Origin of the sequence: Micromonospora sp. NPDC020750 (assembly GCF_044334565.1) — a bacterium.
In the GTDB taxonomy this organism is placed as follows: domain Bacteria; phylum Actinomycetota; class Actinomycetes; order Mycobacteriales; family Micromonosporaceae; genus Micromonospora.
Genome location: NZ_JBIRTH010000008.1, coordinates 173,015 through 230,685, shown reverse-complemented (window position 1 = coordinate 230,685; position 57,671 = coordinate 173,015). Strand labels below are relative to the sequence as shown.

Sequence of the window (57,671 nt, the reverse complement as noted above, 5' to 3'; positions counted from 1 at the left end):
CGTGATGTGCGTGCCACCGTAGCCGGGATCGGGGCCGGACTGGTAGCACTCCTCGGTCACCGGGTCGTAGGCGAGCGGGAGGCCGAACTCCTTCACCTTGTCCATCAGGACCGGAGTCCCGGTCAGGGTTGCCGACACCTTCCAGATGCCGACGTCCTCCTGGCCGGCGTAGAGCACACCGCTGGTGGCGTCGACCACCATGCCCTCGACCTGCGGCAGGTCGCCAGGGTCATCGCACGGCGTCCAGGTGCTGCCGTTGGGCAGCGCGAAGCTCTGCGGCAGGGTGAGGCTGCGAACCTTGTGGTAGGTGACGGTCCCGGCCGGGGTGACGGTGAGCTCCAGAAGCGCCACGCTGGTCTCGTGCCGTTGGCTCACCAGCGCGTAGTTGCGCCCGGTCGCGCGGTCCTTCCACGTCGCCAGCCCGTAGGCCGTGCGCCCGTCGTTGACCTCTCCCGCGTTCGCGGAGAACACCAGCGGAGCCGCCGCGCTCGTCACATCGGTGAGCGCCGTGCTGCCACCGGCCGGGTTGATCCGGTAGACCCGCAGCGTGTCACGGCCACGGTCGGTCGTCACGGCGAGGTCGACAGTGGCGCCACCGACCCGGACCCCGTACAGCAGGTCCACGTTGTTGAATCGGCCGGGCTCGTCGTCCGGCCCCGGAGCTGCCGGCGCCGCGATGCTCTGCACCAGCCCACCGGACAGGTTGTAGACCCGCAGGCCACCTTCCTTGGCGGTCCCCACCACCAGGCTCTTGGCCGAGTTGGTCGGATGCACCCAGATCGCAGGATCGTCGGCGTTGGCGTTGCCGCCTGCGGCGTCGTCGAACAGTGTGGGCGTCTCGAGTTCCGCCTTGATGGTCGGAACGGCCATGGCGGCGGCCGGCGTCGAGGTCGACGCCACGACAACTACCGCTGTCAGGCAGAACGAGGCCGCCGTCAGCAGACGGCGGTCGGGTTTGAAGCGCATTGTGCCTCCCGGATTTGGGACGGGGATGGGGGAGAACCTTGCGATCACGGACGTTACAACAGTATGTCCTTACAAACAATAGTCACGACATATTGTCGTGCATGATGCCGGCGGGAGCTTGCCCATCCGCCCCGCACGCTGCTGAAACGTCGATGGATCGACCGCTCCGTCGGCGTGGGTTCCCGGCCCGGGGGCTCCCGCGAGGTGGCCACCTGCGTAACTGCCTGCTCGTCGCCGGGTGAGGATCGGCGGGCTGGGCCAGGGCGGGGGCCGGGCCAGGGCGGGCCCGGGGCGGAGTCGGAGCGTGACCGGGTCAGGAAAGAAGGGCGGTTGGCGTAGCGGGGCGGGCTGGCCTCCGCGCAGGGCGACGATGGTCAGCCGTCGTGCCTCGTCGGCCTGCGCACGCTCGGGTGGCTGGTCCAGCGCCGGCGACGGGTACCGGTGGCACGTGCCCGCTGGGAGGAAGGGCGTGGTTGGTCAGGCCCAGTCAGCGGATTCGCCCGCATCCTCGATGACGGGCAACTCCTGGCGCAGCAGGCCCGGTATGAAGTCGCCCTTCCAGTCGGTCGTACCCCACAGGCGTTCCGCCACTCCTTTGAGCTCGTGGAACTCGTCCTTGGTGATCTGCACCCGCTGGCCCGCGAGTGGCCCAGTCTGGTAGTTCTTCCAGTACCAGTTCGGGCGAAAGACGCCCCGGTCGGTCTCCTGCAGGGTGAAGACGCCGGTCTCGTCCGCGAGCAGGTAAGGCGCCATCGCGTACTGGGACAGCTTCGTGTCGCGGTACATCAGGAAGAAGTCCACCAACTGGAAGAAGGCAACCGCACCGATCTTGACGCCGGCACGGAAGGTCGTTCTGGGGCCGAGCCTGACCTGGTGGCGCTCCGCCCACACTTCGACGTTCTCCTCGGTGGCGGCGTTGCGGGCGTTCTTTTCGACGGCTCCGCCCACGTCGGTCCGCCGGCGCTTGATGACCACCTGCTCTGCGGCCCGCGTCGCCTCGTTCTCAGCCGATCGCAGGCTCTGTCCGTTGGATTCCTTGACGTTCAGGACCGCCTTGATCTCGTGCACCTCGATGGTCGTCGACTTGTTCTTGATCAGCTCCGACCAGGTGTGCCTGTCCTTGTAGAGCCGCTGGGCGAGCTCTCGCTTTGTCGACCCGGTATAGACGACAGCTGCCCCGGCAATCTCACCCCTCACGGTGTAGACATGCCCGATGACCACCGGTTCTGTGGCTGCGGAGGCGGAGGCTGCGGCGGGTAACGGGACCGGCGGATCCGTTCGCTGGACGGCGCTGGCTGCCAGTAGCGAGTTGACTGCGCTGTTCCCGTACGACCGTTGCAGGGCCTGCAATCGCGACATCGTCAGAGGCGCGCGAAGGGTGGCGCTGGTGTCGGTCGAATTCGGAGACGAGCGGTCCGCCCGGATCCTGGGGCTGGTCTCTCGACGGTCCTTGTGCCCATGCACGAGCAGATTCTAGGTTTCCGGCTGCTGGGGTGGTCGCCTTCGCGGCTAGATTATCGGGCAGGACCTGGCGTTCTTGCGGGCATCGGACCGGTGGCGCGCCAGCTCCGGCAGCGAAACCCGAACGGCCGGACCGGCGGGTTCGTGCCCGCCGGTCCGGCCGTCAGAAAGGCCGACCAACTGCTCAGACCCGGGTGACCCGCACCGCGTCGGCGATCACGTATCCGGTGGCGTTGGTCCAGCGGCTCACGCCGACCAGATTGCGGTCGCCGGCGGCAAGGTTGAAGGTGCCGATCGAACGCCACGCCCCGCCGCCGGTGCGCTGGTCCACGTTCACCGTCTGGTTGCCCGCGGCGGTGACCACGACGTGCGGCGCCGAGCTGTTGTAGCCGGCGTCGGCCGGGTACCACACATCGATCCGGTGGTTGCCGGCCGCCGGGATGTTCACCTTGAACCAGGCCGCGTCACTCTCGAGCACCGGGTTCGCGAAGCGGTACTCGGTGCCGTAGCGCTGCGCCGAGTAGGCCGAGGAGGACCAGTTGGTGCTCGCGGTGAAGCGGCCCGCGGTGGCGTTGTCCACGATGGTGCTGAACGACGTCGGCGGCGGCGTGGTGGCCAGGCCCAGGTGGGCGGCGATGCCCTGGGCGTGCGCGCGCGCGACGGCGGTGATGAAGTCGGCGCGCTTGAGCAGGTTCGTGTCGGCGACCGAGTCGATGAACAGGTTCTCGGTCAGGACCGCCGGCATGGCGCTCTCGCGAAGAACGTGGAAGTTGGCGGTCTTCTGCCCCCGGTCGGTCACCGATCCGATCGACCGCATGCCGGAGATGATCCGCGGGTGGAGGGCGTTGTGCAGGCTGAGGTCCCCCGACCCCCCGCTGGGATAGCGGTAGCTCTCGAAGCCGGTGCCGCCGCCGGAATTGATGTGGATGCTCACGAAGATGTTCGCGCCCCAGGCGTTGGCGTCGTCCGTGCGGTAGGCGAGGCTGCGGGTGAGGTCGGTCGTGCGGGACATCCGCACGTCGACGCTGTAGTTGGCCAGCAGGATGTCGCGCACCTGGAGCGAGATGGCGAGGGTGAGGTTCTTCTCCTGCAGGCCGTTGCCGACCGCGCCGGAGTCGGTTCCGCCGTGGCCCGGGTCGATGTAGACGCGGGGAAGGGCGGCCTGCGCGCGGCCGGCGAGCAGGGGTGCGGCCAGTACGCCCGCCGCGGTGGCGAGGAGGGTGCGGCGTCGCACGGCGGAGTTACCAAAACTGGACATTGACGCCTCTCGACTACGGAGTGGGATGGGGTGGCGGGCTGGGCCTCGCGTCACGGCCGACGATGTGCTCGGCCCCGACCGGCGTCCCGACCACCCGTCGCCGTCGTCTCCGACCGCCCGGGTGTGCGTCCGCCTGGCGTGATCCAGAAGACGTTCCCGGCGAGATCGTAACGAGCATCGATGCCTTCGTGAAGAATGTTTACGTGAAATTATCCTGATCTTGGAAGATTCCTACATGCGGGAGGGCCTGTGGCGCCCCCATCGTCTGCCATCATGTCTCCGTGTTCGAGCCCGGTTCGCGTTCCAGGCAGACCTTGACCTTCATGCTGCCTGAGGACGTCTCCGCGTTCAGCGATGCGGTGGCGCCGTCGATCGGAGGGCTCGCGCGGTGGGCGACGCACGACCGGGAATCGGGCGTCGTCCTTCACGAGTCGCTGTCGTCGGCGATGCGGCACGGCTGCATCCAGGCGTTTCTGCATCTAATCGGCCCGGACGGCGGCGCGGTGGGGCCCGCCATCCAGTACCTGCACACGCGCGTGTGGACGACGGACGCCGACGTCCTCGAAGCGACGGGCGGCCGATATCGGCCGGTCAGGACCCAGCCCGAGGAGATGCAGCCCGGCCGACTGGCTTTCAAGTGGTTCCCGGAGGCCGAGGCGGACTGCGTGCAGAGGGACTTCGTCGAGTTGGTCGGCCTTGCGTGGAAGGCGCTCAACGGGGTGACCTCCCCGCACCTGATGACGGCCGCCGGCAAGCCGGTCCGCAACTGGCGTATCGGGCCGGCGGCAAAGGCGTGGGTGCGGCGGGACCAGGGCCGCGTCCTGCACGACGGCGCCCTGCACCTGCGACTCAAGGAAACCGGGCAGGTGGGGGCCGGCGGGACGACCCCCGGGCGTTCAACCTCACCGGCGGCGGATGTATCCAGTCGATTCACGTCAGGCGGATGACTTTCGGCGTCACTGCGCTGCTTAGTTTTTGCAGAGCCGTGACGTAGCATTGCGGGGTGACGAAGCGACTGACCGAGGTGGCCCGGAAGGCGGGCGTCAGCGAGGCGACGGTCAGCCGGGTGCTCAACGGTCGCGGTGGCGTCTCCGAGTCCACCCGCACCGCCGTGCTCACCGCGCTGGACGTGCTCGGCTACGAACGGCCCACCAAGCTGCGGGGGGAGCGGGCCCGACTGGTCGGGCTGGTGCTGCCCGAGTTGCAGAACCCGATCTTCCCGGCGCTCGCTGAGGTGGTCACCGGGACGCTGGCCCAGCGCGGCTACACCCCGGCGCTGTGCGCCCGGACCATCGGCGGCGTGCCCGAGTCGGACTACGTCGAGATGCTGCTCGACCACCAGGTTTCCGGCATCATCTTCGCCGGCGGGTCGTACGCGCTCGCCGGCGCCTCGCACGACCACTACCGCCGGCTGACCGACCGGGGGCTGCCGGTCGTGCTGGTGAACGCGGGCGTCGACGCGCTGGACTTCCCCCGTGTCTCCACGGACGACGCGGTCGCGGTGGAGCAGGCGTACGGGCACCTGCGGTCGCTCGGCCACGAACGGATCGGCATCGTGCTGGGCCCGGAGGACCACGTTCCGTCGCGGCGCAAGCTGGCCGCGTTGGCGCGGATCGCCGGCTGGCGGGAGCCGGGCGAGCTCGTGGAGCGGTCCAGCTTCTCGATGGAGGGGGCCCGGGTCGCCGCCGCCAAGCTGGTGGACCGGGGCGTCACCGGCGTCATCTGCGCCAGCGACGTCCTGGCGCTGGGCACGATCCGCGCGGTGCGCCGGCTCGGGTTGTCGGTGCCCGGCGACGTGTCGGTGGTCGGCTTCGACGACTCGGCGTTCATGACCTGCACCGACCCGCCGCTGACCACCGTGCGGCAGCCGATCGAGACGATGGGCCAGGCAGCCGTGAACCTGCTGGTCACCCAGATCGACGGCGCCGGCGTCCTGCGCGACGAGCTGCTGTTCGAGCCCGAACTGGTGGTGCGCGGTTCCACCGCGCCCGCCCCCCGCCGCTGACCGGGTCAGCCCCCGTCACGGGCCCGCCCGCCGGCCACCGTTCCCGCCGCTGACCTGTCGCGCCGGGCGCTGATCGGCCCCGGCCACCGGCCGCCTCCCTCGCCGCTGAGCGACGCTCCGGCCGTCGACCGCTTTTCGCGGTCGACGGCCGGTTCGTCGTTGCCGGCCCCGAGTGGCGCCGGCCCGATCCACCGTCCAGCGTGGCCTCACCCAGCCGCGAGCAACAAAAGGGGCAAAACTCCGCCACTCGGGGTAACTCCCAGGGCTTGTTCATATCTGCCGTCGGGCAGTCGCTAATTTTCAGAATGCGATCGATACCTTGCTGAAATGAGTTCGTCTCGCTACAGTGACTCCACTCACAGCCTGGCCCCGACCGGCACGGCCACAGGGGCAGGTCGCATGGCCGATACAGATCAGTAGCAGGGCCGCGGTGCCGGTCACCGCAGCTCGGCGAGCTCATGGAGACACCCGTTCCCGAAGGGATGGACAGATGTCCGTACCGCAGTACCGGAAGGCTGCGGCGTTGGCGCTCGTGGCCGGCCTGGGGCTCAGCCTCGCGGCCTGCTCCACGAAGAGCGACGACGCAGCGAGCGATGCGAGCGGCAAGGTGACCATCACCGTCGACTGCCAGCCGGTCGGCTCCCAGAAAGAGTTGTTGAAGAACTGGAACGACGACGTCGCCGAGTTCCAGCGGCAGAACCCCGACATCGTCGTCAAGAGCGTCAGCGTCGGCGAGCAGTGCAACAACCCGCCGGACTTCACCGCCCGCCTCGCCGGCGGCACCGTGACCGACGTGTTCTACGGGTACATGACCGATCTCCAGCAGGTGCTCGACTCCGGTCAGGCGATGGACATCACCGAGTTCGCCAACAAGGACACGGTCCCGACCTGGGACAGCGTCGACCCGGCACTCAAGGAGGTCTTCAGTGACGGCGGCAAGCTCTACGCCGTCCCGGTGAAGAACTACTCGATGGGCCTGGTCTACAACAAGGCCCTGTTCCAGCAGGCGGGGCTCGACGTGAACAACCCGCCCAAGACGTGGGGCGAGGTCCGGGCCGCCGCCAAGAAGATCTCCGCGCTGGGCAACGGCATCGCCGGCTACGCGGAGTACAGCGCCGGCAACACCGGAGGCTGGCACTTCACCTCCCTGCTCTACTCCCAGGGCGGGCAGGTGCTGACCCCGGACGGCAAGAAGGCAGACTTCAACAACGCCACGGGCAAGCAGGTCCTGCAGAATCTCAAGGACATGCGGTACGGCGACAACAGCATGGGCGCCCGCCAACTGTTGCAGTGGGGCGACCTGCTGACCAACGCCGGCGCCGGCAAGGTCGGCATGTTCATCGGCGCGCCGGACGCCACCCAGGCGATCGTCAGCCAGTTCCAGGGCAAGTTCCAGGACTGGGCGATGGCCCCGCTGCCCGGCCAGGACGGTGCGGCAAAGGGGACGCTCGGTGGTGGCGAGGGTTACTTCTTCAAGAAGGGCCAATCCCCCGAGCAGGTCAAGGCCGGTCTGAAGTGGATCGCGTACCAGAAGCTGACGCCGGGCAAGGGCCAGTTCGACTACGTCCGGGCCAAGCCGCAGAACTACCCGGTGGGCCTGCCCCAGCCGCTGCTCTTCGCGGGCGGCAGCGACGCGCAGAAGCAGGAGCTTGAGCTGCGCAAGGCGAACGCGAACCTCGACACCGCGAACTTCGCGATCTTCGAGGCGAACCCGGTGCCGATCAAGGGCGAGCCACGCAACGCGCAGGCGATCTACGCGGTGCTCGACGCCGCGATGTCCGGTGTGCTGACGAACCCGAACGCGAACATCGACGCGCTTCTCGCAACGGCCGAGGACAAGGTCAACAAGCTCCTCGCCGCCGAGGGCTGATCCGATGCGGTGGGGGCCGGCCCGCCGGCCCCCACACCCTCCGCGCCGCACCGTCCGGTCACTGAATCACGCAGGAGTTGCCTTGGCGATCACCACCGCCCCGGGGACCAGGAGAGAACCGGGACGCCCCGCCTCGTCGTACCCGGCAGGGCCGCGGCGTGCGAGCCTCCGCCGCAAGGTACGAGACAGCCTCACCGGGCACGCGTTCCTGCTCGGCGCCGTGGTCTGCTTCGCGTTCTTCTCCTGGTATCCGATGATCCGTGGCGTCGTCATGAGCTTCCAGCGCACCCGGCGCGGCGTCACGACCTGGGTCGGCTGGGACAACTACGACCGCATCATCGCCGACCCCAGCTTCTGGACGGCCTGGAAGAACACGTTCTTCTTCACGGTTCTCGCGCTCGTGCTCGGGTACGCCGTGCCGTTCTTCGTGGCGATCCTGCTCAACGAGTTCCGCCACGCCAGGGGATACCTGCGGATCCTGGTCTACCTGCCGGTGATGCTGCCGCCGGCCTCGGCGCTCTTCCTCTTCAAGTTCTACGCGTACGACCCCAGCGACGCGGGACTGTTCAACTCGATTCTCAAGGCGCTGCACCTGCCCACCTCGCAGTGGATGCAGTCCTCCGGGATGACGATGCCGGCGATGGTGCTCGCGTCGACCTGGATGAACATGGGCGGCGCGGTACTGATCTACCTGGCGGCACTGCAGAACATCCCCGGCGAACTCTACGAAGCGGCCGAGCTCGACGGCGCCGGGGTCTGGCGGCGGATCCGCAACGTCACGATCCCGCAGACCCGGCTGATCCTCGGGCTCCTGGCGATGCTGCAGATCGTCGCCACGATGCAGTTCTTCATCGAGCCGCTGATCCTCGCGAACGGTACGGGCGCGGAGGACTCCGCCACCTCGGTGGCGTACCTCATCTATCAGCACGGGTTCTTCCAGAACGACCTCAACGGCGCCGCGGCGCTCGGCGTGATCATGCTCGTGGTGCTGGCCGGCTTCTCCGCCGTGTACGTGCGGCTGAGCACGAAACAGGATTAGGACGGGGCGAGGAAATGGCACAGGACTCAGGGACCCGGACCCTCGTCTCCCATGCCCAGCTCAGGCGGGGACGCGGCAGGATCATCTACTGGACGCTGCTCACCGTCGTCGTCGTGGGCTTCACGCTCGTCTTCCTCGGGCCGCTCTACTGGATGGTCACCGGCGCGCTCAAGTCCGGCCAGGAGATCGCGCAGACCCCGCCGTCGCTGTTCCCGAAGGATCCACAACTGCGGAACTACGCCGACGCGTGGAACAACCTCGATCTCGCCAAGCTGCTGTTCAACACGTTCTACTACGCGGCCGGCGCGCTGCTGTTCCAACTCGTCCTCGACACCGCCGCGGCGTACGCCCTGTCGAAGCTTCGACCGGCGTTCGGCAACGTGATCCTCGGCCTGATGCTGGCGACGCTGATGATTCCCGCGATGGTCCTCATCGTTCCGCAGTACGTGACCGTGATCGATCTGCCGATCCTGCACGTCAACCTGCTCGACTCGCCGTTCGCGATCTGGCTGCCCGCCGTCGCGAACGCGTTCAACATCTTCCTGCTGAAACGGTTCTTCGACTCGATCCCGGAGGAGCTGATGGCGGCGGCCCTCGTGGACGGGGCGACGCCGCTGCGCACGCTGTGGTCGATCATCCTGCCGATGTCACGTCCCATCCTCGGCGTAGTTTCGATCTTCGCCGTGACGGCGGTCTGGAAGGACTTCCTCTGGCCGAAGCTGGTCATGCCGTCGCCCGAGACCCGGACGGTCAGCGTCGGCATCTACGCCTTCTCGGGCGGCACACCCATGAACGTCGTGATCGCCGCGTCGGTCATCGCCGCGATCCCGACCGTAGTCGTCTTTCTGATCTTCCAGCGGAACATCATGTCCGGTCTGACCACAGGCAGCCTCAAGGGATAGCCCGAAGGCGCGGACGCTGGGCATCGCAGCCTTCAGCCGGGCTCGATGAAGGGCCGACGCGCCGCCCCACCACCAGCGCGACCTCCCGCGGCGAACAACGACCGTTCGCCCGACACACATCCAGGTCCGGCGAATCCGCCGACGTACCGACGCAGAAAGCAGGTGCCCGTGCCCACAGCAGACAACTGTCCGTGGTGGCGTGGAGCGGTGATCTACCAGGTGTATCCGCGTAGCTTCGCCGACGGCAACGGCGACGGCATCGGCGACATCGCCGGCATCCGGTCCCGGCTGAGTCACCTGTCCGCGCTCGGCATCGATGCCATCTGGTTCAGCCCCTGGTATCCCTCACCGATGGCCGACGCCGGCTACGACGTCGCCGACTACCGGGACATCGATCCGACGTTCGGCAGCCTCGCCGAGGCCGAGGCGCTGATCGCCGAGGCGCACGAGCGGGGCATCCGGATCATCGTCGACGTGGTGCCCAACCACTGCTCCGACGTGCACCCCTGGTTCCAGGCGGCGCTGGCCGGCGGCCCGGACGCCCCCGAGCGGGAGCTGTTCTGGTTCCGTCCCGGCCGGGGCCCCGGCAGCGACCAGCGGCCCACCGACTGGGTGTCCCAGTTCGGTGGGGACTGCTGGACCCGCACCACCAACCCGGACGGCACCCCCGGCGACTGGTACCTGCACCTGTTCGCCCCCGAGCAGCCCGACCTCAACTGGGACCACCCGCGCGTGCGTGCCGAGTTCGAGGACATCCTGCGGTTCTGGTTCGACCGGGGGGTGGACGGCATCCGGATCGACTCGGCCGCCCTGCTGGTGAAGGACCCGGCGCTGCCCGAGGTGACCGACGGCGCCCCGAGCCCCTTCGTCGACCTCGACGCGGTGCACGACATCTACCGCGGCTGGCGGCGGATCGCCGACGGGTACCCGGGCGACCGGGCGCTGATCGGCGAGGTGTGGCTGCCGGACCGGGAGCGGTTCGCCAACTACCTGCGACCCGACGAGCTGCACTCGGCGTTCAACTTCGACTTCCTCGGCTGCGCCTGGGACGCGGCGGCGCTGCGCCGGTGCGTCGATGACACGCTCGCCGCGCACGCTCCGGTCGGCGCCCCCGCCACCTGGGTGCTCTCCAACCACGACGTGACCCGGCACGTCACCCGGTACGGCCGCGACGACACCACGTTCAGCTTCGCCACCAAGCGCGAGGGCGTCCCCACCGACCTGGAACTGGGCACCGTCCGCGCCCGCGCGGCGGCGCTGCTCAGCCTGGCCCTGCCCGGCGCGGTCTACGTCTACCAGGGCGAGGAACTGGGCCTGTGGGAGGTCGAGGACATCCCGGTCGAGCTGCGCCAGGATCCGATGTGGAACCGCTCGGGGCACGGCCGGGACGGCTGCCGGGTGCCGCTGCCCTGGGCCGGCGACGCGCCGCCGTTCGGGTTCAACCCCGACGGCGCGGCGGGGGCGCCGTGGCTGCCCCAGCCCGCCGAGTGGAAGGACCGCACGGTCCGGGCGCAGACCGGCGACCCGCACTCGATGCTGGAGCTGTACCGGACGGCGATCGGCGTCCGGCGTGCCGAACCGGGCCTCGGTGACGGGGAGATGCGCTGGCTCGGCTCGCCCGACGGGGTGCTCGCCTTCGCCCGGGGGGCCGCCTTCGTCTGCCTGGTGAACCTGGGCGCGACCCCGGTTCCGCTGCCCGCGCACGAGACGCGGCTGCTGGCCAGCGGGCCGTTGGAGGGAGACCTCCTCCCGCCCGACACCGCCGTCTGGCTGCGCACCGCCGACACACCGCCCGCCCGATCGGAAGGAGGACCAGCCGCAGCGAAAGACCCTTCCACGGGGGACCTGGCCTGCTGACGAAACGGAGAGCCACTCGCATGGCCCACCACACCACCGGCACCACCGTTGCACCCACCGGAAGACCCGCCCGCGCCGTGCTGGCCGCGTTCGCCGGCGCCGCGCTCGTGGCGACCGCCGTCTCGGTCGTCTCGTTCTCCACCGCGACCCCGGCCCGCGCCGCCGGGCTGTCCCCGTTCGACATCGTCGGGCGCGGCGCCACCGTCCCGTTCATCGAGCACGAGGCGGAGAAGGCGGCGCACACCGGCACGAAAATCGGCCCGACCCGCTACTACGGCCAGCTGCCATCCGAGGCGTCCGGCCGGGAGGCGGTCACCCTCGACGCGGTCGGCGAGTACGTCGAGTTCACCCTCACCGCCCCGGCCAACGCGGTGACCTTCCGCTACAGCCTGCCCGACAACGCCGCCGGCACCGGCCGGGACGCCAGCATCGACCTGCGGGCCAACGGCTCCCTGGTCAAGGCCGTCCCGGTGACCTCCCGGTACGGCTGGTACTACGGCGGATACCCGTTCAACAACAACCCGGGCGACACCAACCCACACCACTTCTACGACGAGTCCCGGACGATGTTCGGGACCACGTACCCCGCGGGCACGAAGATCCGGTTGCAGGTCTCCTCGACCGCCCAGTCGCCGACCTTCACCATCGACCTGGCCGACTTCGAGCTGGTCACGGCGATCGCCAAGCCGGCCGGCGTCCTCGACGTGGTCACCGACTTCGGCGCGGACTCGAGCGGGGCCACCGACTCGACGGCGAAATTCCAGGCGGCGGTCGACGCCGGCAGGGCCCAGGGCAGGGCGGTCTGGATTCCCGCCGGCACCTTCACCCTCTGGGACCACGTCGTCGTCGACGGGGTGACCCTGCGCGGCGCGGGCCCGTGGTACTCGGTGCTCGGCGGCCGGCACCCCACCGACCGCAAGCGCGCGGCCGGCATCTACGGCAAGTACGTCCCCGGCGGCGGGTACACGGGGGAGATCCGGCCGCACGAGGCCGGCGGCCCCAGCCGCAACGTCACCCTGCGCGACTTCGCGATCATCGGGGACATCCGGGAGCGGGTCGACGACGACCAGGTCAACGCCATGGGCGGCGCGATGACCGACTCGGTGGTCGACAACGTCTGGATGCAGCACACCAAGGTCGGGGCCTGGATGGACGGCCCGATGGACAACCTCACCATCCGCAACAGCCGGATCCTCGACCAGACCGCGGACGGGGTGAACTTCCACTGGGGGGTCACCAACTCGACGGTGACCAACACGTTCGTCCGCAACACCGGCGACGACGCCCTCGCGATGTGGGCGCAGAGCGTGCCGAACGTGAACAACTCCTTCACCCGCAACACCATCGGCGTCACCATCCTGGCGAACCACCTGGTCAGCTACGGCGGCCGGGACATCAGGATCACCGACAACGTGACGGCCGACTCGGTGACCAACGGCGGCGGCATCCACGTCGCGAACCGCTACCCCGGGGTGCAGGGCGCGACGGCGGTCAAGGGCACCTGGACGATCGCCCGCAACACCCTGATCCGCAACGGCAACTCCGACTACAACTGGAACTTCGGCGTCGGCGCGATCTGGTTCTCCGCGCTCAACGAGGCGATCCAGGGCGCGACGGTCAACGTCACCGACACCGACATCCTGGACAGCTCCTACGCGGCGCTGCACTGGATCGAGGGGCAGAGCAGCGGGATCAACCTCAACAACGTCCGGATCGACGGCGCCGGGACGTACGCGCTCCAGGTGCAGGCGCCCAGCCAGGTGTCGTTCACCGGCGTGCGGGCCACCGGGATCGCACAGAGCAACCCGATGCACAACTGCGTGGGCGGCGGCTTCCAGATCAGCCAGGGCGCCGGCAACTCCGGCTGGTACACCGCCACCCCGTACTGCGGGCCGTGGCCCACGCCGCAGTGGGGCAACGGCCCGACCGCCCCGCCCACCGGCACCCCGACGCCCACCACCGCCCCGCCCACCACGCCACCGCCGACCACGCCGCCCCCCACCACGCCGCCGCCCACCGGCGGGAACCTGGCCCAGGGCCGGCCGGTGGCCGCGTCGAGCGCGTCGCAGAACTACGTGGCCGGCAACGCGGTCGACGGCAACCCGGCCAGCTACTGGGAGAGCGCCAACGGCGCGTTCCCGCAGACGCTCACGGTCGACCTCGGCGCGGCGGTGAACACCGACCGGGTCGTGCTGAAGCTGCCGGCCGGCTGGGAGACCCGGGCCCAGACCCTCGCGGTCGCCGGCTCGACGGACGGCTCGGCGTACTCGACCCTCGTCTCCCCGGCCGGGTACACGTTCAACCCGGCGGCCGGCAACGCCGTGTCGATCGGCCTGCCGGCGGGCAGCCGGCGGTTCCTGCGGCTGACCTTCACCGGCAACACCGGGTGGCCGGCGGGCCAGCTCGCCGAGTTCGAGGTGTACGGCGGCACGCCCCCGCCCACCACCCCGCCACCGACCACCACCCCGCCGCCCGCCGGGAACCTGGCGCTGGGACGTCCGGTCAGCGAGACCAGCCACGCCGACGTGTACGGCGGCGGCAACGCCGTCGACGGCAACGCCAACACGTACTGGGAGAGCGCCAACAACGCCTTCCCGCAGTCGCTGACCGTCGACCTGGGCGCCGCCCGGTCGGTGTCCCGGGTGGTGCTGAAGCTGCCCCCGGCGACCGCGTGGCAGACCCGCACCCAGACGGTAGCGGTGCTCGGCTCGACCGACGGCTCGTCGTACACCACGCTCAAGCCCTCCGCCGGCTACGCGTTCAACCCGGCGAGCGGCAACACCGTGACCGTCACCTTCCCCGCCGCCTCCCAGCGGTACGTGCGGGTGACCGTCACCGGCAACACCGCCTGGCCGGCCGGGCAGCTCTCCGAGTTCGAGGTCCACTCCGCCTGACGGCGCCAGTCTCCGGGCCGGTCGGTGCGTCCCCGCGACCCGGCCGGCCCGGCAGCCCCACCCCGCCGTGGCATCCCCCGGTCAGCGGCGGGCACCACCACCCCCGAGAGAAGGTGCAGCTCCGCCATGCCCGGAAACAGCACGAGACGACGTACCCCCAGCCGGTGGCTGACCGCCGGCCTGCTGGCCACCGGACTGCTGGTCTCCGGCGTCCCCGCCCTGCCCGCCGCCGCGTCGGCCGCCCCGGCCGGATCCCCCGGTGGCGCCGCGCCGGTGCCCGCGACCGCGGCGGCCCTCGCCGGGATCTCCGCCACCATGACCGCCAGCAGCGTCAGCCAGAACTACGGCCCGGGCAACGCCAACGACGGCAACCCGGACACCTACTGGGAGAGCGCCAACAACGCCTTCCCGCAGTGGCTCCAGGCCGACCTCGGCGCCACCGTCACCGTGGACCGGCTGGTGCTGAAGCTGCCGCCGGCCGCCGCCTGGCAGACCCGCACCCAGACGCTGTCCGTGCAGGGCAGCACGAACGGCTCGTCCTTCACCACCCTGAAGGCGTCAGCCGGGTACACCTTCGACCCGGCCACCGGCAACACGGTGACCATCACGTTCGCCGCCGCCAGCAGCCGGTACGTCCGGCTCAACCTCACCGCCAACACCGGCTGGCCCGCCGGCCAGGTCTCCGAGTTCGAGCTGTACGGGCCGGCGGCCGGGGACACCCAGGCGCCGAGCGCGCCCGCCAACCTGGCCTACACCCAGCCGGCCGGCGGACAGATCAAACTGACCTGGACCGCCTCCACCGACAACGTGGGGGTGACCGGTTACGACGTCTACGCCAACAACGCGCTGCGCGGCAGCGTCGCCGGCAACGTGCTGACCTACACCGACAACCAGCCCGCCAGTGCCACCGTCTCGTACCACGTGCGGGCGCGCGACGCCGCCGGCAACCAGTCGGCGAACAGCAACACGGTGACCCGCACCGGCAGCGGCACCGGCGGCACCAACCTCGCCGTCGGCAAGCCGATCACCGCCTCGTCGTACGTGCACACGTTCGTCGCGACCAACGCCAACGACAACAACGCGGCGACGTACTGGGAGAGCAACGGCCAGCCGGGCACCCTGACCGTGCAGCTCGGGGCGAACGCCGGCGTCAGCTCCGTGGTGCTGAGGCTGAACCCGGACTCGTCGTGGGGCCCCCGCACCCAGACGGTGCAGGTGCTCGGCCGGGAGCAGAGCGCCTCGGCGTTCACCAGCCTGGTCGGCCCGGCCGGCTACGCGTTCAACCCGGCGTCGGGCAACACGGTTACCATCCCGGTCTCCGCCACCGCCGCCGACGTGCGGCTGAACTTCACCGCCAACTCCGGGGCCCCGGGCGGGCAGGTGGCCGAGTTCCAGGTCATCGGCACGCCGGCCGCCAACCCGGATCTGACCGTCACCGGCCTGGCGGCCAGCCCGGCCAGCCCCACCGAGACGGACGCCGTCACCGTCTCCGCCACCGTCCGCAACGCCGGCACGCTGGCCTCCGCCGCGACCAACGTCAACCTCTACCTGGGCGGCGTGCGGGTCGGCACCGCCTCCGTCGGCGCCCTCGCGGCCGGCGCCTCGACCACCGTCACGGCGAACATCGGGGCCCGCGCGGCGGGCAGCTACCCGCTGAGCGCCAAGGTCGACGAGGCCAACGCCGTCATCGAGCAGGACGAGACGAACAACAGCTACACCAGCCCGTCCCCGCTGGTGGTCCGCCCGGTCGCCAGCTCGGACCTGGTCGCCCAGTCGGTCGACTGGACGCCCGGCAACCCGTCGGCGGGCAGCACCGTCGCCTTCTCCGTCACCCTGCGCAACGCGGGCACCGTCGCCTCGGCGGGCGGGGCGCACGGCATCACGCTGACCGTGCTCAACGACGCCGGCACCGTGGTCCGCACCCTGACCGGCTCGTACTCCGGCGTGATCAACGCCGGGGCCACCGTCGGCCCGGTCAACCTGGGCACCTGGACCGCCGCGAACGGCAGATACACCGTGCGGGTGGTGCTCGCCGTCGACGCCAACGAGCTGCCGGTCAAGCAGCAGAACAACACCAGTGAACGGCCGCTGTTCGTCGGTCGGGGCGCCAACATGCCGTACGACATGTACGAGGCCGAGGACGGCGTGGTCGGCGGCGGCGCGGCCGTGGTCGGGCCGAACCGGGACATCGGCGACCCGGCCGGCGAGGCGTCCGGGCGGCGGGCGGTCACCCTCAACACCACCGGCAGCTACGTCGAGTGGACCACCCGGGCCAGCACCAACACCCTGGTCACCCGGTTCTCCATCCCGGACGCCCCGGGCGGCGGCGGGATCAACTCCACGCTGAACGTCTACGTCAACGGCGCCTTCCACAAGGCCATCGACCTGACCTCCCGGTACGCGTGGCTCTACGGGGCCGAGGCCGGCCCCGGCAACTCGCCGGGCGCGGGCGGACCGCGGCACATCTACGACGAGGCCAACGTCATGCTCAACTCGACGGTGCCGGCCGGCAGCAGGATCCGGCTCCAGAAGGACCCGGCGAACACCACCACGTACGCGATCGATTTCGTCAACACCGAGCAGGTCGCGCCGATCGCCAACCCGGACCCGGCGAAATACACCACGCCGGCCGGCTTCACCCACTCCGACGTGCAGAACGCCCTGGACCGGGTGCGGATGGACACCACCGGCAACCTGGTCGGGGTCTACCTGCCCGCAGGCAACTACTCGACCGCGTCGAAGTTCCAGGTGTACGGCAAGGCGGTCAAGGTGACCGGCGCCGGCCCCTGGTACACCCGCTTCAACGCCCCGTCGGGCCAGGACAACACCGACATCGGCTTCCGCGCCGAGAACTCGGCGTCCGGCTCGTCCTTCGCGAACTTCGCCTACTTCGGCAACTACACCTCTCGGATCGACGGCCCGGGCAAGGTGTTCGACTTCTCCAACGTGTCGAACATCGTGATCGACAACATCTGGAACGAGCACATGGTGTGCCTCTACTGGGGCGCTAACACCGACTACATGACCATCAAGAACTCCCGGATCCGGAACATGTTCGCCGACGGCATCAACATGACCAACGGGAGCACCAACAACCTGGTCAGCAACAACGACGCCCGGGCGACCGGCGACGACAGCTTCGCGCTCTTCTCGGCGATCGACGCGGGTGGCGCCGACATGAGGGACAACATCTACGAGAACCTGACCTCCACCCTGACCTGGCGGGCCGCCGGGGTGGCCGTCTACGGCGGCTACGCCAACACGTTCCGCAACATCTACATCGCGGACACCCTGGTCTACTCGGGCATCACGATCAGCTCCCTCGACTTCGGATATCCGATGAACGGCTTCGGTGCCGACCCGCCCACCAGGTTCGAGAACATCTCGATCGTGCGGGCCGGCGGGCACTTCTGGGGTGGGCAGACCTTCCCGGCGATCTGGGTCTTCTCCGCCTCGAAGGTGTTCCAGGGCATCCGGGTCAGCGACGTCGACATCGTCGACCCGACCTACAGCGGCATCATGTTCCAGACCAACTACGTCGGCGGTCAGCCGCAGTTCCCGGTCAAGGACACGATCTTCACCAACATCTCGATCAGCGGAGCCCGCAAGAGCGGTGACGCGTTCGACGCCAAGTCCGGCTTCGGGATCTGGGTGAACGAGATGCCGGAGGCGGGCCAGGGCCCGGCCGTCGGCTCGGTCACGTTCAACAACCTGCGGATGAGCAACAACGCCCAGGACGTCAAGAACACCACGTCCACCTTCACCATCAACCGGAACTGACCCCCCCAACAGCGCCGGGCGCCGCCGGAGGACACAACCCTCCGGCGGCGCCCGGTCACGTACCGGTCCCGGCGCCATCGTCACGGGCGGTGACCTCTGTCACCTCTGGGGAGAAGGGGAATGAGCTCGGCAAATCCGGGTTTGCAGCCAGGTGTGACTGCTGAACCGATCCCCGCCCGGCGCTGCGCCCACCGGTCGGAGCCGTCCCGGTGACCGCCGCCGGTCTCGACGTCTCCCGGGCGCCGGCGACGCCCCGAATGCCGGGCGACCTGATGAGCCGGCGGCAGCGCCTGCGACTCGTCCTCGTCCTCGGCTCGCTGATCGCGGTGGGCCCGCTGACCATCGACATGTACCTGCCCGCACTGCCCGCGCTCGTCACCGACTTCGGCACCACGTCGGCGGCGGTCCAGATGACCCTCACCGGCACGCTGGCGGGCCTCGCCCTCGGCCAACTGGTGATCGGCCCGCTGTCCGACGCCGTCGGGCGACGCAAGCCCCTGATCGCCGGTATCGCGCTGCACGTCGTGGCCTCGTTGCTCTGCGTCGTCGCGCCGAACATCGCGGTCCTCGGCGCGCTGCGGGTGGTGCAGGGACTCGGTGTCGCCGCCGCCTCGGTGGTCGCGATGGCCGTGGTCCGCGACCTGTTCGACGGCACGGAGTTCGCCCGGCTGCTGTCCCGGCTGCTGCTGGTCATGGGCGCGGCGCCGATCCTCGCGCCGACCCTCGGCAGCGGGCTGCTGCGCTGGACGGACTGGCGCGGCGTGTTCGTCGCCCTGGCCGCCTTCGGTGTGCTGCTCGTCGTGGTCGCCGCGCTCGGCCTGCGCGAGACGCTGCCGGCCGAACGGCGCCGACGCGGCGGGGTGCGCGCAACGGCACGGGTGTACGGCTCGCTGCTGCGGGACCGCACGTTCGTCGGCCTGGTCCTGGTCGCCGGGCTGGCCATGGCGGCGCTGTTCGCGTACGTGGCCGGGTCGTCGTTCGTCCTGCAGGAGCAGTACGGGCTGAACGAGCAGCAGTTCGGGCTGGCCTTCGGCGCGGGCGCGGTCGGCCTGATCGCGGCGACCCAGGGCAACGTGCGACTGCTGCGCCGCTACTCGCCGCAGCGGATCCTGGTGGCCGCCCTGGCCGTGGGGACCGTGGCCGGGCTGGCAATGCTCGCCTTCGCCGCGACCGGGTTCGGCGGGCTGCCGAGCCTGCTGGCGTCGCTGTGGGTGGTGCTGGCGGCGGCGGGCCTGGCGATGCCGAACGCGCCGGCCCTGGCCCTGTCCCGGCACGGCGAGGCGGCCGGCACCGCCTCGGCGCTGCTCGGCGCGGTGCAGTTCGGCGTCGGCGCGCTGGCCGCGCCCCTGGTGGGTGCGCTGGGCACCGGCGCGGTGGCGATGGCTGTGGTCGTCGCCGGCGGCATGGTGGCGGCGACGGTGGTGCTGCTGCTGGTGGTGCGCCCGGCCCGGCTCGCCGAGCTGGAGCCGGACGGGGTGGTCGTGGCGGCGCACTGAGGCCCTCGGGGCCGCGCGCCAGGGGGAGTGCCCGACGCCGCCGCGACGGTCAGCGCAGGGCGGCGTACGCCAGCGGCACGGCGGGTTGGCCGGCCCACGTCCCGGTCAGCCGGTGCCCGGTCAGGCCGGTGTCGGCACCGAGGCAGCGGACGACGGCCAGCTCGACCGGGCCGGCGACGATCCGGGTCGGGTCGCCGTCCTCGACCCGGTCGACCGGACCGATCGCCGGGACGTCGGCCGGCCGGGGGCCGTCGGCGGCGACCGCCATGCTGGGCGTCCGGTGTTCGCGCCGGCCGTCCACCTCGACGTACTCCTGCGCCTGGGCACCGTCGGTGAGGACCGCCCGGGCCAGGGCCGCGGCGTAGACCGGGTCGCCGCAGGCGTCGTACACCCAGCGCCGGCCCAGCACCGAGTGCTCGCAGGTCCCGACGAGCCACGCCTCGGCGCCGTCCAGCGGCGTGCCCCGGTAGGTCAGCGGCACCTGATGCACCGGTCCCGCCCCGGCCCGGACCAGCATCGTCTCGATCCCGACCGCTCCGGCGGGGTCGTCGAACCGGTAGGCCGCGACCCGTTCGACCGCGCCCCCGTCGGCCCCCCGGAACCAGGGGCGGCCGGGCAGCCAGGTCGCCAGGAGTTCGAGCTTCGTGGGGCGCAGTTCCGCCCGGTGCAGCAACGCCATACCCGGATCATAGGGACGCCGAATCGCTCCGGGCCGCCCGGGGAGAGGGTCGGCCGGTCCGCCCCGCGCCCCAGCCCGGCCCGCACGTCTGCGGCGGCGGCCCCACCCGAATCCCGGGGGCGCAAGCGCCCGCGATCATCACGTCAGTCCGCGCCCGGTGGTTGCACCCAGCCGCGATGCGCCGCCTGCAGTCCGGCCTGGAAACGGGTCTGGGCGCCAAGTTGGTCCATCAGACTCCGGACCCGGCGTTGCAGGGTGCGGTAGGAGAGTCCGGTCTGGCGGCTTATCGCCTCGTCGCCCAGGCCTGCGGCGAGCAGTGACAGCAGGGTGGCCTCGAACGGGGTGGGTACGGCTCGCGCCGGGGTGAGGTCTTCCGGGCCCGGGTCCGCCGCGCCGAGCTTCGGCAGCTGCGGCAGCGGCACCGCCTGCCGCCACAGGGTGTCGAACAGCGATTGCAGGCCGTCGAGCAGCTCCGAGGGGCGAACGATGGCAGAGGCATGGATGGTGTGATGTTTGGTTTGCAGGGCCACCAGGGCGATCTGGCCATCGATGAGGTACATCTTGACCGGTACTCCGGATGCCACCCGGGCACGCTCGCCCGCGGCGGCGACCGACTGGTAGTGCCCTGACCACCAGCCGGGGATGTCCAGGGTGGCCCGGTCGTAGACCACCCGGAAGTTCACGCCCTTGGCGAGCGCGTCGAGCTCGATCTGGTTGGTGGCGAGGGGATCGTCGAGGTAAGGCGGCCGGTCGAAGGCACACATCTCCCGTCGCGCGGCGCGGATGAGGCGCAGGCCGCGCTCGTGGACCGCCTCCTGGCCGACGACGATCTCGACCAATCCGGTGGGATGCTGGGTGGACAGCACACGATGGTAAGCCTCGTCGAGCTGCAGGGCGGTGGCCCGGACCAACTTGAGTTCGGCCTCCTTGCGCAGGATCAGCGCCTCCAGGGCGACGTCCGGCGGCGCAGGCGGGTACCGCACGACGGGTCCGGGCACCGGACGGACCAGATCGAGCTTTTCGAGTGCGACCAAGGCGTCGTGGATCTGTTGTGGCGTCAGCCGCGTCATGTCGCCGAGGTCGTCGACCGACGCGCTGGGTTGGCGAATCAGTGCCTGGTAGACGAGCTGTTCCGTGCCGTCGAGGCCAAGGGCGTCGAGCATGTATTGATCATGCCCGGTCAGGTCGGCCCCGTCGTTGGCGGGTTCACGCCAGCGACGTGAACGCGCCGCGCCCAGCACTTCCCTGCTGGTGGCGCGTTGCTCGATCCTCAGACCCACCATCCCCAGTCCTGCATCCCAAGGAGCATCCATGAGTCGTCGACGATGGAGATCGCGCGACACGATTGTCGGGGTTTCCGTCCTCGGGCTGGTCCTCTCCGGCGCCGCGCCGGCCACGGCGCGCCCGAACCTCCCGACCGTCCCGGCAGCCGTCCCGGCCGTCGTCACCCCGACCGGGGCCGACCCGGCCGGTGTCGCGCCGGGCGCGCGTCGGGTCACCCTGATCACCGGCGACGTCGTCCACTACCGGGTGGACAAGGAGGGAACGCCGCGCGTCACGCTGGAGCCGGCGCTGCGCTCCGGCCGCGGCGCGATGAGCTTCCTACAGGTCCGCGACGGCGACTCGTACTTCGTCTACCCGTCCGACGCCATGCCACTGGTCGACGCGGGCAAGCTGGACCGGGCCCTGTTCGACGTCGGCTACCTGGTCGACAACGGCTACACCGACGACCTGACCGACGAGCTTCCGGTGATCGCCCAGTACGGCACCGGTGCCCGTAGCGCGAAGTCGCCGAACGCGGGCACGCTGAAGGTGCGGGCCGAAGCCCTGCCGGCCAACACCGACGTGGCGGCGCTGCCCAGCGTCGGCGGCGCCGGGTTCGACGTGACCAAGCAGCAGGCCGGCGACTTCTGGGCCGCGGTGGCGGGTACCCGCAGCGACGTGGGCGCCCGCGCGTCGGCGCTGGGCGCCGGGCTGACCAAGCTCTGGCTGGACCAGCGGGTCTACCCGACGCTGGACCGCAGCGTGGCGCAGATCGGCGCGCCCGAGGCGTGGAAGGTCGGCCTCGACGGGACCGGGGTGAAGGTCGCCGTCCTGGACAGCGGCATCGACCTCAACCACCCGGACTTCGGCGGCGGCCGGATCGTGGCGGCGGTGAACCACACCTCCGCCCCGTCCATCCACGACAACTTCGGCCACGGCACCCACGTGGCCTCGATCATCGCGGGCAGCGGCGCCGCCTCCAACGGCAAGTACAGGGGCGTGGCCCCGGGCGCATCGTTGATGGTCGGCAAGGTGCTCGGCGACTACGGCACGGGCAGCACCCGGAACGTGATCGCGGGCATGGAGTGGGCCGCCGCGGCCGGCGCCGACATCGTCAACATGAGCCTCGGTGGCGGTGGCGACCACACCAGTCCGCAGAGTGTCGCTCTCAACAACCTGACCTCGCAGTACGGGACGCTCTTCGTGGTGGCCGGCGGCAACAGCGGCCCCAACCCGCAGACCCTGGGAGCGCCCGGCGTCGCCGAGGCGGCGCTGACCGTGGCCGCGGTGGACCGCGACGACAAGACGGCCGGCTTCTCCAGCCGCGGGCCCCGGACGGGTGACCACGGCCTCAAGCCGGACATCGCCGCCCCGGGCGTCGGCATCGTGGCCGCCCGCTCCGAGCCGAGCATCATGGGCGGCGCGCCCGGTGAGCGCTACCTGGCGGCCAACGGCACCTCGATGGCGGCCCCGCACGTGGCCGGCGCCGCGGCGATCCTCGGCCAGCAGCACCCGGACTGGGCGGCCAAGCAGCTCAAGCCGGTGCTGGTCAGCACCGCCAAGGACACCGGAAGCCGCGCCTACGAGCAGGGCGCCGGCCGTCTCGACGTGGCCCGGGCGGTGCGCCAGCAGGTGTACGCGACCAACAGCCTCGACTTCGGTCTGATCACGTACGGGCAGACTGCGGCATCAAGCCGCACCGTCAGCTACGTCAACAACTCGACGACGCCGGTCACGCTGCGGCTGACCGCGACGCTCTCCACCGACAAGGGCAACGCCCCCGCCGGGATGCTCACCCTCGACAGGGAGACCGTGACGGTGCCGGCCAACGGCACCGCCGACGTGACGGCGACCGTGCACCCCGCAGCCGGCAGCGAGGCCACCTGGTACGAGGGCGCGTTGCGGGCCAGCGCGGAGGGGATCGAGGTCGGCACCGCTATCGGGCTCTACAAGGAGCCCCAGTCGTTCCAGGTCACCGGCAAGCTGATCCTGCCGGACGGGGTGGACCCGGCGTAATTCTACACCGGCAACTGGGTGTTCGCCCGCACCGACGGCCGCAAGGACCGCGGCGGAGCGGTGCTCGGCGGCGCGGGGACCGAGACGACGGCCCGCGTCTACGGTGGTGAACACGCCCTGGCGGTGTTGGTCGACTGGTTCGACTCGGACGGCCGCAACAGCGCGATCGCCATGCAGCCGGAGTTCGACGTCACCGAGGACACCACGGTGACCCTGGACCTGCGCAAGCTCCGAAAGATCACCGTCGACACGCCGAAGGGCAGCGACAACTACCAGATGGTGTTCGGGGCGCTGCGGTTGGGCGCCAACAACTACGGCGGCGTGCAGGGCTCCGCGACGGCCCGACCGGCCGACGGTTGGGATGGCTGGCTGCTGCCCACGAAGCCGGTGCGGCAGGGCGTGTTCCAGGCGTTCAGCCAGCACCTGCTCGGCGCACCGCAGATCGCCATGTCGGTGCGCGGTCCGCGTGGCCTCGACCTGCACCCGCGCTACCAGGCCGCCGACGCGGTGCTGCCCAAGCTCGACGGCCGGCGCACCCTGCCGATGGTCTATGCCGGCACCGGCACCACCGAGGACTTCGCCGCGGTGGATGCGAAGGGCAAGCTGGTGCTGCTCGACCTCTCCGACGCCTGCCCGCTGATCGTGTGCGGGGAGGAGGTCGCCACCCGGGTCGGCAACGCCGCGCAGGCCGGGGCTGCGGCGGTGCTGGGCTTCGGCAAGCAGGGCCACGTCATGATCGGCGACACCACCTGGCCGGTCTACCCGATCCCGACGATGAGCATCCCGGTGGCCGAGGCCCGGACGCTGCTCGGACGGCTGCAGGGCGGCGCGGTCAGCGTCAACACCTTCGGTACGGCGGTCAGCCCCTATCGGTACGTCCTGGCGTTCCCGGAGTTCGGCCGCGTGCCTCAGAAGCTGGCCTACCGGGTCACCGACCGGCAGCTCTACCGGGTCGACAACCGGTTCCACTCCGACGCCCCGGCCACCGTCGGCCAGGTATGGTCGGCCAACCACGCCGACATGCTCGTGTCCGCGATCACCAGGGCGGCGCCACGCCGGGCGCAGAGCACGGTGACCGAGTACGTCGGCCCGATCTCCGGCGACGTGCTGTGGAATCGCTCGGCGGACTACCAGTACGACGAGCCGGTGAACGGGGTCCAGGCCGGGCCGTACTTCGGGGCGAACGAAATCTTCACCAAGCCCGGACGGCGCGCCGAGGCGTGGAACTCCCAACCGCTCGCCACCGGACCGCACGGTTCGCCCGCGAACACGCTGGCCCACCCGTGGGGCGCCGTCAGTTGCTTCACCTGCCGCGCCGGAGACACCATGGTCTTCGACACGCAATCGCTCGACCAGGCGGGCCACAGCACGCAGGGCCGGCCCGGCGAGTGGACGCTGTCGCGGGACGGCCAGGAGATTCCCGTCAAGGAGCGGGGATACCTGGTGAACGCCATCTTCTTCATGCTGCGGTTCCCGGTCGACACCTTCGACGTGCCGGCCGAACCCGGCCGGTACCGGCTCACCCACACCGCCACCGCCAGAAATCCGCAGCAGCGGTACGCCACCAGGGAGGACGCGGTCTACACGTTCCGGTCGCAGCGGCCGACCGCCGAGACCGCGGACTTCGCGTCCTGCATCGGCCAGACCCTGCTGGGACGGGCCGAGCCGTGCCGGGCGGAGCAGATCCTGCGGCTGCGCTACGACACGGAGGTCGACCTGGCCAACCAGGCCGTCGCCGGCCGGTCGCAGGAGATCACCATCGGCGGCCACTACGGCAACGGCCTGGCCGCGCCGAAGCTGCGCAGCCTGAGGATGTGGGTGAGCACCGATGACGGTGCGAACTGGAAGTCCGTCAAGGTGGACAAGCACAACGGCAAGTTCAGCGGACGGATCAGCCACCCGAAGCTGGAGCAGACGACGGGCGCGGTCAGCATCCGCGTCCACGCCGTCGACGAGAACGGCAGCACCGTCGAGCAGACCCTGCACCGCGCCTACGGCCTCCGCAGCGCACGCTAGGTAGGAAGGTTCACAGTTGTGGGGCGGGGCCGGGAGACATCCCGGCCCCGCTTCGCTCGCTCGCCGGACAGCGGCCCGGTCGGGGTTCGCGTGCGGCGGGGCGGGGCTCGCCCACCGTGCCGGCGGTGTCCTGAGCGGAGTCGGTCAGGCGGTGGGGGAGCGGTGCCAGCGCACGGTCACCTGGAGCTGCCCCTGCACCCCGGTTCGGGCGATCAGCGCGCCCGCCTCGGCGCTGAGCTGGACCCCGAAGCTGATCTCCACCTCGTCCGGCCGGTCGGCCATGGACCGGAACTCGGTCAACGCGGCGGACGCCGCGTCGCGCGCCTGGCCGATCGCCCGGTTGAAGCTGACCCCGGCCTTGCGCAGCACGTCCTCGGCAGCGGAGGCCGGGGCGATCCCCGGCGTGTCGTCCACGGCGACGAGCACGCTGCCGCCGCCGTCCAGGGCGAACTCGACCACCTCGGTCATCGGCCACGTCCTTTCTCGATCGACCGCCGTCAGGCGCTGAGGCAGGGGAGCCTCAGCCACTGGTCCTCCGGCGTCCGGCCCCGCACGGTATCGAGTTCGGTCAACAACCTGGCGAGCAGCGCGGAATCGTCCAGGTACTGCAGCACGGCGGACTGGAAGGCCGCGGTCATCGTCGCCGGCATCATGTCCGAGGCGTCACGGCAGCGGGTGCCGGTGGTCAGGGTCCGCGCGATGCGGCGCTCCAGGCCGTCGGGGTACGCCGTCGGGTCGGTGCCCGCGTTCAAGGTGAACGCCAGGTGCCCGCTCGCCTCCCGCCACACCGTGCGGGCCGGATCGCCGGCCAGGTAGCGGATCAGCTCCCGGGCCCCGGGTGTGTCCCGGAACATGCCCACCACGTCCTCGGAGATCTCCTAGACCGCAACGGTCGTAGCCGGACCGGACGCCGGAAACGGGAAGAAGTCGAACCCCCGGGACGGGTCGTGCGACTGGTAGCCCCGGACGATGAACGACGCCTGGTGGTCCAGGCGGCACTTCGGTGGCGCGGCGAACATGCCCAGCCCGGCCGTGTCGAAGTTGGTCAGCAGGGCGTTGTCGGTGCGCCGGCCGGCCGCCACCAGCTTGCCCCACGCCTCCCAGGCGGCCCGCACCCGCGCGGACGTCCACGGTTCGTCCCCCGCCGCCCAGCTCTCGTAGAAGGCGGGCCCGGACTGGTGCAGCAGGATGTCCTCGATCCAGTCGGTGCCGGGCCACCCGGACAGGGGCTGCGCGCCCATTCCGAGGCACCACGGCACGCCACCGCGGGCCCGGATGTCCCCGGTGAGCCGGACCAGCTCCGCCCAGGTCGCCGGGGGGCGCTGCGCGTCGGGACCGCCGGGCACGCCCGGGACGTACCAGACCAGGCTCTTGGCGTGGGCGGCGACGGACAGGCCGTACACCCGGGGGTGCCCGTCGCGCGGGTCTTGGAGGTGGAGCAACTGCGGCGCGAGGTCCGCCCGCTCCCGTGCGACGAGGGTGTCGTCGAGCGCGTGCAGGTCGCCGCTCCGGACGTACGTCTGCAGGTCGTTGAGCCGGGGCAGCACCGCCACGTCCGGCGGCCGTTTTCGGTCGACCCCGGACCGCAGCACCTGGCTGACGTCCCGGGTGCCCTGGTAGGTGACCTTGATGCCGGTCTCCTTCGTGAAGGCCCTCAGCACCGCTAGGAAGGGCGCGGCCTCGCTGCCGCTGCCGAGCTCGGCGTTGATGCGTCTCTCGTCGGTGCTGTCCACCTCGGTCTTGCTGGCGTCGCTCGTGGCCCAGGACGCGACGACGCTCAGGGTGCGCGCCTGCGCGCAGGCGACGAGCCCGCCGGTGGCCAGCAGGACCGGGATCAGGGCGAAGGCTACGCGTCTCATCGCTGTGAAAACCTGTATTCCGCTAGACGGGGCTGGAGGCCGAGGGCGGCCATCGCCAGGGCGAACAGGGCGGCGGCGAGCAGGACGACCTCCCCGGCCCGACTGTCGGCGGCCCGCTCGGCGGATCGGGCGGCGTGCTCGCCGTGTAGGGCACCGGCCTCGGTGACCCCCGGCGGGGACGCCGTCGCCGCGCCGCTCGCGGACGGGACGGGCGCGGGCTCCGGGCTGCCTGCGGGGGCGGGCGTCGGGCTCGCGTCCCCCCTGACCCGCGCGATCGTGTCCGGGCAGCCCGGCGACCCGCAGGCGGCCGTCAGCAGGGCGGCCAGGCTGCCGCTGTCGCGGGCGGACAGCGCCGCGAGCTGCGCATCGCGGTCGATGGTGGCCTGGTCCGTGTCGCCCCGGGCGTCGGCGAGCTGGTTCGCCGACCACAGGCTCATCGCGGTGGTGGCGCCCATCACCAGCACCGCGAGCGTCGCCAGCAGCAGCGGCACGTTCAGCCGGCGTCGGAACCGCCGGCGCAGGAACCGCTGCGCGGAGACCAGCAGCGCGAGCAGGGCCAGCACCGGCACGAGCCAGAGGAGCGTCATCTTCCCGTTGGTCCACGGGCCGTCGGCCTGGCCGTTCAGCGCGTCCATCTGCTTGACCCCGAGAGCGGCGAGGCGGCGCAGGATCTCCTCCAGCAGGGTCGACGCGTCCCACAGCGTGGCGGTGCCCAGCGCGCTGCCCCCGTCCTGCGCGAAGTACGCGTGGGCCCGCTCGACCAGCCCGGTGTAGGTCACCACCGAGGCCTCGACCACCTGGATGTCCCGGCTGCCGGTCTCCCCGGCGGCGTTGTCCTCGGCGGCCTGGGCGAGCTGCTGGCCGGCCCGGGCGATCTGGTTCTGGTAGCCCTCGCCGGGGCTGGCGAGCAGGCGGGTGCCGGCGGAGAAGCTGGCCAGGGCCTCGCCGTGCGCCTGCCGGAGGGCGAGTTGGGCGTCGTACACGGCCAGCACCGCCGGCACGGACCGGTCATGGGCGGCGTCGGTGGTCCGGTGCACCCCGACGAAGACCGTGAGACAGCCGCCCAGCGTGGCCAGAATGCCCACGAGCAGCGTGGCGAGGAGACCCCGCAGCTTCCGCCGGGTGGTGCTGGTCGGCCGGTCGGCGCTCACGCCGGCACCGGCCCGGCCTCGTCGCCGGTCGGGAACCGCTCGCCGCAGCGCTCGCAGAACCGGGCACTGGGCGGCGACCGGTGGCCGCAGTGGCAGAGCCGGGGCGGGGCGCCGGGGGCGGGGGCGGGCACGGCGTCGGGGGCGGGCGGGTCGTCGGGGGCGGGCGGCGGCACCGGCCCGGGCTCGCCGTCACGCACCGTGAACGACGACTGGAGCGCCACATTGATCACGTCGAGCCGGGCGAGGTCGTCGCGCAGGCGTACCGTGCCGGTGTCGACGCCGTCGACGAGCAGCCGCAACTGCTCAAGGTGGAGGGCGTCCCCGGCGGCCGTGGCCACCTCGACCGCGCGGCCGAGCAGGCCGACGGCGGCCTCCCGGTCGCCCGTGTCGTACGCGTCGCACCCGTCGGCGATGAGCTGGCTGAGCTGCTCCTGCCCGGTGTAGTGGGCGACTCGGGGATCGATCCGGCTGGAGAGCAGCAGGTCGTCGGTCCAGTGCGCCAGGACGTTCTCCGGCCGGGTGGCCGGGGCGTCACCCACCCGCAGGTCGACCCGGGCGACCCGGACGTCCTCGCCCCTCGGCCGGTCCGTCCCGTCCACCTCCAGGCAGAGGTGGTACTCCCGGCTCTCCTCGCCCCAGGAGCCGGTCGGGCACTCCACGGTCCGCTCGTCGACCGGGGCGACCGGCAGGTCCGTCACCGTGGGGTGCACCTGGCGGCAGTACAGCACCCGGGCCGGCGGCACCAGGGCGATCCGCAGCCGGGCCCGGGCCACCTGCTTGGCCATCGCCGCCCGCATGGTCTCCCGGAAGTCGGACTCCAGATCGGCCGGCCGGCGTACCGCGTCGGCGGTGCCGTGCAGCGCCTCGGCGACGCGCATCAGCTCGCGGGGCTCCCAGCCGTCGCCGATGCCCCGGGCGTCGCAGACGAAGTGCCCCGCGCAGCCGGCCAGCACCTCCGCCAGCCGCTGCGGCGTCTCGTGCTGGTTGCGGCCGTCGGTGAGCAGCAGGGTGTGCCGGATCGCCTCGGGGTGCATGGCCAGCAGCTCCCGGGCCAGCTCCAGCCAGGTTCCGATCGCCGTGCCACCGATCGCGACGAGTTTGCTCACCGCCTGCCGGGCGTCGCGGCGGGTGGCGGGCGAGGAGGTGGCCAGGCCCCGGTGCCGGGGGTAGACCATCCGGGCCTCGTGGGTCCCCTCGACAACGGCGAAGCGGACCCCGTCCGGCAGCACGGCGACGGCGGCGGCGGTGGCCCGCTGGGCGGCGGCGATCTTGGTAGGGGGATAGGCCATCGACTCGGAGCAGTCGACGACGATCACCTCGGCGTGTCCCGGCTCGTCCGGGTCCACCCCGGTGCCGGCCTGTCCGGCCCGGGCGGTGACGGTGAGGATCGCGTGCAGTTGGCGGTCCCTCGTGGAGAGGAACCTGTCGTGGCCGATCGTCAGGTCGAAGTCGAGCCTGCTACGCACCGTTTCGCTCCTCACGGGTCAGCGTCTGGTCAGCGGCCGGACCGCGTTCGCCCGGTCGACGAGGACGCCGTGGTCGTCTTGCGTGCGCGCCTGCTGGGCCAGGGCGCGCAGGGAACTCTCGAGCAGCGTCCGCACCGAGCGCTCCGACACCTCGCCGCCGAGCGTCTCGCCGCCGGCCAGCCCGTCGGCCCCCTGGGCCAGCAGCAGGTCCAGGGCCGCCTGCCGGATCGCCGCGGTCATCCGGTCCCGGGACTCCCCGTGCCGTGCGCCCCCGTCGAGCCGCAGCTCGTCGAGGCGGCGGGCCGCCTCGTTGAGCTGGGCCGCGTCGGGCGGGTCGGCGCCGAGCCACGTCCCGAGCACCCGGGTGGCGGCGATCCGGGCGGCGTCGTAGTGCCGGGAGACGCGGGGGACCTCGTCGAGACACCGCACCGCCGCCACGCGGTCACCGGCGGCCAGCCGGAGCCGGGCCAGCCCGAACGCGGCGCTGGCCGTCGACTGGTCCCGACGCCACACCGCGTGGTAGTACCGGCCCGCAGGCTCCGTCCTGCCCTGCTGCTCGTAGCAATAGCCGAGCGCCAGCTTCGGCGCGACCTCGCCCGGCAGCTCGCGGTACGCCTCGTCGAACCTTCCGGTGGCCTCTGCCATGTCGGACCGGGTCAGCGCCAGCAGCCCTTCGTGCCAGGTCAACCGCCAGTCGGCCACCGCGTCCTCGCCGAGCAGGGCACGGGCGGCGGCCAGCGCCTCCCCAGCGGGGCCCGGCTCGGCCAGCTCCAGGTGGGCCCGGCAGCGGGCCAGGTGCAGCTCGACCGACTCCGCCTCGACGGCCGCGAGCCGGGCCAGCAGGCCGCGCGGGTCAAGGGCGCCGATCAGGGCCAGGGCCGGCGTGGCCGGGTCGCCGTCCGCCGGCCGGGGCACCGGCAGGCCGACGGCCACGGCGTCCGGGGCCGGGCGGCCGTGGTGCGGCAGCTCACCGGCCGTCGGCTCGATCCAGGCGGCCAGCGGCGGCACCGCGCCGAGGCCCGCGTCGAGCAGCGCGGCGGTGGGCGCGAACACGGCGGACGGCTCCTGCGCCCGGCCCGCCGGAGGATCCTGCAGCAGCTCGCGCAGCACGCCCCTGAGCTGCTCGGACATTTCCTTGGCGGACGCGAAGCGGCGCCGCCACCCGGCCTTGGCCCGGCCGACCAGCCGGTGGAAGGACTCCTCCCCGACCGGGTCGGGGGCGAGCGGTCGGGCGACGGGCTTGCTCAGCTCCTCCAGCAGGACCCCGACCGCGTACAGGTCCGACCGCACGGTGAACCCGTGCGTCGCCATCTCCTCGTCGCCGACCCGGTACGGGTGGGGGGTGAGGACCCGCGGGCTGGTGTCGTCGTCGGCCCGGCGCGCCCCGCCGAGGTCGATCAGCTTGATCCGGTCCCCGGTCCGGATGACGTTGCCCGGGTGCAGGTCGGTGTAGAGCAGGCCCTTGCCGTGCAGGTACTCCAACGCGGTCAGGATCTCGTGGCCGTACGCGAGGATGTCCACCAGCGACAGCGTGACCCCCGGCCGGCCGAGGCGGACGGCCAGGAGCAGCTCGTGCAGCGACATCCCGGCGAGGTACTCCATCACGATGTAGCTGGTCTGCCCGCCGAAGAGCCGGTCCTCTGCGGTGACGAAGTTGAAGATCCGGACGATGCTCGGATGGTCCAGTGTGGTCAGGAAACGCCGTTCGGAGACCTCGATCGCCAGCGCCCCCGCGCTGGTCTTGTTGAGCAGCCGCTTCAGGGCGACCGGGTTGCGGTCCAGGTGGGTGTCCTCGGCGAGGTAGACCTGCCCGAGACCGCCCCGGGCCAGGTACCCGACCACCTCGTACTGGTCGGCCACCAGGTCGCCGTGGTGCAGGGCGGGCACGAACGCGAAGGGTGTCCCGCAGGCGGGGCAGTAGCCGTGGTCGAGCCGGTCGGCCCCACCCCGACCGACCCGGCCGCCGCACTGGGCGCAGGACCGGCTGCCCTCGGGCACGCTGAGCTGGGGCGAGACCCGGCCGTGCCGGGGGAAGGACAGCACCGGCAGCGACACGAGGCCGGCCACCGTCCAGGAGCTGTCCCCGACCGGCTCACCGGCCGCCGGACCGTCCGGGAGCACGGGCTGTGCCGCCGGGCGCCCGGGCTCGGGCGTGAGGCCGCAGACCGTGCAGAAGCCGTCGGCGTCGACGTCCCCGGGGCACCCGGGGGTACGCGGGCAGCGCATCAGGACGGCCCTCCTTCCTGCCGGTCGTCGAGGGCGCGCCGGACCTGGTCGGCGTACCCGTGCACGGCGGCGGTGGCCTCGGCGAGCTCGCACGGGCCGCCCCGGAGCAGGTCGTGGGCCCGCCGGTAGGACGCCCCCAGTTCGTGGTGCTCGGTGAGCCCGCCGACGCCGGCGCGGGCCCGTTGCGCGTCCAGCAGCCCCCGCAGCCGCTGGTGCGCCGCCGCCAGCTCGGTCAGCCGCCGCCGCAGCTCCGCCATCTCGTGCAGGGCCCGGTCGGTGGCCCGTTCCACGGCGGCCAGGTGCTCGGGCAGCGGGCCCGGGTCGGGCTGCCCGGCTGCGGCGCGCAGGGCGGTGAGCCGGACCCGTAGCCGGGTGGCCCGGGCGGGCACCGTCGGCAGCCCGGTCAGCTGCGCCGCCAGCTCGCGGTGGTGCGCGCGGGCCAGGCCCTCGGCGGCGCGCAGCCCGGCGATCCGCCGGCCGAGCAGCCCGAGCCGGACGTCGATCGCGGGCCCCCGGAAACCCAGCAGCACCCGCAGGTCGCGTTCGGCCGCCCGGTCGACGATCGGCCCGACCACCTCGGCGAGGAGCTCCTCTGGGTCGGTGGACTCGTCCACGCCGTCGATCAGCACCGACCGCGGCGCCGCCGCGCCGACCAGGTCGCCCACCGGGCCCGCCGCCGGCTCGCCCGCGCCGACGAACTCCAGGATCCGTTCGGCCAGCTCCCGGGGCGGCTTGCCGGCGGCGTCCAGCGACAGGTCGATGCTGCCCAGCGGCGGGACGGTGGGGTCGCCGTCGGGCTCGGCCTGACCTGCGGAGGCCGGTCGCAGCTCCCGGTTGGACAGCACCACCGCCCGGCGCAGCGCGGCCGACACCGTGGAACCGGGTCGGCCGGTGACGATCACCAGGACGTTCTCGGGCGAGCGGCGGGCATAGAGCCGGGCGATCCGCAGCGCGGCCGGGCCGTCCCGGTGGCCCGCGCTGAGCGAGGCGAGCTCCTCGTCCACCGAGGACCCGCCGACGACCCACCGCGCGACCGCGGGCGCGTGGTGCAGGATCGTCTCGACCGGGACCATGTACGAGCGGCCGGCGGCCGGGTCGCTGTAGTAGGAGACGACCATGCCGACCACGTGGCCGGTCCGCTCGTCGACGGCCGCCGCCCCGCTGAACCCGCCCCGCACCCACAGCCCGGGGTTCGCCGGGGTCATCTGCACCTGCTCCCCGCCGGGCCCGACCTGTCCGTCGAGGACGGCATGGACGGTCTCGCCGTCGCTGAACTCCCTCGGGAAGCCGAAGGCGTAGACCTGCTGCTGCCAGAGGGGGAGCCGGCGCAGCTCGGCGCCCTGCTGGCCGGGGACCGGGTCCGCCAGTTCGAGCAGGGCGACGTCACCGTGGCCGTCCCCGTCCAGTGGGGCCCACCCGCCGGGCGTCACGCGCGCCGACCGGGCGGCCAGGTGCGGCAGCCGGACCAGGTCGACCATGACCCGGGTGGCGGGCGGGCCGCCCGTCGCCGCCCCCCGCCGGCCGGCCGAGCTGTCGATCACGTGGGCGCAGGTGAGGACGTGCCGGTCGCCCAGGAGCGTTCCGCTGCCCAGAATCAGGCCGCCGTCCCCACGGATGCGGACCGGCCATGGCTGACGGCCATGACTCTCCTTCACCCAGAGCATGGTATTCGCACAATCCTCATTAGGCGGGACACGGCATCGACCGTTGTAAGAAATGCGACTCGGGCGCGGAACGATCCTGGCTCCCGCTATCGGCAAATTGTGAGTGGCACAATTCCCGCCGACCGCGGCCAGCCGAAGTGGTCCGTCCGGCCGCCGCAGGCCGTCGGCTACGCTCGGCCCGGTGACGGTCACCACGGGGGTGCCAGCCGCGCCCGCCTCGCTGTGGCGCAACCGTGGCTTCAACGCGTTCTGGTCGGCGCAGATCCTCTCCGTGCTCGGCGACTCGTTCTCGCAGCTCGCCGTACCGCTGCTGGTGCTCGACGCGACCGGCTCGATCGCCACGGCCGGGCTGCTCACCGGAGTCTCCGGCACGGCGGCGGTGGTTGCCGGCCTGCTCGCCGGGGTCGTGGTCGACCGGTTCGACCGGCGGGCGCTGCTGATCGGCGCCGACGTGGCGCGGATGCTGTTGTTCGCGGCGGTCCCCCTGGTGTGGTGGCTGGTCCCGGCCCCGCCGATCTGGCCGCTGTTCGTGCTGCTGCCCCTGGCCGCGGCGGCCGGGATGCTGTTCCAGGTCGCCGCCGTCAGCGCGATGCGCGGCCTGGTCCCCGGCCCGGAGCTGACCCGGGCGAACGGTCGGCTGTACGCCGGCACCGCCCTGGCCTCCGTCGGGGGGCCCGCGCTGGCCGGCCTGGTGTCCGGCTGGCTCGGCCCGGCGGGCGCGATCGCCGTCGACGCCGTGAGCTTCGGGCTCTCCGCAGCGCTGCTGATGCTGGTGCGGTTGCCCGGCCGGGCCGCCCTGTCGGCCGACGCGGGCGACCGGACGGGGCCGTTGGCGGAGTTCCTGGCCGGCGCGCGGTTCCTGCTCCGGCACCCGGTGCTGCGTCCGCTGACCGCGCTGCTGACCGTCTTCCTCCTGCTCACCTACGGCATGGACGACGTGGTCATCTACCACCTCAAGCACGGCCTCGGCCAGTCCGACGGCATGGTCGGCCTGGTGCTCACCGCGGGGGCGGCCGGGACGGTGACCGGCTCGCTGGTCGTCGCGCCGCTGCGCAGGCGGTTCGGGTTCGGCGCGTGCTGGATCGGCGCGGTCGCGGTCACCGGCGTCGCCGTCGCGGCCCTTGCGTCGACCGGCCGGCCCGTCGAGGTCGGCGCGCTGATGCTGGTCTACTTCGGCTGCCTGAGCATCGGAGGCATCTGCTCGCTGTCGCTACGCCAGGAGGTGACGCCGGAGCATCTGCTCGGCCGGGTCACCGCCGCGTTCTGGACGATCCACTTCTCGCTCGGCGGCGTCGGCGCGGCGGTGTTCACCTGGCTGGCCCAGCACCACGGGGCCCCGCTGACGTTCGCCCTGGCCGGCGGCGGCTGCCTGGCCGTGGCCCTCGCCGCCCTGTTCACGGCGGTCCGCCGGGCGGGCCCGGCCTGACCGGAAACCGCGGTGGAGGTCGCAGGTGTACGCGTCGACGACGACCACCTTGCCGGCCGGGCACGACGCGAGCGCGGAGGCCGCAGGTGTACGCGTCAACGACGGGCGGCCACCCGATCGGGTGACCGCCCGTCGTTGCGGCTCGGGGTCGCACGGTCGCTGCCAGACTCGGCCGCATGTCCAGCACCGGGGAGATCATCGCGCTCAGGGGCGGCCGCCGGGCGGTGGTGCACCGGCTCGGGGCGGCCGGCAACCGGGTGGTGGTGTTCTGCCACTCCGCCCCGGGGTCGGGCGCCTTCGATCCGGACCCGGCCGTCACCCGCGTCGCCGGGGTCACCCTGCTCGCCGTCGACCGGCCCGGCTACGGCGGCTCCGACCCGGCCACCGGCTGGGCCGACGTGCCCGCAGCCGCCGACGACCTCGCCGAGGTGCTCGACCAGCGAGGCCTCGGCCCGGTGCCCGTGGTGGGCTGGTCGGGCGGAGGGCGGGTCGCCCTCGCGCTGGCCGCTCGCCGGCCGGAGCTGGTGAGCCGGCTCGCGGTGCTGGCCACCCCCGCCCCCGACGAGGAGGTCCCCTGGGTCGACCCGGGGCAGCGGGACATGATGGTGACGCTGCGCGGCCAGCCGGTCGACCAGGTCCGCGCCCAGCTCGACGCCGCGCTGGCCGGCATGGTTCCGGCCGACCCGTGGGACGCGCGGGCGTACCGGATGCTGCTCGGGGCGGGCCCGGCCGACCAGCCCGCGCTGGACGCCCCCGGCGCCGCCCGCCGGGTCGGCGACATGCTGGCCGAGGCGTTCGCGCAGGGCGCGCGGGGGATGGTCGACGACATCGCCGGGTACGTGCTGCGCCCCTGGGGCTTCACCCCCGACCAGGTACGCGCGGCCACCCTGCTGCTGTACGGCGCCGACGACGGCCTGGCCGGGCCGGAGCACGGCCGGTGGTGGCGCGACGCGCTGCCCGACGCGCGCCTGGAGGTCGTCCCGGACGCCGGTCACCTGCTGGTGGTGCCGGCCTGGTCCCGGGTCCTCGACCACCTGGTCGGGCCGACGGCGCGAAGCACCTCCGCCCGGGAGGCGGTCGCGTTCATCCTGCGCGCCCCGTGATTTTTGTGCGTTCCGTGCTTGCGATGGGCCCCTGACCCGGGCACGACGATGACCGGGACGGATTGCTCTGTGCCGGCCCGGACCGTCAGTCCGGTTCCGCCGGGGCGGGCAGGACCGCCAGGGCCAGCGTCAGGTCCAGCACGGTCGCCGGGTCGTGCAGCCGGTCGCCGTACATCTCCCGCACCTTGGCCATCCGGTAGCGCACGGTCTGCGGGTGCACGAACAGGGTCGCCGCCACGTCGTCGCGGCGACCCTGGTGCAGCAGCCAGGCGCGCAGTGTCTCGGCGAGCCGGTGTGCGGTGGCCGGCGGCAGCGACGCCAGCGGACGCAGCACCTGGGCGCGCAGGTCGGCCAGGGCCTCCGGGTCGGTGCTGAGCAGCAGCTCGGCGAGGTGCTGCTCGGTGTCCAGCGGCGCGTCGGCCCCGACGCGGGGCAGCCCGAGCCGCAGCGCCCGGGTGGCCCGCACGTACGACCCGGCCACCCGGTGCCACGGCCGCGCGGGCCCCAGCACCGCCCGGTGCCCGTGCAGCACCCGGGCGAGCGGCCGCCGCCGGCCGCCGTGCGCGTCCGGCACCAGCAGCACGGCCAGTTCCTCGGTCGGGTCCACCCCCGGCATGTCCTCGCCGCTCTCCAACGTGTGTGGGCTCAGCGCAGTCAGCACGGTGCGCAGGCTGCTGCGGGGCAGCAGGACGACGGTCAGGGTCTGCGGCACCGGCCAGTCCGCCCGCTCGGCGCCGAGGCGCAGCACGTCCTCGGCCTCGCCGGCCAGCAGTTGCTGGCTCAGCCGCTCCAGGTACCGCCGCCGGGCCCGGCCGACGGTGGCCAGCTCGTCGGCGTGCCCCGCCACGCTGGCGGCGGACAGCTCGTCGATGTAGGCGAACATCAGCTCGGCGAACTCGGCGACCGTCGCCGCGGCGAGCCCGCCGCGCACGGTGGTGGTGGAGACCTCCCGCCAGGACACCCGCGCTCCCACCCGGTACGCGGCGAGCAGCGCGTCCATGCTGCGCCCGGAGCGGGCCTCGCCGCTGCCCAGCGCGTACGCGGCCTCCAGGGCCGAGAGCAGCGGGGCGCTCGGCTCCGAGGTCTGGGGACGCCCGAGGAGCTGGAGGAACGTGCCCAGCGCGATGCGAACCGCGTTTTCGATCTTCGCCCGCATCTGGCCGGTCAGGGTGCCGGAGTAGGCGGGCACCTCGGCGGTGATCGCGGTGATCGTACGCTCGGCGACCAGGGGCAGCGCGGCGCGTAGCCGGGCGGCCATCGGCTCGTCCAGTTCGAGGTGGGCAGCGCGGCGGCTGGTCCCGGACCCTTCCGACATAGATTGTTCTCCCGGAACAAGACCCTGCGGTTGATTCACCTTCCTTGGCCAAGATGTTATGCGATCGGGCGGGTCACCCTGGTTGTATGACGACCACCGTCCCGCGCCCGCCCGGCAAGCTCACAGTCCGGGACAGGCTGTTCCGGCTCGCCGAGACGGTCACCACGCCGCTGCTGCCCGAGGACTACCTCGACCTGGTCGCCCCGCTGCGTTCCGGGGCAGCCCTGCGCGGGCGGATCGTCGACGTCCGCCCCGAGACGCGGGACGCGGCGACGGTGACCATCCGACCGGGGCGGGGCTGGCGCGGACACACCCCCGGGCAGTACGTCCGCCTCGGCGTGGACGTCGACGGGGTCCGCCAGTGGCGGGCGTACTCGCTCACCTCGGTCCCCGGCCACCGCGACGGGCTGATCTCGGTCACCGTGAAGGCCATCCCGGACGGCCGGGTCAGCAACTACCTGGTCCGCCGGGTGCGGCCCGGCACGCTGGTCCACCTCGACCAGGCCCAGGGCGACTTCGTGCAGCCCGCGACCGCCCCGGAGCGGATCCTGTTCGTCACCGCGGGCAGCGGCGTCACCCCGGTGATGGGGATGCTCCGCGCCGGCGCGACCGGCCCGGCCGACGTCGTGCTGGTGCACTCCGCGCCGACCCCGGCCGACGTGGTGTTCGCCGACGAACTGCGCGGCCTGGCCGGGCGGGGCGCGCTCCGCCTCGTGGAGCGGCACACCGACACCGACGGCGTGCTCGGCGTGGCCGAGCTGGCCGACCTGGTGCCCGACCACCTCGACCGGCAGACCTGGGCGTGCGGCCCGGTCGGCCTGCTCGACGCGGTCGAGGCGCACTGGGCCGCCCACGGGGCGGCCGACCGGCTGCACACCGAGCGGTTCCGGCCCACGGTGATCTCCCCGGGGGCCGGGGGCGCGGTCACCTTCACCCGGGCCGGGGTCACCGTCGACGCGGACGGCGGCGCGGCCCTGCTCGACGTGGGCGAGGACGCCGGGGTGCTGATGCCGTCCGGGTGCCGGATGGGCATCTGCTTCGGCTGCGTGGTGCCGCTGCGCCAGGGCGCCGTCCGCGACCTGCGCAACGGCGACGTCACCACCGCCGTTCCCGGCGACGGCGTGCTCATCCAGACCTGCGTGTCGGCGGCGGCCGGTACCTGCGACATCGACCTCTGACAGGAGAATCGGACTTGACCACGATCCAGAAGAAGCCCGTCAACCCGATCGCCCACCTCACCGCCGAGGACATCGACACCCTGGGCAGGGAGCTCGACGCCATCCGTGACCGGGTGATCGCCGGCCGGGGGGAGCAGGACGCCGCCTACATCCGCCGGGTGATCTCCACTCAGCGCCGGCTGGAGCTGGGCAGCCGGGCCGTGCTGCTGTTCTCGCTCTTCCCGCCGGCCTGGCTGGTCGGCACCGCCGGCCTCGCCGTGGCCAAGATCCTCGAGAACATGGAGATCGGCCACAACGTCCTGCACGGCCAGTGGGACTGGATGCGCGATCCGAAGATCCACTCGACCACCTGGGAGTGGGACCACGTCTCCCCGGCCGAGCAGTGGAAGCACTCGCACAACGAGCTGCACCACACCTACACCAACGTGATCGGCAAGGACAACGACCTCGGGTACGGCATCATGCGCGTCGACGAGGACCAGCGGTGGCACCCGTTCCACCTGGGCCAGCCGCTGTGGAACTTCATCAACGCCTGCTTCTTCGAGTACGGCATCGCCGCGTACGACCTGGAGCTGGGCCGCAACCTGCGCAAGGGCCGGCACAAGGCCCCCGAGTTCCGGGCCCGCGCCCGCGCGGTCGGCCGCAAGATCCGCCGCCAGTTCCTCAAGGACTACATCATCCACCCGCTGCTGTCCGGGCCGTCGTTCCTCAGCACCCTGGCCGCCACCTTCACCGCGAATCTGATCCGCAACCTGTGGAGCCACTCGGTGATCATGTGTGGGCACTTCCCGGAGGGGGTGGAGACCTTCGAGAGGAGGTCCATCGTTGGCGAGACCCGGGGCGAGTGGTACCTGCGGCAGATGCTCGGCTCGGCCAACATCAGCGGCAGCCGGCTGATGCACATCATGACCGGCAACCTGTCGTTCCAGATCGAGCACCACCTCTTCCCGGACCTGCCGAGCAACCGGTACCAGGAGATCGCCCCCGAGGTGCGGGCGCTGTTCGCGAAGTACGGCCTGACGTACACCGTCGGCCCCCTGCCGAAGCAGGTCGCCTCGGCCTGGTGGAAGGTCATCCGGCTCTCCCTGCCCAACCGCTCCACCCCGGCCCCGCGCCCGGCCGACGACCTGCCCACCCCGGCGCTGGCCCAGGTGTAGCCGTCAGAGCGGCCCCGGCCGGGTGCCACGATGGACCAGCCCCTGCCGGGTGGCCCGGGTCTCGGGGTGGTCGACGCCGAGCACCCGGCACTGTGCCTCGAACACGCTGTCCCGCTCCCGCCGTGCCTGGGCGACGTGCCCGCGCGCCTCCGCCAGCACCGCCAGGTTCGCCCGGATGGCGGTACCGGCCCCGCGCGTGGTGCACGACGGCCTGGTAGTGCAGCGCGCGGAGCGTCTCGCCGTGCCGCTCGCCCAGATCCCGGGTCGCCAGCCGCCCGATCCGCTCCAGCTCGGCGTCCGCCGCCAGGTACAGGCCGCGGGCGTGCATGGAGCGGGCGGCGGAGTTGGCCGCGTAGCAGGCGTCCTCGACGACCTGCGCCGGTTGCCCCGGATTCCGCAGCAGCATGGTGATCATGTGCAGGGCGTGCGGGGTGACCGACGCCGGGGAACTGGCAGGGAACTGCGGGATCAGGGCGACCAGGTGCTGGGGAGGATCACCGGTCCGCCCGCCGGCCCGGCTCCGGGAGACCGCCAGGAACGGTTCGCCGCGCTCGGTGCGGCGATGCGGGAGGACCTCGGAGTTCATATTCGTGAGCCTGATCCGCTCCGCTGACCGGCCTCCGGTCGCCCAGCAGGCCATGCCGGTCGCCCAGCAGGCCATCTCGCGACCGGGCGTGGCCTGCTTGCGCCCCGGCGTCGTCAAAAAGGACACGGCCAATGGCTGTCATGGTTATCGGAACTGACCCCGTTTCAGGTATCCTGACCTGCGCATATGACAGTGCGTCAATGTATTGCAGCTTTCGGTGACTTCATAACTGTTTCGAGCTTCGGTAGCCTGATCAACAACCGGTGTGTTGACTACGGAGGGTACCAATGGCGCAAACAAACCGCTCCGTTGTTTCCATGGTGGATTCCTTGAGCCACGAGCTCGAGAACCTCGATCCGCGTGAGCGTCGAGAGTTGTTGATGCAGATGGTCCGGCTCCTTGCGGCCACCCCGGGCACGCACCTCCAGATCGGTAGCGGCGTGTCCGACCGGGCCGAAGAGAACCGCGCGGTGGCGCTCTGCGAGTGGGCCCTCGACGCAGGGGCCACGGAGAGTGAGCAGCTGCTCAAGGTCGACATGCGGCCCGGCGAGATCCAGATCGCCAAGACGCGCGAGGCGACCGGCCGGTCGTTGATCACCAATGGGTTCCTCGGCGCCGACCTCATTCATGTTCCCGCGGGCGAGGGTTTCGCTCCGCACACCCACCCTGGCGATCACCTTCTCTTCGTGGTGGGTGGGCGCGGCACCATCACCGCCGCCGGCGAGATCCTGGAGACCACGCCCGGCCTGGTGTACATGGTGGACGGCGCGCAGCCGCACGCGGTCGGCGCGATCACCGACCACGTCCTGCTCTCGGTGGGCGTCGCCCACCAGCCGCTCGACAGTGCGAACCGGCAGGAGCTCAGGCCGTTCGAGGACCTGCTGACCGACGACGGGCACATCGTCTGCCGCATCTGCGGAATCAAGGCCGGCAGCGGGGACGAGTTGCGTGCCGCAGGGTGCTCGCACGGTCCCGTCGTGTTCGGCGCCACCGGTGCCTGACAGTCCAGGGCCGACAACCACGCGGGGGAGCTTTCTGGAGCGACCCCACGACCGGCACGTCCCGAAGCGGGCCGAACTCCTCGGCGGTCGACCGCTGCCCCAGCCCGAGCTGGTGCCGGAGCCCGTGCCGGCCGGGTGCCCGGTGGGCCAGGTCGAGGCGGTGCTGCGGCGTCAGCTCACCGAGCACGGAATCGGCCTCGTCGACCTCGGTGAGCCGATGACCAGCGCTCACCTGCTGGAGCTCGGCCACCGGTTCGGTGAGGTCATGCCGGAGACCGACCCGGCCGTGCTGCCCAACGTCGAGGACGGCCGGATCCTGCACCTGATCAGCGCCGAGGGTGACACCGCCGACGCCGCGCGGCAACCGTTCGCCACGAGCGCCCTGAGCCTGCACACCGAGGGCAGCGGGCGACCGGCCGGTGAACAGCCGCGATACATCGTCCTGATGTGCCTGCACGCCGGGGACGACGAGAACGCCGCGCAGACCGTCCTGGTCCCGTTCGTCGGGGTCGACGAGCGGCTCCAGCAGACCGACCGCGAGATCCTCGCGCACGTCCGGTACGACCGCCCCGGCGTGCCGCCGATCCGGCGACGGGTGGACGGGCGGCCGGTCTTCTCGTTCCGCGACTTCCAGGCCGACACGTTGCGCTGGGTGTCCGACACCGACCAGTTCGACGCCCCGGCGGTCCGCGACGCCCTCGCCGCACTGCTCGCCGGGATGTACGAGGGCGGCGTCGCCCGCGGGCTCCAGTGGCGTCGTGGGCTCCTCGCGGTCCTGGACAACACGTACACCTTCCACGGCCGATCCGCGGCGCCGTTCCACGGCTCGACCCGGCACCGGCATCTCAAGCGACTGCGGATCACGGACCGATCGGGGGAGATGGCCGGATGACGGATGTCCAAGGGCTGTTCGGCGACGTCGGAGAGCCTCGGCTGTCGGTCGTGCCCGCCGAGGTCGAGATGCTCGCGGCACAGCGCCCCGACCCCTCGCGGGTGCCGATGGCCCTGGACCCGGGCCCCGACGCGCGGCTGCTGGAGGTGTACGCCCGAGCGGTGAACCCGCAGGATCCGATCGAGCTCCGCGATCTCTACCTGGGCCGGGTCGAGTGCGAACTCGGGGTGGAGAGCCACCGTCCCGACCTGGCGGCCCGGTGGCGACAGTCCCGGCGCAGACGTGAGGTCGACGCCGCCGCGGTGCTCAACTCACGGGCGACCGTACGTTTCGTCAAGGAGCTGTTCAACTCCTACTTCCGCGACGACCTCTACGGTGACCTGCGCTCGCAGGCGGGGATCATCCTCTCCAGCGGGTCCGTGGACGAGGAGCACTGGGGTCTGCCCGGCCCGTTGAAGGACTGCATCGCCTACGCCCTGAACCGGGACTGGTACGGGTACTCCGACTCCCGGGGCCGCGAGCCGGCCCGGGAGGCGGTCGCGGCGTACGAGGCGGCCCGGCTGCCCAGCGCGGGATACACGGCTGACAACGTCGCGCTGACCATGGGCGCGACGCTGGCGATCAGCACGGTGGTCGACTTCATTCTGCTCGAGGCGAGCCCGGGTGGCGCCGCGTCGCTGTGCGCCATACCCAACTATCCGCCCCTGGTGGAGTCCGTGGCCCGTCGAGGGCCGGTGTCGCTGGTGCCGCTGTCGTCCAGCGCGGACGGTCGGACGTCGCTGCGACCGCTGATCGACGCGCTGCGTCCGGACACGCCGATCGTGTTGCTCCAGACGGCCGCGAACCCGACCGGCGCCCTGGTCTGCGAGGACGAGCTGGAGCTGCTGATCAAGTCGGCCTCGCCGAACACCCTGATCGTGCTGGACGAGTGCCACGAGTGGTTGGGGGAGCCGGTGGCAACCTCACCGGCTCGCGCCGCGGCCAACGTCATCCGGGTCAGTAGCCTGTCGAAGAACTGGTCCGCCCCGGGCCTCAAGGTCGGCTGGCTGATGGCGGACAGCGGCTTCATCGATCGCTACTACGAGTACGCGTCGACCACCTTCGGCGGGCCGCCGTCGTTCTTCTACACCGTGGTCGAGGTGCTGGCCCGGATGGAACGGTGGCTGGTCAGCGGTGACGAGGAGTTGACCCCCGCGCACTGTCGGGAGTTCGAGTCGACGTACGGCCTGCGCCTGCCCGGCCTGCAGCGCGCGTACGACAACTACCGGGTCGAGCGGAGGTCCCGGGAGCGGTCCCTGACGCTGATCCGCGACGCCTACCACAACGGCATCCGGTTGCCGGGTGTCTCGGTGCTGCCGGCGCGCTACTCCATCAACCTGACCACGTCGTTCGACGACCACGAGGACTCGTACCTCTGCTTCCGGGAACTGCTGCGGGAGACCAACGTGTCCCTCTTCCCCGGCATCCTGACCTTCTGCCTCTCCGGCGCGTTCATGCGGCTGACGACGTCCCGGCCCTGGTCGGACTATGCCGAGGCGATGCCCCGGCTGCGGCGCTACCAGGAGCGTGAGGTCAGGCCAGTCTGACCGTCACCGTCTTCGGTCGCTGGAACTCGGTGAGGGCGAGGACGCTCAGGTCGGTGCCGTGACCTGACGATCCTCGCCCGCCGTGCGGCAGTTCGGGGCACTGCTCCAGCACGCAGTTGACCCACACCTCCCCGGCGTCGAGCGCCCGGGCGACGGAGAGCAACTGGCCGGTCCCGGCGCCCCAGACGCTGCCGGCCAGCGCCTGGTCGACACTGTTGGCCAGGCGGACGGCGTCGTCGATGTCCTCGGCGGCCTGCACGGTCAGGCAGGGGCCGAACAACTCGTTGGCGACCGCCGGGTCGTCGGGTTCCAGGTCGGCCAGGATCCGCCCTTCGGCCCAGTAGCCCTCCTCGTGGGAGTCGTCGCCGAGCGCCAGCCCGGCGGCGTGGCTCACCCCGGCGGCGGAGCCCGAGAGGATCTGCCGGTAGCGGCGGATCTGGTCAGCGTTGTTCAGCGGGCCGAACGAACGGCCCGCCTGCCGCCGGCTCATCGCCTCGGCGAGACGGTCCACCACCTCGGCGTAGTTCGACCGTAACGTGATCACCCGAGCCGGTGCGGCGCAGCTCTGCCCGGCGTTGTAGGTGGCCGCGCCGGTCAGGTCGGCGTAGGTGTGCTCGGGCGCGTCCGGCAGCACGATCGCCGGGCAGTTGCCCCCGAGTTCCAGGCTGACCCGGCGCAGCCCCGCCCGGGCGGCCACGTCCCGCCCGCCGGCGATGCTGCCGGTGAACGCGATCGCGTCGATGGGACTCTCCACCAGTAGCCGGCCCGTCGCCCGGTCGCCGGGCAGTGCGTTGAGCACCCCCGGGCCGAGCGAGTCCCTGGCGTCCCTGGCCAGCAGCAGCGCGCTGTCGGGAGTGCTCTCGGCCGGCTTGAGGAGCACCGCGTTCCCCGCGGCGAGCGCCGGCCCGATGCGCCAGGCGGCCATCAGGATCGGATAGTTCCACGGCACGATCGCGCCGACCACGCCCAGCGGCTCCCACCGCACCCAGCTCTCCCGGTCCGGGAGGTGATGCCCGGCAGCGGGCGCCAGCGCGGCGCGCACGGCGCCGGCGTAGAACCGCAACAGGTCGACGCTGTCGCGGATCTCGCCTTCGGCCTCGTGGGCGGGCTTGCCGGTGCCGGCCTGTTCGGCGGCGACGTACTCGCTCAGGGCGCCGTCGATCCGGTCGGCGAATGCCAGAAGACGACGACTCCGCTCGCCCGTCGGCAGCCCCGCCCAGGACCGCTGGGCCTCCCGCGCCGCCTCGACCGTGTCGGTGACCGTCGACTCGCCCGCACCGGCCAGGCCGGCGCGGATCCGCCCGGTCCGTGGGTCGGTGAGCCGGAGACCGGTCGGCGAATGCGGGACGTCAACGGTTTCTGCGGTCATGGGCATGATCCTATCCGCAGTGGAGAGCCCGATCTGGGTCCCGTGGCCCCGCCTCCCACGCGGAGGGCCGGACACCTGTAAGCCCCGGCCGCCATCGACTACGCTCGCCGGGCACGGGGAGCGTAGTGGTGGAACGGCCGACGACAGGGCCCGGCGGGGCTGTGAGGGAGATGCCATGGGACTGCCGGGGCCGACCAGAACCTGTTATGGGGTCGTGCATCTGGCCCCGCTGCCCGGCACTCCGTTCTACGAGCCCGATTCGTTGCGCCACACCCTGGCCCGCGCGGTCGAGTCGGCGCGTGCCCTCGACCGGGGTGGCGCGCACGGCTGCCTGCTGCAGACCGCGGACCGGGTCTACGGGGTCGAGGACGACTGCGATCCCGCACGGCTCGCGGCCGTCACGGTGATCACCGAGGCCGTCCGGGCGGCGACGGACCCGGCCTTTCAGGTCGGCGTCCAGATCATGCGGAACGCGACCAGGGCGTCGCTGGCCGCTGCGAAGGTCTGCGGCGGGAGTTTCGTCCGGGTGGGCGCCATCGTCGGTGAGACGTTGAGCTGGCAGGGCACGGTGCGACCCGATCCCGCCGCGGTGATGGCGTACCGCCGGGCCATCGACGCGTGGGACGTCAGGGTGATCGCCGATGTCGCCAGCATGCACTTCAGCTGGCCGAACGGCGAAAAGCAGCCCGGCGAGGTGGCCCGCTCGGCGATGAACGCGGGCGCCGACGCCGTCTGCCTGGGCGACCCGGACGAATCCCGTACCCTCGAGCTGATCTCGCAGGTCAGGCGCGCGGCCCCGGCGGCTCCGATCTACCTGGCCGGTCACACGGACCATGACAACGCCGCTCGGCTGGTCGGCGCAGCCGACGGCGTCTTCGTCGGTAGCTGCGTCACCGTCGGCGGCTGGGCCGGGGATGTGTCCGAGCAGAAGGTCCGGTCGTACATGGACATTCTGGACTCGCTGCCGCACCGGGAGACCGCATGAGCTCCTACACGGTGGCCGCGATGCGGGCGGAGGTCGACGGCCTCGCCTCCGACCTGGCCGTGCTGACCGGGGTGCTCGGCACGCAGCTGGACGAGCTGCGCTCCGTCGAGCCGGTTCCCCGCCGGATCGTCCTGTCTGGCAGCGGGGACTCCCTGTACGCCGCCCAGGCGGCCGAGTACGCCTTCGACCGGCTGCCGCGCACCACGTGCGTGCTTCGCAGCACGCAACGGCTGCTCGACTACGGCGTCGGCCGACCGCTCCCGGAGCCCGCCGCGGCGACCCTGGTGGTGGGCGTCTCGGCCTCGGGCACCAGCGCCACGCTGGCGGCCGGGCTGGACCGGGCCCGGGCGGATGGCTTCCGTACCGTCGCGATCGTCGGATCCGCCGACACTCCCGTGGGCCGCAGCGCACACCGCAGCGTCACCACGGGACTGCCGAAGCGCCCGCCGTCCCCGGGGATCCGGAGCTACCAGGCCAGTCTTCTCACCCTCCTGCTCCTGGCCGAGGGATGGGCGGACGCCCCGTCGCACCCCGCCGTGCTCGGGTCCGGCGGGCTCGCCGCCCTGCCGGACCTCGTGGAGCGGACGGTGCGGCAGCAGGTGGAGCCGTGCCGACAGTTGGCAGAGCAGATCCTGCGGACGGCTCCGGTGCAGGTGCTGGGTGGGGGGCCGGCTCTGGGAACGGCACGGTACGCGGCGGCGAAGGTCATCGAGGGTGCCGGCGTGCCGGCACTGGGCCGGGATCTCGAGGAGTGGTGGCACGTCGAGCGGTTCGCCACCGAGGCCGACGTCCCCCTGATCGTGCTGGCGCCGCCGGGGCCCAGCCACGAACGCGCCGTGCGTCTGTGCGCGCAGGCCCGCGGCCGGGGTCACCTGGTGGCCGCGTTGGCCGAGCCCGGCGACGAGGAGATCCGGGAACAGGCGCACCTGGTGCTGCCGCTGCCCGAGGGGTGTTCCCCGGCCTGGTCCCCCTTGATCGAGCACGTCTTCGCCGCGCCGCTGGCCGCCGACCTGGCCGAACTGCTGGGCCGGGTCCCGTTCCACCGTCGTTGACGGCGTCCACAGGTGGGCGACGCGGGTGGGCGACGGGCCGGCGGAGACCCTAGGGTCGTCGCCATGGACGCTGTCAGCCCGGCCCGCGACGGCCACGCGCACACCCTGCCCCCGACGAGGCTGTACGGCGACGCCCTCCGGTTCGGGATCCACTCCGGCCAGTTGCACGGCAGCTACGAGATCTGCCGTGATCTCTGGCGGCGGGCGGAGCAACTGGGCTACGACTGGATCTCGCTGATCGACCATCTGCGCCCGCACCTGTACGGCCCCGACCAGCCCTGCTTCGAGGGCATGACGCTGCTGGCCGCTCTCGCCGCGCAGACCGAGCGGATCCGCTGCGCCATGCTGGTCACCGGCGCGATGTGGCGTCATCCCGCCGTCACCGCCGCCGCCCTGGCCACCATCGACCACGTCTGCGACGGGCGGCTCGAGGTGGGCCTCGGCGCGGGCGGACCGGATCTGGCCTACGAGCAGTACGGCATCCCGTTCCCCGCCGCCGGGGAGCGGCTGGACCGGCTCGAGGAGACCTGCGAGATCCTCCGGCGGCTCTGGACGGAGCCCGAGACGACGTTCGAGGGGCGGCACTTCCAGCTGGACCGGGCCCGGCTCGCGCCAAAGCCCCGGCAGGACCACGTGCCCCTCGTGGTGGGCGGGAGCGGGGTGCGGCGGACGCTGCGGACAGCGGCCCGGCATGCCGATATCTGGAACACCCTCGCGACCACCACCGAGGACTACGGTCGCCAGCTCGCCGCCCTGCGTGGGCACTGCGTGGAGGTGGGGCGCGACGAGGCCAGCATCCGTCGATCGGTCACGTTCCGGGCGGTGCTGGTCGAACGGGCGTCCGGCGTCGACGCGCGATCGGCGGAGCTGCTACGCGGAGCGCCGGACGAGGTGCGCGCCGAGTACCTGAGCTTCGGTACGCCCGAGCGGTGCGTGGCGGACCTCAGGCCGTATGTCGACCTCGGCGTCCGGGACTTCCTCCTGGCGGTCAAGCCGCCGATCGACTGGCAGACCGTGGAACTGATGATCACGCGGGTGGCCCCGGCGCTACGTGAGTACGCGTCGTTGCGGGAGGTCTGAGGCCGGCTCTATCATCGGCCCGCTCGGACGGATGACGGGGGAGAAGATGACGCAGTCTGACGCGACGCGCGTGCGACAGCGGCAGGTCGGCGTGACCGGACCCGACGGCCCTGACGCCGGACGCGCCGTCGACGAGATCACGCTCTCGGCGGGCGACATCGACGTGACGGTCTGGACGTACGGCGCGACCCTCGTCGAGGTGGTGGTGCCCGACCGGGCCGGCGACCGGAGCAACGTCGTGTGCCGGCTGCCGGACCTGGCCGCGTACGAGGACCGGGCGCTCAACGCCTATGTCGGGTCCACCGTCGGGCGGTACTGCCGTGGCGTCCGGAACGGGACCTTCCTCCTCGACGGCACCCGGTACACGCTGGACCGCAACGCCGGCCGCCACCATCTGCACGGCGGCACGAACGGTTTCGACCGCCGGGTGTGGCTGGCCCGCGTCGAGGAGGGCCCGGACCAGGTGGCGGCGGTCCTGACGCTGGTCAGCCCGGACGGGGACCAGGGATACCCGGGGGAGTTGACCGCCGAGGTGACGTACCGCCTGCACGCCGCGGGCCGGCTCACCTTCGAGTACCGGGCGTCGACCACCGCCCCGACGCTCGTCGGCCTGACCAACCACGCGTTCTGGAATCTGGCCGGTGCGGGGACGGTGGACACCCACCTGCTCGCGCTCAACGCCGAGCGGATCGTCCCGTTCGACGAGGAGCTGTTCCCACTGGCCGGTCCGCTGTTCCCGCTGGCCGGGACCCGCCTGGACTTCCGCGAGCCGCGCCGCATCGGGGCCGCCCGGCTGGACAACTTCTTCGTCCTCGACGAACCACGGTGGGCCGCCGAGCTGCACGACGAGCGCAGCGGTCGCCGGATGCGGGTGGTCACCGACCAGCCGGGGCTCGGCGTGTACAGCGGCGACGGGCTGTTCGCGCCCCGCGCGGGGCTGGCCCTGGAGGCCGGCGCGTGGCCGGACGCGCCGAACCTTCCGGACGTGCCGTCGGTCCGGCTCGACCCCGGGCAGACCTACCGGCACCGTACGGTGCACGAGTTCTCCGTCGGCTGACCCGGGCCGTCGCGCCCCGGCTCACCCACGTGGGTGAGCCGGGGCGCCGCGACGTCAGGCCTTGCGGAGCCAGAACGTCAGGCCGAGCGACTCGTCGGCGAACGGCTCGGGGTCGGCCCACGACGGTTCCCCGTCGGCGCAGTCGACGGCCAGCACCTCATCCGCGACCAGGTCGCGGTGCTCGGCGAGGGCCAGGGCCGTCTCCTCCCGGGTCGCCCGGTACCGCAGCACGATCCGGTCGGTCACGTCGAGGCCGCTGGCCTTGCGTGCCTCCTGGATCTGCCGGATCGCGTCGCGGGCCACCCCGGCCCGCCGTAGCTCGGGCGTCAGGTGCAGGTCCAGCGCCAGGGTGGCGCCGGCATCGCTGGCGACCGCCCAGCCCTCGCGCGGCGTCTCGACGATGATCACCTCGTCCGGGCCGAGGGTGACAGGCTCGTCGCCCACCACGACCGTCGCGGATCCGGACTCCCGCAGGGAGTCCTTGAGGGCGGTGGCGTCGGCCGCCGCGATCGCCGCGGCCACCTGCTGCACGGTCTTCCCGAACCGCCTGCCGAGGGTGCGGAAGTTGGCCTTCGCCGTGGTGTCCACCAGCGATTCGCCGGCCCCGCCCACGGCGGTCACCGACCCGATGTTCAGCTCGGCGGTGATCTCCGCCAGCAGCTCCGCGGACAGCTCCTCGAAGCCCTGTGCCGAGGCCAGCGCCCGGGACAGCGGCTGCCGGACCTTCATCCCGGAGTCGGCGCGGGCGGCGCGGCCCAGCTCGACCAGCCGCCGCGCCAGCGCCGACTGCCGGGACAGGGCCGGGTCGATCAGGGACTCGTCCGCGACCGGGTACGGGGCCAGGTGCACCGACGGCGGCGCGTCCGGGGTGACCGGCACGACCATGTCCTGCCACACCCGCTCGGTGATGAACGGCGTGATCGGCGCCATGAGCAGCGTGACGGTGGAGAGCACCTCGTGCAGGGTGGCGAGCGCCGCCGGGTCGCCCCGCCAGAAACGCCGCCGGCTGCGCCGGACGTACCAGTTGGAGAGGTCGTCGACGAACGCGGACAGCAGCCGGCCCGCCTGGTGGGTGTCGAACGTGTCCATCGCGGCGTCCACCTGCTGCACCAGCGTGTTCAGCTCGGAGAGCAGCCACCGGTCCAGGACCGGCCGGTCCGCGGGGGCCGGGTCGGCGTCGGACGGGGACCAGCCGGCGGTCCGCCCGTACAGCGCCTGGAAGGCCACCGTGTTCCAGTAGGTCAGCAGGATCTTGCGGACCACCTCCTGGAGCGCGGTGTGCCCGACCCGTCGAGCCGACCAGGGCGAGCCGACGGCGGCCATGAACCAGCGCACCGCGTCCGCGCCGTGCTGGTCCATCAGGGGGATCGGTTCGAGGATGTTGCCCAGGTGCTTGGACATCTTCCGGCCGTCCTCGGCCAGGATGTGGCCGAGGCAGACCACGTTCTCGTACGGCGACCGGTCGAACACCAGCGTGCCGATCGCCATCAGGGTGTAGAACCACCCACGGGTCTGGTCGATGGCCTCGGAGATGAACTGTGCCGGGTACCGCTTCTCGAACAGCTCGACGTTCTGGTACGGATAGCCGAACTGCGCGAACGGCATGGAACCCGAGTCGTACCAAGCGTCGATCACCTCGGGAACCCGCCGGGCGGTCGTCCCGCAGTGACAGGTGAACGTGACGTCGTCGATGAACGGCCGGTGCGGGTCGAGCCCGGTCACATCGGATCCGGTCAGCTCACTGAGCTCGGCCAGCGACCCGACGCAGGTCAGGTGCTCGTTCTCGCAACGCCAGATCGGCAGCGGGGTGCCCCAGTAGCGCCGCCGCGAAAGCGCCCAGTCGACGTTGTTGTTGAGCCAGTCGCCGTACCGGCCGTACTTCACGGTGGCGGGGTGCCAGGTGGTGCGGTCGTTCTCGCGCAGCAGGGCCTCGCGCACCGCGGTCGTCCGGACGTACCAGGAGGGCTGGGCGTAGTAGATCAGCGCGGTGTGGCAGCGCCAGCAGTGCGGGTAGCTGTGCTCGTACGGGACGTGGCGGAAGAGCAACCCCCGGGCGGCCAGGTCGTCGATGAGCGGGCGGTCCGCCTCCTTGAAGAAGACGCTGCCGACGAGGGGGAGCTCCGGAAGGAACCGGCCGTTGGGCTGCACCGGGTTCACCATCGGCAGCCCGTACGCCCGGCAGTTCACCAGGTCGTCCGCGCCGAAGGCCGGCGCCTGGTGGACCAGGCCCGAGCCGCTGTCCGTCGTCACGTACGACGCGAGGATCACGATGTGCGCGTCGGGGATGTCGACCAGGTCGAACGGCGCGCGGTAGCCCCACCGCTCGAGCTCCTGACCCTTGAACGACTCCCCGGTGAGGTCCCAGCCGTCGCCGAGCACCTGGGCCATCAGGGGTTCGGCGACCACCAGCTGCTCGTTGCCGTCGGTCGCCACCACGTACGTCACGTCGGGGTGCACGGCCACCGCGACGTTCGACACCAGGGTCCACGGCGTGGTGGTCCAGACCAGCAGCGACGCCCGCCCGGCCAGCGGCCCCGAGACGAGCGGGAAGCGGACGTACACCGACGGGTCGACGACCGTCTCGTACCCCTGGGCGAGCTCGTGGTCGGACAGGCCGGTCTCGTCCCGGGGGCACCACGGCGCGACCCGGAAGTCCTCGACCAGCAGGCCCTTGTCGAAGATCTGCTTCAACGACCACCAGACGGACTCGATGTACTCCGGGTCCATCGTCCGGTAGGCGTCGTCCATGTCCACCCAGTAGCCCATGCGCTCGGTGAGGCGGGCGAACGCGTCGGTGTGCCGGGTCACCGACTCGCGGCAGCGGGCGTTGAACTCCGCGACGCCGAACTTCTCGATGTCCTGCTTGCCGGAGAAGCCCAGTTCCTTCTCGACGGCGAGCTCGACGGGCAGGCCGTGGCAGTCCCAGCCCGCCTTGCGGGCGACGTGGAAGCCCTTCATGGTCTTGTAGCGCGGGAAGACGTCCTTGAAGACCCGCGCCTCGATGTGGTGGGCTCCCGGCATGCCGTTGGCCGTGGGCGGCCCCTCGTAGAACACCCACTCCGGGCGGCTGCTGGACTGTTCGAGGCTGCGCGCGAAGACGCTGTTGGCGTGCCAGAAGTGCAGGACCTCGTGTTCGAGATCGGGCAGATCGACCTGAGTCGGGACGCTGCGGTACATGGTTCCTCCGACGGATGCATGGGGTGAAGCTCCGGCGGAGGGACGAGGCCTGCGGCCCCGCGGTACCACCCTCCTTGGCCGCGTGCGGCCCTCTCTCTTCGGGTGCGGTCGGTTCTACTCGGCCTCGCGGCCTTTCCTCCGACGGCTCCGGGGTGATCTTCCCGCCGTGCAACACCCCCGGGCTTCCACCATCCCCGGGTCGCTTTTGGCTGCGTGCGGCGGTACTCGTCCCCATCTGCGCCTCGCGGCAATATCGTAACCCACGCGCCACACCGCCGGAGCGGCCCCGAGGCCGGTGGTCCGGGGGCGACCGGTGGCGCCGGTCCGGCGCCCCGCCGTCACGCCGGCCCTTCGTCCGCCGCCGGGCGCCGCCCGGTCGGTGCCGAACGACCAGCCGACCAGCCAGCCGGGCCGCGTGCCCAGTCGGCGAGCAGTGACCAGGCCAGCGACGCCCGTGGGGGCAGGGCGAGGAGTCCGCCGGCGACGGTCTCCACCGGGGCGCCGGCGAGGGCCTCGGCGATCTGCCGACGGGTGAACCAGCCGGCGGCGGCGATCTCGGTCGGGTCGGTCCGGATCGGTTCCCGGGGATCCGCCAGGGCACGGAAGCCCAGCATCAGGCAGCCGGGAAACGGCCAGGCCTGGCTACCCGCGTACCGGAGGCCGGTGAGTGTGACACCGATCTCCTCAGCGACCTCCCGGGCCGCCGCCTGCTCCGGCGACTCCCCGGGCTCGACGAATCCGGCGACGCTGGAGAACTGCCGGGTCCCCGCCACCATCGTGCCCGGTGCCCGGTGTGCCAGCAGGCAGCGCCCGTCGGGCCCGGACCCGCCGTCGTGCACCAGCACGAGAACCGCCGGGTCGACCCGCGGCCGGACCAGGGCGCCGCGGTCGTCGGCTCTGGCCCAGCCGCCCGTGACGGGCCTGGTCACCGCCCCGGTGGCGGGGGAGTACCCGGCGGCGGCGTGCCAGTTCCGCAGGGCGGTCGCCACGGTGAGCAGCGCCGCCTCCGTCTCGGCGAGCCGGTGCCCGATCTCGCGCAGGTTCCCCCTGCCCGTACCCGGGACGGCGGGCAGGGGGGCGACGACGGCGAAGACGGGTGTGCCGTCGATCGCGCCGAGGAACAGCCGTTCCCCCGGCGGCGCGTCGGCGGAATCCACCAGCGGCAGCGTGGCGGACGCGCCGTCGGCATCGGGCCGGTCGGAGTCCCGGACCAGGACGTCTCCGCCCCCGGACACGTCGATGACCAGGACACGCGCTCGCCGCCAGGCATCGTCGACCCATCGCTCGTCGCCGCGGCGATGGCGGCACCGGTCCCACGAGCCCTGCGGTGCCGCCGAGGCGGGTGCCGACGCGGCGGTCCTGTCCGGCACGGTTACGGCTGCGGTGCGTCGAGGTGCGCGGCGACCTGTTCGGCCAGCCTCGGCCGGAGGATCTTCCCCGTGGCGGTCCGGGGAATGGCGTCGAGCGACAGGACCCGTCGCGGCACGACGGTGGTGGCGAACGAGGCGCGCAGCGCGGTGCCGACATCCGGCCGCTCGCCGGGGGCGAACACCACCGCTGCCACGATCTCGTCACCCAGGAACCGGTGCGGCAGGCAGACGCACGCCGCGTCGCGGACGCCCGGCAGTGCCCGTAGCGCCCGCTCCATCTCCTCGAGGGAAACCGTCTCGCCACGTACCTTGGCGATGTTCTTGCTGCGTCCCGTGATGACGAAGTAGGGCCGGTCGTCGTCCGGGTCCCGTACCGCGAAGCCCATGTCCTGCGAATGGAACCAGCCGTGCCGGAAAGCCTCGGCGGTGGCGGCGGCGTTACCCGCATACCGGCTCATCACGTTGTGGCCACGCATGCAGAGCTCGCCGACCTGGCCCGGCTCGGCCACCCTGCCGTCCTCCAGCAGCACGGCGACCTCGTTGCCGGGCATCGCCGCCCCGATGGACGGGATGTCCGCCTCCAGGACCAGCCGGCGGTAGGTGTCCGGCGAGACGTCCGTGGGCATCGTGGTGGAGAAGTTGGTGGTCTCGGTCAGCCCGTAGCCCTGTAGGACCCGCACTCCGAGACGCCGCGACACCTCCTGCGCGGTCTGGGCGGTCAACGGCGCGGCGGCCGAGACGAAGTATCCGAAGTCTCCCGGCAACCGCGGCGACCGCCACGTGTGGGTGAGGGCTTCGAGGAGACTCGGCACCACGCTCGCGATCCGCGGCCGGAACCGTTCGAGCAGCCGGGGGTAGCCGAACGGGTCGAACGCGTGCGCGAGCAGCACGTGGGCACCCGCCGCGAGCGGGCCCAGCACGGTGAAGTGGAGTCCGTTCACGTGGTGGATCGGAAGGCACCCCAGGATCCGCTCGCCCGGCCTGATCCGGTGATGGGTGCGCAGCGCGGCGGCGTTCGCCACGACGTTGTAGTGCGACTGCACCACGAGCTTGGAGGCGGCCGTCGATCCGGAGGTGCCGATGAGGAACGCGTCGGCGCCCGGTTCCACCGGCGCGTCCGACCCGCCCCCCGGCGGATCCGCCAGGGTGTCGGGGTCCGGAATGACCACCGGCGTCAACGACGGGTCGAGGGAGACCGCCGGGGGGTGCAGGACCACCTTCGCCCCGGCGGACTCGACCTGCGGGCGCAGCCGGGCGACCGGATCGGCGGGGCTGAGCAGCAGCACCGCGCAGCCCGCGCGGAGGGACCCGAGGATGCCGATGACCGACCGCGCGTCGTTGACCGGCGCGAGCGCCACGACGTCGCCTGCTCCCACCCGCGCCTCCCGGCGCAGCCAGGCGCCCACTCGCCGGCTCAGGCGATCCACGTCGCGGTAGGAGAGCGTCGTCGTCTCGCCGTCCGCCGTGGCGGTCGTCAGGAAGGCGGCGTCGCCGAGCGTGGCGACCTGGCGCAGGAGAGTCGCCACGATGGTGCCGCCGTACTCCCAGGGCGGCCCGAAGGGGCGGCCGAGGTAGCTGTGGGCGAGATCGTGATCCGTGGCCTGGGCTGTGCGCATGTCTAGGCGAACCGATTCGGGGAGGAGGGGCGATCGAGGTCGCTCGGATCGGGCCCGTCGGCGCGGGTGGGTCCGCGCAGGGCCTCGACCGTGTCCGCGATGGACCCGACGGTACGGAAAGTGGACCAGTCGAGCATGTCGGACGCGAACGTGACCGAGAACCTGTTCTCGAGCAGGACGATCAGCTCGACGACGGCGAGGGAGTCGACGCCGAGCGCGGCCAGCTCCGCGTCGGGATCGGCCAGGGCGCGCGCGTCGGCAGCATGGACGTACGGCCGCACCAGCTCGGTGATGGTCTTTCTCAACTCGTCCACTACAGAGTCCCGTTCCCTTCGGACGACAGCCGTGGGCTGTCCGTACCCGGCGGACCCCGTCGGGTCACGTCGCTGATTCGTCGTCGCTCGTCGTCGCCCGCCGCCGCGGGCTAGCCGGTGACGGTTTTCTGCAGGTGGACCCGGCGCACGCCGTTCTCCGCCAGGGTCGGCCCGTGCTGGGTGAAGCCGAGCGTGTCGAGCATCCGCCGCGTCGCCAGCAGGTCGGGGTTGGCTTCGCAGCGCAGCACGTCCGCACCCTGCTCTCGAGCGAGCTCGACGGCCCGGCGCAGGCACCGGACACCGACGATCGATCCCTCGTACGCCGGCGCGACGGCCAGTCGTTGCAGGTAGACCGGGCTGGTGGCGGGCGGGTAGACGGAGAGGTCCAGGCCGTGCGGGGGCTCCTGGGACAGCGTGAACGATGCCGCCGCCTCGGTGCCGTGCCGCAGCAGGTGCACCGAGCCCGCCCGCACCCGGCGTTCGGTGGTGTCGAGGTTGCGGACGGGAGCGACCATCCCGTACCGGGCCGCCTGGTGTCCGTCACTGGCACACAGCAGGGCGTGCGCCTCCGACGAATCCGTGGCGACCGCCCACGTCCACTCCATCAGCCCGCCGTCTGAGCTCTCACTGGACACAGCGGTGAATCCTGCCCGGCCGGTTCTTCCGTCGTCAAGCATGCCGTGGTGGCCGGTTCCCAGGTGATCAACGGTGGATACAGTGATCTCCATGACCGCCCACGATGTGTCGACGGGTGCCCGGCCCGCCTCGGCCGCTGAACGTCGGTTCGACCCGCCGGTTCGGCTCTCGGCCTGCGTCATGGCGCATCCCGCCCGGCAGGCGGCCGCGGAGCGTCTCGCCGTGGCGCTCACGGACTTCGACGCGGGCGTGGCGACCGACCCGGAGCCAGGCCGGCCCGGCGGCACGCTCCGCACCTCGCGCATGGCATGGTCGCGGGTCGCGCCGGGCGCGACGCATCACCTCGTCGTCCAGGACGACTCCGTCCTGGTGCCGGACTTCGTGCGGCACGCGCTCGCCGGGACGCGCGCCCTGCCGGGGCACGCCCTCGGTCTGTTCACCGAGTGGGGGTCGTTCACCTCGTACGCCCTGCGGGTCGCCGCGCTCGTCGGCGCCGACTGGGTCGAGGTCGTCGACGGGTACATGCCGGCCCAGGCGCTCGTCCTGCCGGCCGACGTCGCCCGCGAGTTCGACCGGTACGCCGCACGGGCCACCGCCGGCGACGAACCGGACGACGAGGTGCTCCTGGGCTTTCTGCGGTCGATGGGCGTGCCCATGGTCGTGTCGGTGTCGAATCTCGTCCAGCACGGCGACGAGGTGAGCATCGCCGGCAACGGCTGGCACGGCCTGCGCAAGGCCGCGTGCTGGCGGCCCGACCTGGTGACGCCGGGCGAGACCGTCCTCGACCGGATCGCTCTCGTGCCGTTCTTCTCCTGGTTCACCGGGGATGCCATCTGCCGCTTCCGCGATCAGCCGGCCAGCGAGGACTGGCGGCAGGTGCCGGCCATCGACCTGTTGCGGGCC

The 57,671-nt window shown here is 72.1% G+C and carries 44 protein-coding genes (2 of these 44 running past the window's edge); 24 read left to right on the top strand and 20 right to left on the bottom strand.

Features of this window, described 5'->3' with window-relative positions:
* The 3 genes from ACH4T9_RS24330 to ACH4T9_RS24320 all read right to left on the bottom strand — a co-directional run.
* On the bottom strand, positions 1-966 hold the 5' portion of the coding sequence (locus ACH4T9_RS24330) for a phytase (protein ID WP_396673647.1). It extends 387 nt beyond the left edge of the window; only the first 966 of its 1,353 coding nucleotides appear in the window; its start codon is at positions 964-966; the stop codon falls past the left edge of the window.
* Between the two features lie 477 nt (positions 967-1,443).
* Complete coding sequence (locus ACH4T9_RS24325) at positions 1,444-2,430, bottom strand: hypothetical protein (protein WP_396673646.1); 987 nt, start codon at positions 2,428-2,430, stop codon at positions 1,444-1,446.
* 181 nt (positions 2,431-2,611) lie between these two features.
* Complete coding sequence (locus ACH4T9_RS24320) at positions 2,612-3,685, bottom strand: N-acetylmuramoyl-L-alanine amidase (RefSeq protein WP_396673645.1); 1,074 nt, start codon at positions 3,683-3,685, stop codon at positions 2,612-2,614.
* Between the two features lie 281 nt (positions 3,686-3,966).
* Between ACH4T9_RS24320 and ACH4T9_RS24315 the strand changes: the two genes are divergently transcribed.
* The 9 genes from ACH4T9_RS24315 (at position 3,967) to ACH4T9_RS24275 (ending at position 19,528) form a co-directional block, all read left to right on the top strand.
* Positions 3,967-4,632, top strand: coding sequence for a hypothetical protein (locus tag ACH4T9_RS24315; RefSeq protein ID WP_396673644.1), 666 nt, complete (start codon positions 3,967-3,969; stop codon positions 4,630-4,632).
* A gap of 56 nt (positions 4,633-4,688) precedes the next feature.
* Positions 4,689-5,690 carry a LacI family DNA-binding transcriptional regulator gene (locus ACH4T9_RS24310; protein WP_396673643.1) on the top strand — a complete coding sequence of 334 codons (1,002 nt, stop codon included), beginning with the start codon at positions 4,689-4,691 and terminating at the stop codon, positions 5,688-5,690.
* Between the two features lie 490 nt (positions 5,691-6,180).
* A complete protein-coding gene (locus ACH4T9_RS24305) occupies positions 6,181-7,560 on the top strand; it encodes an ABC transporter substrate-binding protein (protein ID WP_396673642.1) in 1,380 nt (459 codons plus the stop codon).
* Positions 7,561-7,642: 82 nt separating this feature from the next.
* Entirely contained in the window at positions 7,643-8,599 is a 957-nt protein-coding gene (locus tag ACH4T9_RS24300; RefSeq protein ID WP_396673641.1) for a carbohydrate ABC transporter permease, read from the top strand.
* 14 nt (positions 8,600-8,613) lie between these two features.
* Positions 8,614-9,501 carry a carbohydrate ABC transporter permease gene (locus ACH4T9_RS24295; RefSeq protein WP_396673640.1) on the top strand — a complete coding sequence of 296 codons (888 nt, stop codon included), beginning with the start codon at positions 8,614-8,616 and terminating at the stop codon, positions 9,499-9,501.
* A gap of 168 nt (positions 9,502-9,669) precedes the next feature.
* The gene (locus ACH4T9_RS24290; RefSeq protein ID WP_396673639.1) at positions 9,670-11,358 is read left to right on the top strand and encodes a glycoside hydrolase family 13 protein; all 1,689 of its coding nucleotides are present in this window, start codon (positions 9,670-9,672) and stop codon (positions 11,356-11,358) included.
* Positions 11,359-11,378: 20 nt separating this feature from the next.
* Entirely contained in the window at positions 11,379-14,252 is a 2,874-nt protein-coding gene (locus tag ACH4T9_RS24285) for a discoidin domain-containing protein (protein WP_396673638.1), read from the top strand.
* Positions 14,253-14,378: 126 nt separating this feature from the next.
* The gene (locus tag ACH4T9_RS24280; RefSeq protein WP_396673637.1) at positions 14,379-18,032 is read left to right on the top strand and encodes a discoidin domain-containing protein; all 3,654 of its coding nucleotides are present in this window, start codon (positions 14,379-14,381) and stop codon (positions 18,030-18,032) included.
* 272 nt (positions 18,033-18,304) lie between these two features.
* Positions 18,305-19,528, top strand: coding sequence for a multidrug effflux MFS transporter (locus ACH4T9_RS24275; protein ID WP_396673786.1), 1,224 nt, complete (start codon positions 18,305-18,307; stop codon positions 19,526-19,528).
* Between the two features lie 49 nt (positions 19,529-19,577).
* On the opposite strand, the gene ACH4T9_RS24270 is transcribed toward ACH4T9_RS24275, so the two are convergent.
* The gene (locus tag ACH4T9_RS24270; protein WP_396673636.1) at positions 19,578-20,207 is read right to left on the bottom strand and encodes a hypothetical protein; all 630 of its coding nucleotides are present in this window, start codon (positions 20,205-20,207) and stop codon (positions 19,578-19,580) included.
* Positions 20,208-20,350: 143 nt separating this feature from the next.
* A complete protein-coding gene (locus tag ACH4T9_RS24265; RefSeq protein WP_396673635.1) occupies positions 20,351-21,490 on the bottom strand; it encodes a helix-turn-helix domain-containing protein in 1,140 nt (379 codons plus the stop codon).
* A 28-nt stretch (positions 21,491-21,518) separates the two neighbouring features.
* On the opposite strand from ACH4T9_RS24265, the gene ACH4T9_RS24260 reads away from it, so the two are divergent.
* Together ACH4T9_RS24260 and ACH4T9_RS24255 are read left to right on the top strand one after the other, a co-directional pair.
* The gene (locus ACH4T9_RS24260) at positions 21,519-23,486 is read left to right on the top strand and encodes a S8 family serine peptidase (RefSeq protein WP_396673634.1); all 1,968 of its coding nucleotides are present in this window, start codon (positions 21,519-21,521) and stop codon (positions 23,484-23,486) included.
* Positions 23,487-23,504: 18 nt separating this feature from the next.
* A complete protein-coding gene (locus ACH4T9_RS24255; protein ID WP_396673633.1) occupies positions 23,505-25,502 on the top strand; it encodes a hypothetical protein in 1,998 nt (665 codons plus the stop codon).
* Positions 25,503-25,646: 144 nt separating this feature from the next.
* Here ACH4T9_RS24255 and ACH4T9_RS24250 read toward each other — a convergent pair whose 3' ends face one another.
* Genes ACH4T9_RS24250 through ACH4T9_RS24220 form a run of 7 tightly spaced genes read right to left on the bottom strand, consistent with a single transcriptional unit; the run spans position 25,647 to position 33,859 of the window.
* Positions 25,647-25,970 carry a CU044_2847 family protein gene (locus tag ACH4T9_RS24250; protein WP_161689692.1) on the bottom strand — a complete coding sequence of 108 codons (324 nt, stop codon included), beginning with the start codon at positions 25,968-25,970 and terminating at the stop codon, positions 25,647-25,649.
* A 29-nt stretch (positions 25,971-25,999) separates the two neighbouring features.
* Positions 26,000-26,356: a hypothetical protein gene (locus tag ACH4T9_RS24245; protein WP_396673632.1), complete on the bottom strand. Its 357-nt coding sequence runs from the start codon at positions 26,354-26,356 to the stop codon at positions 26,000-26,002.
* A gap of 24 nt (positions 26,357-26,380) precedes the next feature.
* Positions 26,381-27,361, bottom strand: a complete 981-nt coding sequence (locus tag ACH4T9_RS24240; RefSeq protein ID WP_396673631.1) for an ABC transporter substrate-binding protein — start codon at positions 27,359-27,361, stop codon at positions 26,381-26,383.
* Positions 27,358-28,512 carry a hypothetical protein gene (locus tag ACH4T9_RS24235; protein ID WP_396673630.1) on the bottom strand — a complete coding sequence of 385 codons (1,155 nt, stop codon included), beginning with the start codon at positions 28,510-28,512 and terminating at the stop codon, positions 27,358-27,360. Before ACH4T9_RS24235 ends, ACH4T9_RS24240 begins: the two co-directional genes overlap by 4 nt.
* Positions 28,509-29,978 carry a VWA domain-containing protein gene (locus tag ACH4T9_RS24230; protein ID WP_396673629.1) on the bottom strand — a complete coding sequence of 490 codons (1,470 nt, stop codon included), beginning with the start codon at positions 29,976-29,978 and terminating at the stop codon, positions 28,509-28,511. The genes ACH4T9_RS24235 and ACH4T9_RS24230 overlap by 4 nt, the downstream gene beginning before the upstream one ends.
* Before the next feature lie 18 nt (positions 29,979-29,996).
* A complete protein-coding gene (locus tag ACH4T9_RS24225; RefSeq protein ID WP_396673628.1) occupies positions 29,997-32,204 on the bottom strand; it encodes a tetratricopeptide repeat protein in 2,208 nt (735 codons plus the stop codon).
* Complete coding sequence (locus ACH4T9_RS24220) at positions 32,204-33,859, bottom strand: trypsin-like peptidase domain-containing protein (RefSeq protein ID WP_396673627.1); 1,656 nt, start codon at positions 33,857-33,859, stop codon at positions 32,204-32,206. Before ACH4T9_RS24220 ends, ACH4T9_RS24225 begins: the two co-directional genes overlap by 1 nt.
* 190 nt (positions 33,860-34,049) lie before the next feature.
* Between ACH4T9_RS24220 and ACH4T9_RS24215 the strand changes: the two genes are divergently transcribed.
* Together ACH4T9_RS24215 and ACH4T9_RS24210 are read left to right on the top strand one after the other, a co-directional pair.
* Positions 34,050-35,294: an MFS transporter gene (locus ACH4T9_RS24215; protein WP_396673626.1), complete on the top strand. Its 1,245-nt coding sequence runs from the start codon at positions 34,050-34,052 to the stop codon at positions 35,292-35,294.
* Between the two features lie 176 nt (positions 35,295-35,470).
* A complete protein-coding gene (locus tag ACH4T9_RS24210; protein ID WP_396673625.1) occupies positions 35,471-36,397 on the top strand; it encodes an alpha/beta fold hydrolase in 927 nt (308 codons plus the stop codon).
* Positions 36,398-36,482: 85 nt separating this feature from the next.
* On the opposite strand, the gene ACH4T9_RS24205 is transcribed toward ACH4T9_RS24210, so the two are convergent.
* Entirely contained in the window at positions 36,483-37,712 is a 1,230-nt protein-coding gene (locus ACH4T9_RS24205) for a PucR family transcriptional regulator (protein ID WP_396673624.1), read from the bottom strand.
* A gap of 86 nt (positions 37,713-37,798) precedes the next feature.
* On the opposite strand from ACH4T9_RS24205, the gene ACH4T9_RS24200 reads away from it, so the two are divergent.
* The gene (locus ACH4T9_RS24200; protein ID WP_396673623.1) at positions 37,799-38,890 is read left to right on the top strand and encodes a ferredoxin reductase; all 1,092 of its coding nucleotides are present in this window, start codon (positions 37,799-37,801) and stop codon (positions 38,888-38,890) included.
* 14 nt (positions 38,891-38,904) lie between these two features.
* Positions 38,905-40,047 carry a fatty acid desaturase family protein gene (locus ACH4T9_RS24195; RefSeq protein ID WP_396673622.1) on the top strand — a complete coding sequence of 381 codons (1,143 nt, stop codon included), beginning with the start codon at positions 38,905-38,907 and terminating at the stop codon, positions 40,045-40,047.
* A 3-nt stretch (positions 40,048-40,050) separates the two neighbouring features.
* Here ACH4T9_RS24195 and ACH4T9_RS24190 read toward each other — a convergent pair whose 3' ends face one another.
* Positions 40,051-40,206: a hypothetical protein gene (locus tag ACH4T9_RS24190; RefSeq protein ID WP_396673621.1), complete on the bottom strand. Its 156-nt coding sequence runs from the start codon at positions 40,204-40,206 to the stop codon at positions 40,051-40,053.
* Positions 40,207-40,222: 16 nt separating this feature from the next.
* Between ACH4T9_RS24190 and ACH4T9_RS24185 the strand changes: the two genes are divergently transcribed.
* The 4 genes from ACH4T9_RS24185 (at position 40,223) to ACH4T9_RS24170 (ending at position 44,112) form a co-directional block, all read left to right on the top strand.
* Complete coding sequence (locus tag ACH4T9_RS24185) at positions 40,223-40,660, top strand: hypothetical protein (protein ID WP_396673620.1); 438 nt, start codon at positions 40,223-40,225, stop codon at positions 40,658-40,660.
* Positions 40,661-40,920: 260 nt separating this feature from the next.
* Positions 40,921-41,634 (top strand): cupin domain-containing protein, encoded by a 714-nt coding sequence (locus ACH4T9_RS24180; RefSeq protein ID WP_396673619.1) that lies wholly within the window; start codon positions 40,921-40,923, stop codon positions 41,632-41,634.
* 112 nt (positions 41,635-41,746) lie between these two features.
* On the top strand, positions 41,747-42,526 hold the full coding sequence (locus ACH4T9_RS24175) for a TauD/TfdA family dioxygenase (protein WP_396673618.1): 780 nt from the start codon (positions 41,747-41,749) through the stop codon (positions 42,524-42,526).
* Positions 42,523-44,112 (top strand): pyridoxal phosphate-dependent aminotransferase, encoded by a 1,590-nt coding sequence (locus ACH4T9_RS24170; RefSeq protein ID WP_396673617.1) that lies wholly within the window; start codon positions 42,523-42,525, stop codon positions 44,110-44,112. The genes ACH4T9_RS24175 and ACH4T9_RS24170 overlap by 4 nt, the downstream gene beginning before the upstream one ends.
* On the opposite strand, the gene ACH4T9_RS24165 is transcribed toward ACH4T9_RS24170, so the two are convergent.
* A complete protein-coding gene (locus tag ACH4T9_RS24165; RefSeq protein ID WP_396673616.1) occupies positions 44,099-45,481 on the bottom strand; it encodes an aldehyde dehydrogenase family protein in 1,383 nt (460 codons plus the stop codon). The genes ACH4T9_RS24170 and ACH4T9_RS24165 overlap by 14 nt on opposite strands.
* On the opposite strand from ACH4T9_RS24165, the gene ACH4T9_RS24160 reads away from it, so the two are divergent.
* The 4 genes from ACH4T9_RS24160 to ACH4T9_RS24145 all read left to right on the top strand — a co-directional run bounded on the left by ACH4T9_RS24160 (position 45,480) and on the right by ACH4T9_RS24145 (position 49,655).
* Positions 45,480-46,466 carry a BtpA/SgcQ family protein gene (locus ACH4T9_RS24160; RefSeq protein WP_396673615.1) on the top strand — a complete coding sequence of 329 codons (987 nt, stop codon included), beginning with the start codon at positions 45,480-45,482 and terminating at the stop codon, positions 46,464-46,466. The two genes, ACH4T9_RS24165 and ACH4T9_RS24160, sit on opposite strands and share 2 nt — an antisense overlap.
* Complete coding sequence (locus ACH4T9_RS24155) at positions 46,463-47,518, top strand: SIS domain-containing protein (protein WP_396673614.1); 1,056 nt, start codon at positions 46,463-46,465, stop codon at positions 47,516-47,518. Before ACH4T9_RS24160 ends, ACH4T9_RS24155 begins: the two co-directional genes overlap by 4 nt.
* Before the next feature lie 63 nt (positions 47,519-47,581).
* On the top strand, positions 47,582-48,598 hold the full coding sequence (locus tag ACH4T9_RS24150; protein WP_396673613.1) for an LLM class flavin-dependent oxidoreductase: 1,017 nt from the start codon (positions 47,582-47,584) through the stop codon (positions 48,596-48,598).
* A 91-nt stretch (positions 48,599-48,689) separates the two neighbouring features.
* Positions 48,690-49,655, top strand: coding sequence for an aldose epimerase family protein (locus tag ACH4T9_RS24145; protein WP_396673612.1), 966 nt, complete (start codon positions 48,690-48,692; stop codon positions 49,653-49,655).
* Between the two features lie 54 nt (positions 49,656-49,709).
* Here ACH4T9_RS24145 and ileS read toward each other — a convergent pair whose 3' ends face one another.
* The 5 genes from ileS to ACH4T9_RS24120 all read right to left on the bottom strand — a co-directional run bounded on the left by ileS (position 49,710) and on the right by ACH4T9_RS24120 (position 56,767).
* Positions 49,710-52,832: an isoleucine--tRNA ligase gene (gene ileS / locus ACH4T9_RS24140; RefSeq protein WP_396673611.1), complete on the bottom strand. Its 3,123-nt coding sequence runs from the start codon at positions 52,830-52,832 to the stop codon at positions 49,710-49,712.
* 338 nt (positions 52,833-53,170) lie between these two features.
* Entirely contained in the window at positions 53,171-54,202 is a 1,032-nt protein-coding gene (nudC, locus tag ACH4T9_RS24135; RefSeq protein WP_396673610.1) for an NAD(+) diphosphatase, read from the bottom strand.
* A 2-nt stretch (positions 54,203-54,204) separates the two neighbouring features.
* Positions 54,205-55,818 (bottom strand): class I adenylate-forming enzyme family protein, encoded by a 1,614-nt coding sequence (locus ACH4T9_RS24130; RefSeq protein WP_396673609.1) that lies wholly within the window; start codon positions 55,816-55,818, stop codon positions 54,205-54,207.
* Between the two features lie 2 nt (positions 55,819-55,820).
* Complete coding sequence (locus ACH4T9_RS24125) at positions 55,821-56,132, bottom strand: phosphopantetheine-binding protein (protein ID WP_396673608.1); 312 nt, start codon at positions 56,130-56,132, stop codon at positions 55,821-55,823.
* Between the two features lie 110 nt (positions 56,133-56,242).
* A complete protein-coding gene (locus ACH4T9_RS24120) occupies positions 56,243-56,767 on the bottom strand; it encodes a GNAT family N-acetyltransferase (RefSeq protein WP_396673607.1) in 525 nt (174 codons plus the stop codon).
* Positions 56,768-56,858: 91 nt separating this feature from the next.
* Here ACH4T9_RS24120 and ACH4T9_RS24115 point away from each other — a divergent pair, with 91 nt between their 5' ends.
* A protein-coding gene (locus tag ACH4T9_RS24115; protein ID WP_396673606.1) for a hypothetical protein crosses the window boundary here: on the top strand, positions 56,859-57,671 show its 5' portion. It continues 369 nt past the right edge of the window; only the first 813 of its 1,182 coding nucleotides appear in the window; it begins with the start codon at positions 56,859-56,861; its stop codon lies off the right edge, out of view.

Bases quoted from the DNA above. Each gene is read 5' to 3' on its own strand.
- ACH4T9_RS24180 (WP_396673619.1), top strand. From the start codon at position 40,921: ATGGCGCAAACAAACCGCTCCGTTGTTTCCATGGTGGATTCCTTGAGC.
- ACH4T9_RS24250 (WP_161689692.1), bottom strand. From the start codon at position 25,970: ATGACCGAGGTGGTCGAGTTCGCCCTGGACGGCGGCGGCAGCGTGCTC.
- ACH4T9_RS24185 (WP_396673620.1), top strand. From the start codon at position 40,223: ATGGCGGTACCGGCCCCGCGCGTGGTGCACGACGGCCTGGTAGTGCAG.
- ACH4T9_RS24170 (WP_396673617.1), top strand. From the start codon at position 42,523: ATGACGGATGTCCAAGGGCTGTTCGGCGACGTCGGAGAGCCTCGGCTG.
- ileS (WP_396673611.1), bottom strand. From the start codon at position 52,832: ATGTACCGCAGCGTCCCGACTCAGGTCGATCTGCCCGATCTCGAACAC.
- ACH4T9_RS24265 (WP_396673635.1), bottom strand. From the start codon at position 21,490: ATGGTGGGTCTGAGGATCGAGCAACGCGCCACCAGCAGGGAAGTGCTG.
- ACH4T9_RS24155 (WP_396673614.1), top strand. From the start codon at position 46,463: ATGAGCTCCTACACGGTGGCCGCGATGCGGGCGGAGGTCGACGGCCTC.
- ACH4T9_RS24295 (WP_396673640.1), top strand. From the start codon at position 8,614: ATGGCACAGGACTCAGGGACCCGGACCCTCGTCTCCCATGCCCAGCTC.
- ACH4T9_RS24200 (WP_396673623.1), top strand. From the start codon at position 37,799: ATGACGACCACCGTCCCGCGCCCGCCCGGCAAGCTCACAGTCCGGGAC.
- ACH4T9_RS24275 (WP_396673786.1), top strand. From the start codon at position 18,305: ATGAGCCGGCGGCAGCGCCTGCGACTCGTCCTCGTCCTCGGCTCGCTG.
- ACH4T9_RS24240 (WP_396673631.1), bottom strand. From the start codon at position 27,361: ATGAGACGCGTAGCCTTCGCCCTGATCCCGGTCCTGCTGGCCACCGGC.
- ACH4T9_RS24320 (WP_396673645.1), bottom strand. From the start codon at position 3,685: ATGTCCAGTTTTGGTAACTCCGCCGTGCGACGCCGCACCCTCCTCGCC.
- ACH4T9_RS24150 (WP_396673613.1), top strand. From the start codon at position 47,582: ATGGACGCTGTCAGCCCGGCCCGCGACGGCCACGCGCACACCCTGCCC.
- ACH4T9_RS24225 (WP_396673628.1), bottom strand. From the start codon at position 32,204: ATGCGCTGCCCGCGTACCCCCGGGTGCCCCGGGGACGTCGACGCCGAC.
- ACH4T9_RS24165 (WP_396673616.1), bottom strand. From the start codon at position 45,481: ATGACCGCAGAAACCGTTGACGTCCCGCATTCGCCGACCGGTCTCCGG.
- ACH4T9_RS24160 (WP_396673615.1), top strand. From the start codon at position 45,480: ATGGGCATGATCCTATCCGCAGTGGAGAGCCCGATCTGGGTCCCGTGG.
- ACH4T9_RS24205 (WP_396673624.1), bottom strand. From the start codon at position 37,712: ATGTCGGAAGGGTCCGGGACCAGCCGCCGCGCTGCCCACCTCGAACTG.
- ACH4T9_RS24285 (WP_396673638.1), top strand. From the start codon at position 11,379: ATGGCCCACCACACCACCGGCACCACCGTTGCACCCACCGGAAGACCC.
- ACH4T9_RS24270 (WP_396673636.1), bottom strand. From the start codon at position 20,207: ATGGCGTTGCTGCACCGGGCGGAACTGCGCCCCACGAAGCTCGAACTC.
- ACH4T9_RS24305 (WP_396673642.1), top strand. From the start codon at position 6,181: ATGTCCGTACCGCAGTACCGGAAGGCTGCGGCGTTGGCGCTCGTGGCC.
- ACH4T9_RS24280 (WP_396673637.1), top strand. From the start codon at position 14,379: ATGCCCGGAAACAGCACGAGACGACGTACCCCCAGCCGGTGGCTGACC.
- ACH4T9_RS24260 (WP_396673634.1), top strand. From the start codon at position 21,519: ATGAGTCGTCGACGATGGAGATCGCGCGACACGATTGTCGGGGTTTCC.
- ACH4T9_RS24210 (WP_396673625.1), top strand. From the start codon at position 35,471: ATGTCCAGCACCGGGGAGATCATCGCGCTCAGGGGCGGCCGCCGGGCG.
- ACH4T9_RS24130 (WP_396673609.1), bottom strand. From the start codon at position 55,818: ATGCGCACAGCCCAGGCCACGGATCACGATCTCGCCCACAGCTACCTC.
- ACH4T9_RS24245 (WP_396673632.1), bottom strand. From the start codon at position 26,356: ATGTTCCGGGACACACCCGGGGCCCGGGAGCTGATCCGCTACCTGGCC.